Annotated in this window: 54 protein-coding genes and 1 tRNA gene (2 of these 55 cut by a window edge); 27 read left to right on the forward strand and 28 right to left on the reverse strand. The window is 71.3% G+C overall.

Going from position 1 to position 56,299, the window contains the following annotated elements:
* The 4 genes from AB0I22_RS21635 to AB0I22_RS21650 form a co-directional block, all read right to left on the reverse strand.
* Positions 1–137, reverse strand: the 5' portion of a protein-coding gene (locus AB0I22_RS21635; RefSeq protein ID WP_030876438.1) for an acyl carrier protein. 112 nt of this gene lie to the left of the window's left edge; 137 of the gene's 249 nt are visible here — the first part of the coding sequence; the start codon lies at positions 135–137; the stop codon falls past the left edge of the window.
* A gap of 93 nt (positions 138–230) precedes the next feature.
* Entirely contained in the window at positions 231–1,244 is a 1,014-nt protein-coding gene (locus tag AB0I22_RS21640) for a ketoacyl-ACP synthase III (RefSeq protein WP_363132464.1), read from the reverse strand.
* A gap of 13 nt (positions 1,245–1,257) precedes the next feature.
* The gene (locus tag AB0I22_RS21645; RefSeq protein ID WP_363132465.1) at positions 1,258–2,229 is read right to left on the reverse strand and encodes an ACP S-malonyltransferase; all 972 of its coding nucleotides are present in this window, start codon (positions 2,227–2,229) and stop codon (positions 1,258–1,260) included.
* Between the two features lie 89 nt (positions 2,230–2,318).
* Positions 2,319–3,503 (reverse strand): helix-turn-helix domain-containing protein, encoded by a 1,185-nt coding sequence (locus tag AB0I22_RS21650; RefSeq protein ID WP_363132466.1) that lies wholly within the window; start codon positions 3,501–3,503, stop codon positions 2,319–2,321.
* A 56-nt stretch (positions 3,504–3,559) separates the two neighbouring features.
* Here AB0I22_RS21650 and AB0I22_RS21655 point away from each other — a divergent pair, with 56 nt between their 5' ends.
* The gene (locus AB0I22_RS21655) at positions 3,560–4,240 is read left to right on the forward strand and encodes a pirin family protein (RefSeq protein ID WP_363132467.1); all 681 of its coding nucleotides are present in this window, start codon (positions 3,560–3,562) and stop codon (positions 4,238–4,240) included.
* A 220-nt stretch (positions 4,241–4,460) separates the two neighbouring features.
* Here the strand turns inward: AB0I22_RS21655 and AB0I22_RS21660 are convergent, their stop codons facing one another.
* Entirely contained in the window at positions 4,461–5,288 is an 828-nt protein-coding gene (locus AB0I22_RS21660) for a serine hydrolase domain-containing protein (RefSeq protein ID WP_363132586.1), read from the reverse strand.
* Positions 5,289–5,424: 136 nt separating this feature from the next.
* Between AB0I22_RS21660 and AB0I22_RS21665 the strand changes: the two genes are divergently transcribed.
* Both AB0I22_RS21665 and AB0I22_RS21670 read left to right on the forward strand, forming a co-directional pair.
* Positions 5,425–5,886, forward strand: coding sequence for a MerR family transcriptional regulator (locus AB0I22_RS21665; RefSeq protein WP_363132468.1), 462 nt, complete (start codon positions 5,425–5,427; stop codon positions 5,884–5,886).
* A gap of 7 nt (positions 5,887–5,893) precedes the next feature.
* Complete coding sequence (locus tag AB0I22_RS21670; protein WP_363132469.1) at positions 5,894–6,919, forward strand: aldo/keto reductase; 1,026 nt, start codon at positions 5,894–5,896, stop codon at positions 6,917–6,919.
* 36 nt (positions 6,920–6,955) lie between these two features.
* Here AB0I22_RS21670 and AB0I22_RS21675 read toward each other — a convergent pair whose 3' ends face one another.
* The 5 genes from AB0I22_RS21675 to AB0I22_RS21695 all read right to left on the reverse strand — a co-directional run bounded on the left by AB0I22_RS21675 (position 6,956) and on the right by AB0I22_RS21695 (position 12,011).
* Positions 6,956–7,684 carry a response regulator transcription factor gene (locus tag AB0I22_RS21675; RefSeq protein ID WP_363132470.1) on the reverse strand — a complete coding sequence of 243 codons (729 nt, stop codon included), beginning with the start codon at positions 7,682–7,684 and terminating at the stop codon, positions 6,956–6,958.
* Positions 7,681–8,952: a sensor histidine kinase gene (locus tag AB0I22_RS21680; RefSeq protein ID WP_363132471.1), complete on the reverse strand. Its 1,272-nt coding sequence runs from the start codon at positions 8,950–8,952 to the stop codon at positions 7,681–7,683. Before AB0I22_RS21680 ends, AB0I22_RS21675 begins: the two co-directional genes overlap by 4 nt.
* Before the next feature lie 38 nt (positions 8,953–8,990).
* A complete protein-coding gene (locus tag AB0I22_RS21685; protein ID WP_363132472.1) occupies positions 8,991–9,851 on the reverse strand; it encodes a DUF4429 domain-containing protein in 861 nt (286 codons plus the stop codon).
* Between the two features lie 154 nt (positions 9,852–10,005).
* Positions 10,006–11,229, reverse strand: a complete 1,224-nt coding sequence (locus AB0I22_RS21690; protein WP_363132473.1) for an alpha/beta hydrolase — start codon at positions 11,227–11,229, stop codon at positions 10,006–10,008.
* Positions 11,230–11,327: 98 nt separating this feature from the next.
* Complete coding sequence (locus tag AB0I22_RS21695) at positions 11,328–12,011, reverse strand: TetR family transcriptional regulator (RefSeq protein ID WP_363132474.1); 684 nt, start codon at positions 12,009–12,011, stop codon at positions 11,328–11,330.
* 115 nt (positions 12,012–12,126) lie between these two features.
* Between AB0I22_RS21695 and AB0I22_RS21700 the strand changes: the two genes are divergently transcribed.
* Entirely contained in the window at positions 12,127–13,731 is a 1,605-nt protein-coding gene (locus AB0I22_RS21700) for an MFS transporter (protein ID WP_363132475.1), read from the forward strand.
* 240 nt (positions 13,732–13,971) lie between these two features.
* Positions 13,972–14,346 carry a peptidase inhibitor family I36 protein gene (locus tag AB0I22_RS21705; RefSeq protein ID WP_363132476.1) on the forward strand — a complete coding sequence of 125 codons (375 nt, stop codon included), beginning with the start codon at positions 13,972–13,974 and terminating at the stop codon, positions 14,344–14,346.
* Between the two features lie 675 nt (positions 14,347–15,021).
* Here the strand turns inward: AB0I22_RS21705 and aceE are convergent.
* On the reverse strand, positions 15,022–17,769 hold the full coding sequence (gene aceE, locus AB0I22_RS21710; protein WP_363132477.1) for a pyruvate dehydrogenase (acetyl-transferring), homodimeric type: 2,748 nt from the start codon (positions 17,767–17,769) through the stop codon (positions 15,022–15,024).
* Between the two features lie 478 nt (positions 17,770–18,247).
* Here aceE and AB0I22_RS21715 point away from each other — a divergent pair, with 478 nt between their 5' ends.
* The 6 genes from AB0I22_RS21715 to AB0I22_RS21740 all read left to right on the forward strand — a co-directional run bounded on the left by AB0I22_RS21715 (position 18,248) and on the right by AB0I22_RS21740 (position 22,934).
* The gene (locus AB0I22_RS21715; RefSeq protein WP_363132478.1) at positions 18,248–18,688 is read left to right on the forward strand and encodes a DUF3052 domain-containing protein; all 441 of its coding nucleotides are present in this window, start codon (positions 18,248–18,250) and stop codon (positions 18,686–18,688) included.
* 289 nt (positions 18,689–18,977) lie between these two features.
* Positions 18,978–19,436 (forward strand): peroxiredoxin, encoded by a 459-nt coding sequence (locus AB0I22_RS21720; protein WP_363132479.1) that lies wholly within the window; start codon positions 18,978–18,980, stop codon positions 19,434–19,436.
* 149 nt (positions 19,437–19,585) lie between these two features.
* Entirely contained in the window at positions 19,586–20,161 is a 576-nt protein-coding gene (locus AB0I22_RS21725) for a TerD family protein (protein WP_030876386.1), read from the forward strand.
* 136 nt (positions 20,162–20,297) lie between these two features.
* Complete coding sequence (locus tag AB0I22_RS21730; protein WP_363132480.1) at positions 20,298–20,873, forward strand: TerD family protein; 576 nt, start codon at positions 20,298–20,300, stop codon at positions 20,871–20,873.
* 49 nt (positions 20,874–20,922) lie between these two features.
* Positions 20,923–22,074, forward strand: a complete 1,152-nt coding sequence (locus tag AB0I22_RS21735) for a DUF475 domain-containing protein (RefSeq protein WP_363132481.1) — start codon at positions 20,923–20,925, stop codon at positions 22,072–22,074.
* Between the two features lie 98 nt (positions 22,075–22,172).
* A complete protein-coding gene (locus tag AB0I22_RS21740; protein ID WP_363132482.1) occupies positions 22,173–22,934 on the forward strand; it encodes a Tellurium resistance in 762 nt (253 codons plus the stop codon).
* Positions 22,935–22,962: 28 nt separating this feature from the next.
* On the opposite strand, the gene AB0I22_RS21745 is transcribed toward AB0I22_RS21740, so the two are convergent.
* Positions 22,963–23,862: a TerD family protein gene (locus AB0I22_RS21745; RefSeq protein ID WP_363132483.1), complete on the reverse strand. Its 900-nt coding sequence runs from the start codon at positions 23,860–23,862 to the stop codon at positions 22,963–22,965.
* A gap of 262 nt (positions 23,863–24,124) precedes the next feature.
* Here AB0I22_RS21745 and AB0I22_RS21750 point away from each other — a divergent pair, with 262 nt between their 5' ends.
* From AB0I22_RS21750 to AB0I22_RS21765, 4 genes are all read left to right on the forward strand, one after another.
* A complete protein-coding gene (locus tag AB0I22_RS21750; protein WP_363132484.1) occupies positions 24,125–25,294 on the forward strand; it encodes an HpcH/HpaI aldolase/citrate lyase family protein in 1,170 nt (389 codons plus the stop codon).
* Positions 25,291–27,834, forward strand: a complete 2,544-nt coding sequence (locus tag AB0I22_RS21755; RefSeq protein WP_363132485.1) for a phosphoribosyltransferase — start codon at positions 25,291–25,293, stop codon at positions 27,832–27,834. Before AB0I22_RS21750 ends, AB0I22_RS21755 begins: the two co-directional genes overlap by 4 nt.
* Positions 27,835–27,848: 14 nt before the next feature.
* Positions 27,849–28,670, forward strand: coding sequence for an HAD family hydrolase (locus AB0I22_RS21760; protein ID WP_363132486.1), 822 nt, complete (start codon positions 27,849–27,851; stop codon positions 28,668–28,670).
* Between the two features lie 98 nt (positions 28,671–28,768).
* Positions 28,769–29,212: a PAS domain S-box protein gene (locus AB0I22_RS21765; RefSeq protein WP_363132487.1), complete on the forward strand. Its 444-nt coding sequence runs from the start codon at positions 28,769–28,771 to the stop codon at positions 29,210–29,212.
* A gap of 116 nt (positions 29,213–29,328) precedes the next feature.
* Here AB0I22_RS21765 and AB0I22_RS21770 read toward each other — a convergent pair whose 3' ends face one another.
* The 4 genes from AB0I22_RS21770 to AB0I22_RS21785 form a co-directional block, all read right to left on the reverse strand.
* Positions 29,329–29,952, reverse strand: coding sequence for a DUF4383 domain-containing protein (locus AB0I22_RS21770; RefSeq protein WP_363132488.1), 624 nt, complete (start codon positions 29,950–29,952; stop codon positions 29,329–29,331).
* A 133-nt stretch (positions 29,953–30,085) separates the two neighbouring features.
* Positions 30,086–30,301 carry a zinc ribbon domain-containing protein gene (locus AB0I22_RS21775; protein WP_363132489.1) on the reverse strand — a complete coding sequence of 72 codons (216 nt, stop codon included), beginning with the start codon at positions 30,299–30,301 and terminating at the stop codon, positions 30,086–30,088.
* 39 nt (positions 30,302–30,340) lie between these two features.
* Positions 30,341–31,639 (reverse strand): hypothetical protein, encoded by a 1,299-nt coding sequence (locus tag AB0I22_RS21780; RefSeq protein WP_363132587.1) that lies wholly within the window; start codon positions 31,637–31,639, stop codon positions 30,341–30,343.
* Between the two features lie 167 nt (positions 31,640–31,806).
* Complete coding sequence (locus AB0I22_RS21785) at positions 31,807–32,592, reverse strand: DUF4097 family beta strand repeat-containing protein (protein WP_363132490.1); 786 nt, start codon at positions 32,590–32,592, stop codon at positions 31,807–31,809.
* Positions 32,593–32,789: 197 nt separating this feature from the next.
* Here AB0I22_RS21785 and AB0I22_RS21790 point away from each other — a divergent pair.
* Positions 32,790–32,864 (forward strand) — tRNA-Val (locus AB0I22_RS21790).
* 72 nt (positions 32,865–32,936) lie between these two features.
* Here the strand turns inward: AB0I22_RS21790 and AB0I22_RS21795 are convergent.
* A complete protein-coding gene (locus AB0I22_RS21795) occupies positions 32,937–33,596 on the reverse strand; it encodes a hypothetical protein (protein ID WP_363132491.1) in 660 nt (219 codons plus the stop codon).
* Between the two features lie 419 nt (positions 33,597–34,015).
* Between AB0I22_RS21795 and AB0I22_RS21800 the strand changes: the two genes are divergently transcribed.
* Positions 34,016–34,786, forward strand: a complete 771-nt coding sequence (locus AB0I22_RS21800) for a VOC family protein (protein ID WP_363132492.1) — start codon at positions 34,016–34,018, stop codon at positions 34,784–34,786.
* Positions 34,787–35,068: 282 nt separating this feature from the next.
* Entirely contained in the window at positions 35,069–35,383 is a 315-nt protein-coding gene (locus tag AB0I22_RS21805; RefSeq protein ID WP_363132493.1) for a 4a-hydroxytetrahydrobiopterin dehydratase, read from the forward strand.
* Positions 35,384–35,522: 139 nt separating this feature from the next.
* On the opposite strand, the gene AB0I22_RS21810 is transcribed toward AB0I22_RS21805, so the two are convergent.
* Entirely contained in the window at positions 35,523–35,822 is a 300-nt protein-coding gene (locus AB0I22_RS21810) for a hypothetical protein (RefSeq protein WP_363132494.1), read from the reverse strand.
* Positions 35,823–35,923: 101 nt separating this feature from the next.
* On the opposite strand from AB0I22_RS21810, the gene AB0I22_RS21815 reads away from it, so the two are divergent.
* The 3 genes from AB0I22_RS21815 to AB0I22_RS21825 all read left to right on the forward strand — a co-directional run bounded on the left by AB0I22_RS21815 (position 35,924) and on the right by AB0I22_RS21825 (position 38,330).
* Positions 35,924–36,490 (forward strand): flavoprotein, encoded by a 567-nt coding sequence (locus AB0I22_RS21815; RefSeq protein ID WP_363132495.1) that lies wholly within the window; start codon positions 35,924–35,926, stop codon positions 36,488–36,490.
* A 995-nt stretch (positions 36,491–37,485) separates the two neighbouring features.
* On the forward strand, positions 37,486–37,875 hold the full coding sequence (locus AB0I22_RS21820) for a spore-associated protein A (RefSeq protein WP_363132496.1): 390 nt from the start codon (positions 37,486–37,488) through the stop codon (positions 37,873–37,875).
* A 14-nt stretch (positions 37,876–37,889) separates the two neighbouring features.
* A complete protein-coding gene (locus AB0I22_RS21825) occupies positions 37,890–38,330 on the forward strand; it encodes a spore-associated protein A (protein WP_363132497.1) in 441 nt (146 codons plus the stop codon).
* Between the two features lie 58 nt (positions 38,331–38,388).
* Here AB0I22_RS21825 and AB0I22_RS21830 read toward each other — a convergent pair whose 3' ends face one another.
* Positions 38,389–39,372, reverse strand: coding sequence for a helix-turn-helix domain-containing protein (locus AB0I22_RS21830; protein ID WP_363132498.1), 984 nt, complete (start codon positions 39,370–39,372; stop codon positions 38,389–38,391).
* Positions 39,373–39,500: 128 nt separating this feature from the next.
* Between AB0I22_RS21830 and AB0I22_RS21835 the strand changes: the two genes are divergently transcribed.
* Positions 39,501–40,286 carry an NAD(P)H-dependent oxidoreductase gene (locus AB0I22_RS21835; RefSeq protein ID WP_363132499.1) on the forward strand — a complete coding sequence of 262 codons (786 nt, stop codon included), beginning with the start codon at positions 39,501–39,503 and terminating at the stop codon, positions 40,284–40,286.
* Positions 40,287–40,307: 21 nt separating this feature from the next.
* Here the strand turns inward: AB0I22_RS21835 and AB0I22_RS21840 are convergent, their stop codons facing one another.
* Complete coding sequence (locus AB0I22_RS21840) at positions 40,308–41,360, reverse strand: LysR family transcriptional regulator (protein WP_363132500.1); 1,053 nt, start codon at positions 41,358–41,360, stop codon at positions 40,308–40,310.
* Positions 41,361–41,605: 245 nt separating this feature from the next.
* On the opposite strand from AB0I22_RS21840, the gene snpA reads away from it, so the two are divergent.
* On the forward strand, positions 41,606–42,268 hold the full coding sequence (snpA, locus tag AB0I22_RS21845; RefSeq protein ID WP_363132501.1) for a snapalysin: 663 nt from the start codon (positions 41,606–41,608) through the stop codon (positions 42,266–42,268).
* 201 nt (positions 42,269–42,469) lie between these two features.
* On the opposite strand, the gene AB0I22_RS21850 is transcribed toward snpA, so the two are convergent.
* From AB0I22_RS21850 to AB0I22_RS21870, 5 genes are all read right to left on the reverse strand, one after another.
* Positions 42,470–42,982, reverse strand: a complete 513-nt coding sequence (locus AB0I22_RS21850) for an N-acetyltransferase (RefSeq protein WP_363132502.1) — start codon at positions 42,980–42,982, stop codon at positions 42,470–42,472.
* A gap of 48 nt (positions 42,983–43,030) precedes the next feature.
* Entirely contained in the window at positions 43,031–43,681 is a 651-nt protein-coding gene (locus AB0I22_RS21855; protein WP_363132503.1) for a VTT domain-containing protein, read from the reverse strand.
* Positions 43,682–44,203: 522 nt separating this feature from the next.
* Entirely contained in the window at positions 44,204–44,680 is a 477-nt protein-coding gene (locus tag AB0I22_RS21860) for a DoxX family protein (protein ID WP_363132504.1), read from the reverse strand.
* Positions 44,681–44,883: 203 nt separating this feature from the next.
* Complete coding sequence (locus AB0I22_RS21865) at positions 44,884–46,650, reverse strand: alkaline phosphatase D family protein (protein ID WP_363132505.1); 1,767 nt, start codon at positions 46,648–46,650, stop codon at positions 44,884–44,886.
* Positions 46,651–46,880: 230 nt separating this feature from the next.
* Positions 46,881–47,585 (reverse strand): HNH endonuclease family protein, encoded by a 705-nt coding sequence (locus AB0I22_RS21870; RefSeq protein ID WP_363132506.1) that lies wholly within the window; start codon positions 47,583–47,585, stop codon positions 46,881–46,883.
* A 320-nt stretch (positions 47,586–47,905) separates the two neighbouring features.
* Here AB0I22_RS21870 and AB0I22_RS21875 point away from each other — a divergent pair, with 320 nt between their 5' ends.
* Together AB0I22_RS21875 and AB0I22_RS21880 are read left to right on the forward strand one after the other, a co-directional pair.
* Positions 47,906–48,778: an ABC transporter permease gene (locus AB0I22_RS21875; protein WP_363132507.1), complete on the forward strand. Its 873-nt coding sequence runs from the start codon at positions 47,906–47,908 to the stop codon at positions 48,776–48,778.
* Between the two features lie 322 nt (positions 48,779–49,100).
* Positions 49,101–49,682 carry a TMEM165/GDT1 family protein gene (locus AB0I22_RS21880; RefSeq protein WP_363132508.1) on the forward strand — a complete coding sequence of 194 codons (582 nt, stop codon included), beginning with the start codon at positions 49,101–49,103 and terminating at the stop codon, positions 49,680–49,682.
* Between the two features lie 150 nt (positions 49,683–49,832).
* Here the strand turns inward: AB0I22_RS21880 and AB0I22_RS21885 are convergent, their stop codons facing one another.
* Positions 49,833–50,498, reverse strand: a complete 666-nt coding sequence (locus tag AB0I22_RS21885; protein WP_363132509.1) for an HAD-IA family hydrolase — start codon at positions 50,496–50,498, stop codon at positions 49,833–49,835.
* Positions 50,499–50,879: 381 nt separating this feature from the next.
* Positions 50,880–52,142 (reverse strand): peptidoglycan-binding protein, encoded by a 1,263-nt coding sequence (locus AB0I22_RS21890; RefSeq protein WP_363132510.1) that lies wholly within the window; start codon positions 52,140–52,142, stop codon positions 50,880–50,882.
* 555 nt (positions 52,143–52,697) lie between these two features.
* Between AB0I22_RS21890 and AB0I22_RS21895 the strand changes: the two genes are divergently transcribed.
* Positions 52,698–54,785, forward strand: coding sequence for an MFS transporter (locus tag AB0I22_RS21895; protein ID WP_363132588.1), 2,088 nt, complete (start codon positions 52,698–52,700; stop codon positions 54,783–54,785).
* 251 nt (positions 54,786–55,036) lie between these two features.
* Here the strand turns inward: AB0I22_RS21895 and AB0I22_RS21900 are convergent, their stop codons facing one another.
* A complete protein-coding gene (locus AB0I22_RS21900; protein WP_363132511.1) occupies positions 55,037–55,552 on the reverse strand; it encodes a GNAT family N-acetyltransferase in 516 nt (171 codons plus the stop codon).
* 114 nt (positions 55,553–55,666) lie between these two features.
* Here AB0I22_RS21900 and AB0I22_RS21905 point away from each other — a divergent pair, with 114 nt between their 5' ends.
* On the forward strand, positions 55,667–56,299 hold the 5' portion of the coding sequence (locus AB0I22_RS21905) for a hypothetical protein (protein WP_363132512.1). 12 nt of this gene lie beyond the right edge of the window; the window shows 633 of its 645 coding nt (coding positions 1–633); it begins with the start codon at positions 55,667–55,669; its stop codon lies off the right edge, out of view.

The following is a 56,299-nucleotide window of genomic DNA, read 5'->3' on the forward strand; positions in this document are numbered from 1 at the left end:
TCGACCATGGACAGCGAGTCGACGTCGAGGTCGTCGGTGAACGACTTCTCCGACTTGACGTCCTCGGTGGGGATACCGGCGATCTCGTTGACGATCTCCGCGAGACCTTCGGTGATCTCTGCCTCAGTGGCGGCCATTGCGGCGCTCCTTCGATGTTTTTACGGTGTGACTGGTCAGTGGTGAAGCCCCGCGCGGCGTCCGGTGGTCCCGGGCGGCCGCGCAGATCCTGCCTAGGGGAGGGTAACGACAGTGGCGGCGTAGGCGAGACCCGCCCCGAAGCCGATGACGAGCGCCGTGTCCCCGCTCTTGGCCTGCCCCGTCGCCAACAGCCGCTCCATGGCGAGCGGAATGGAGGCGGCGGAGGTGTTGCCGGTGGTCGCGACATCGCGGGCCACCGTGACGTGCTCCGGCAGCCCCAGAGTCTTGACCATCGAATCGATGATCCGCATGTTCGCCTGGTGCGGAATGAACGCGTCGAGGTCGTCGGCCCGCACCCCGGCCCGGTCCAGGGCCTCCTGGGCGACCTTCGCCATCTCGAACACGGCCCAGCGGAAGACCGCCTGGCCCTCCTGGGTGATCGCCGGGTAGCGGATGTCGCTCACATCCGTGCGCCCCCGGTACACCTCCCAGGACTCGGTCTGCTTGATCGTCTCGGACTTGTCGCCCTCCGAACCCCAGACGGTCGGGCCGATCGACGGCTCCTTCGCGGGGCCCACGACCACGGCGCCCGCGCCGTCGCCGAACAGGAAGGCCGTCGCGCGGTCCTCCAGATCGGTCAGGTCCGAGAGCCGCTCGACGCCGATGACCAGCACGTACTCCGCGCTGCCCTCGGAGATCAGCCCCTTGGCGAGGGTCAGCCCGTAGCCGAAGCCCGCGCAGCCCGCCGAGATGTCGAACGCGGCCGGCCGGCCCGCGCCGACCCGGTCGGCGATCTCCGTGGCGATGGCCGGGGTCTGCTTGAAGTGCGACACCGTCGAGACGATCACGGCGCCGATCTGGGCGGGGTCGATACCGGCGTCGGCGATGGCCTTGCCGGACGCCTCCACCGACATCATGGCCACCGTCTCCTCGGGGCCCGCCCAGTGCCGGGTGGCGATGCCCGAGCGCGAACGGATCCATTCGTCCGAGGAATCGATGTGCTTGAGGATCTCGTCGTTGCCCACCACCCGGGTCGGGCGGTAGCCGCCGACGCCGAGGATGCGCGCGTACGGGGAACCCTGGCTGGGCTTGATCTTCGCGGTCATGCTCTCGGGCTCCTTATTCGGCCGGGGTCTGCGCGGAGTCGGCCGGGATCTGCGCGGCCGAGTGCTCGGCTATCAGCGCACGGGCGGCGTCGAGGTTGTCCGGGGTCTTCAGCGCGAGCGTCTTGACGCCGGGCAGGGCGCGCTTGGCGAGGCCCACGAGGGTGCCCGCCGGGCACAGCTCGATGATCGCGGTGACGCCCAGTTCCTTGAAGGTCTCCATGCACAGGTCCCAACGGACCGGATTGGAGACCTGGTTGACCAGCCGCTGCAGGATCTCCGCGCCGGTGGCGACGGCCTGCCCGTCCTTGTTGGAGACGTAGCGGGTGCCCGGGTCGCTCGCGTCCAGGGTGGGGACGAGCGCCTCCAGCGTCGCGACCGCCGGGGCCATGTGGTGCGTGTGGAACGCCCCGGCCACCTTCAGCGGCACGACCTTGCGGGTGCCCTCCGGCTTGTCCTCGGCCAGCGCCGCCAGCTGCTCGGCGGTGCCCGCGGCGACGATCTGACCCGCGCCGTTCACATTGGCCGGGGTCAGGCCGAGCCGCTCCAGGTGCGGCAGGACGGCGTCCGGCTCGCCGCCGAGGAGCGCGGCCATGCCGGTCTCGGTGACCGCCGCGGCCTCGGCCATCGCCAGCCCCCGCTTGCGGACCAGCGCCATCGCGGACTGCTCGGACAGCACGCCCGCGGCGGCCGCGGCGGTGATCTCACCGACGCTGTGGCCGGCCACCGCTCCGGACCGGCGGACCAGGTCGGCGGGGGACGCGAAGAGCTGCCGCGCGGTGAGCAGACCGGCGGCCACCAGCAGCGGCTGCGCCACCGCGGTGTCACGGATCTCCTCCGCGTCGGCCTTGGTGCCGTAGTGGATCAAGTCCAGGTCGACGACGGCCGACCACTCCGCGAGGCGTTCGGTGACGCCGGGAAGGTCGAGCCAGGGGGTCAGGAAGCCGGGCGACTGAGCGCCCTGGCCGGGAGCGACGAGTACGAGCACCCTCACACTCTCTCTTGCGGACGGCCTCGCCCACCCGTGGGGACAGGGACGAAGAACCGTCGGGGTAATTGTGGGTTTCCGATAAAAGCCTACGACCGTGCTCCCGCGTCGGCCAGGCGCCCCAGGATGAGCGCGATACGCAGCGTGAACGCGGACCGCACATCGGAGGGTGACCATCCAGTGACGTCTGTCACACGTCGGAGGCGGTATCGCACGGTGTTGGGGTGCACGAAAAGCATCCGCGCCGCGCCCTCCAGACTGCTTGCCTGCTCCAGATAGACGCTCAGCGTCTCCAGCAGAGCCGACCCCGCTTCCTCCAATGGTCTGTAGATCTCCTCCACCAACTGCTCGCGCGCCGCCACGTCTCCGGCCATCGCGCGCTCCGGCAGGACATCGTCCGCCAGCACCGGCCGCGGCGCGTCCGGCCACGCCGCACACGCCTTCAGGCCGGCCGTGGCCGCCGCCGCGGAACGGTTCGCGGCCAGCAGGTCCGAGACCACCGGACCGGCCACCACCGGACCCGCCGCGAACGGCCCGATCAGCGACTTCGCCGTCTGCAGCGGATTGTCGGAACCGCCCGCGATCACCACCAGCCGGCTGCCCAGCACCCCGGTCAGCACCTGGAGCTTCGCGTGCCGGGCCGCGCGCCGGATCGCCTCGACGGTCAGCTCGCTGTCCCCGTCCGGGGCCGTGCCGAGGACGACGGCCACATGCTCGGGCGAGGACCAGCCCAGCGCGGCGGCGCGCGACAGCGCCCCCTCGTCGGCCTCCCCGGAGAGCACCGCGTTGACCACCAGCGACTCCAGCCGCGCGTCCCACGCGCCGCGCGCCTCCGCGGCCTGCGCGTAGACCTGCGCGGTCGCGAAGGCGATCTCACGGGCGTAGACCAGCAGCGCCTCCCGGAGCACCGACTCGTCGCCGGGGGCCGCCACCTCCTCGATGGCCGACTCCATGACCTCGATGGTCGTACGGACCATCTCCACGGTCTGGCGCAGCGTGATCGCCCTGGTCAGCTCGCGCGGCGCGGTCCCGAAGACGTCCGTACTGATCGCCTGCGGGGTCTCCGGGTGCCGGAACCACTCCGTGAAGGCCGCGATGCCGGCCTGGGCGACCAGCCCGATCCAGGAGCGGTTCTCCGGGGGCATCGCCCGGTACCACGGCAGCTGCTCATCCATCCGGGCGATGGCGTTGGCGGCCAGTTTCCCGGAGGACTTCTCCAGCCGGCGCAGGGTGGCACTGTGCGGATGCGGGGTGTTAGCGGCGGGTTCAGGCACGGGACAAGCCTGCCCTATTCGCGCGCCGTCCGGAGCGGCCGGGCTACCGTAGCCGGATGACGCGGGTGCAGCGGGGCGACGAGCGGTACCGGGGCGGCGACCCCGCGGCCGGGATCGAGACACGGCACGCCTTCTCCTTCTCCGGCTTCTACGACCCGGACAACGTGCGCTTCGGCCTGCTCGAAGCCTGCAACGAGGAGCGGCTGGCGGGCGGCGCCGGATTCGACGAACACCCGCACCGCGACGTGGAGATCGTCACCTGGGTCGTCGAAGGCGAACTGACCCACGAGGACTCCACCGGACACACCTCGGTCGTCCGCCCCGGCGACGTACAGCGGCTGAGCGCGGGCACCGGCGTGCGGCACACGGAACGCAACGCCGGGAGCGTCCCGCTGCGGTTCGTGCAGATGTGGCTGACCCCGACGGAGTTCGGCGGCGACCCCGCCTACGAGGTCGTACGCGGCATCGCCGACGGCACCCCCTACGCCCTGCGCCGCGCCGAAGCCGTCCTCCACGTCCGCCGCCTCACCCCGGGCGAACGCACGGCCATGCCCGCGGCGCCGTGGACGTACGCACACGTGGTGCACGGCGCGGTGCGCCTCGGCGACGACATCCTCCACGAAGGCGACGCCGCCCGCCTTGAGAACACCACCCCGGACGAGCCCGGCGAAGCCCAGTCCATCGGCACGTCCGAACTACTCCTGTGGGAGATGCACAGGGAACCGTCCTTCGGCTAAATCCAGCCCGTCAGGGGCACCTTCCAGCGGTAGCTGGGGGAGCTAGAGGACACCTGCCTGTAGGGCAAACCGAGGCGCGAGCCCAGGCAAATCCAGCCTGTCCGGCGTTTGAGGACACTCGCCCGCAGGGCGAAGGTGACCGTAATCCAGCCCGTCAGAGGGCACACCCCAGCGGTAGCTGGAAGAGATTGAGGACCGGGGTCCGGGGCAGAGCCCCGAATCAGTGGCCCTGGCCGAGCTCCGCGAGAACGGCATCGGTGAGCGGCGGCCACACCTCAACGGCCCACGGCCCGAACGCCCGGTCCGTCAACGCCGCGCAAGCGGCCCCCGCCTCGGGATCGACCCACAGAAACGTTCCGGCCTGCCCGAAGTGCCCGAACGTACGCGGCGACGACGTCGCCCCCGTCCAGTGCGGAGCCTTCCCGTCGCGGATCTCGAACCCCAGCCCCCAGTCGTTCGGCCGCTGGTGCCCGTACCCCGGCAGCACCCCGCTGACCCCGGGGAAGACCACCGACGTCGCCTCGGTCAGCGTCTGCCGCGCCAGCAGCCGCGGCGCCTGGAGCTCCGCCGCGAAGCGCGCCATGTCGTCGGCGGTCGAGACGCCGTCCTTGGCGGGCGACCCGGCCCCGGTCAGCTCCGTGGCCGTCATGCCCAGCGGTTCCAGCACCGCTTGGCGCAGGTACTCCGGAAAGTCGATGTCCGTCGCCTTGGCGATGTGGTCGCCGAGCGCCTCGAAACCGGCGTTGGAGTAGAGCCGCCGGGTGCCCGGCCCGGACATGGTGCGGTGTTCGTCGAAGGCGAGCCCGGAGGTGTGGGCGAGCAGGTGGCGGACGGTGGAGCCGGGCGGCCCGGCGGGCTCGTCGAGTTCGACGGCGCCCTCTTCGACGGCGATGAGCGCGGCGTACGCGGCGAGCGGTTTGGTCACCGAGGCCAGCGGGAAACGGCGGTCGGTGGGTCCGTACGATCCGGCCCGCGTACCGTCGGCCCGTACGACCACGGCCGCGGCGTTCTCGACCGGCCAGTTCTCGATCTTGCTCAGGCTCGCCATGCTCTCCATGGCGACGAGCCTAACCCGCTCAAAATCCGGTCAAGAATCCGCTTGCTTGGAGTGCACTCCAAGTCTCTAGCGTTGCAGCCACCGGAGACGCGGCAGCCATCGAATCGAAGGGCGAAGGGGGAGCGGCATGACGGTGACCGAGACCGAGACGACCAGGGCCGCACGGTCGGACCTGTGCCTCAGGGTGCACGAGCACCCTCGGCCCGCCGGGCAGGGCGGGTACACGATCAGCGAAGTGGTCACCTATACCGGACTGTCCGCGCACACCCTGCGCTGGTACGAGCGGATCGGGCTGATGCCGCACGTCGACCGCTCCCACACGGGCCAGCGCCGCTACGGCGACCGCGACCTGAACTGGCTCGACCTGGTGGGCAAGTTGCGGCTGACCGGCATGCCGGTCGCCGACATGGTCCGCTACGCGGAGCTCGTACGGGCGGGTGAGGCGACGTACCCGGAGCGCGAACGGCTGCTGACCGCCCACCGGGAAGACGTGCGCAACCGCATCGCGGAGCTGCAGAGCACCTTGGCAGTCCTCGACTACAAGATCGACATCTATGGCGACGTCCGCCGGACGTCCGAAAGGTCCTGATGCCTGTATGAGCACGGAAAAGACGGAGAAGATCGCACACGCCGCCCTCGGCGCCGACGGCCCCCGGGTCGGCGTCCAAGGACTCGGCTGCATGGGCATGAGCCACGCGTACGGCCCGGCCGACGGGGACGAGTCGCGGGCCGCCCTGGAGCGCGCCCTCGAACTGGGCGTCACCCTCTACGACACCGCCGACCTGTACGGCGACGGGGAGAACGAGAAGTTCATCTCGCCGTTCATCCGGGCCCACCGCGACGAGGTCGTCCTCGCCACGAAGTTCGCGCTCTCCACCGACCCGGCGGAGCCCGACAAGCGGATCATCGACAACTCCCCCGAGTACATCCGGAGCGCCGTCGAAGCGAGCCTGCGGCGGCTCGGCGTCGAAGAGATCGACCTCTACTACATGCACCGCCGCGACGTGAACGTCCCGATCGAGGAGACGGTCGGCGCGATGGCGGAGCTGGTGAAGGAGGGCAAGGTCAAGCACCTCGGGCTGAGCGAGGTGACCGGCGCCGAACTGCGCGCCGCGCACGCCGTGCACCCCATCGCGGCGGTCCAGTCGGAGTGGTCGCTCTTCAGCCGCGACGTGGAGCGGAGCGCGGTGCCCACGGCCCAGGAGCTGGGCGTCGGCTTCGTCCCGTACTCGCCGCTCGGCCGCGGCTTCCTGACCGGCTCCTTCGCCGACGCCGACCAGGACCTGCCCGAGGGCGACTGGCGCCGCACGCAGCCCCGCTTCACCGGCGACAACGCGGCGGTCAACGCCGCGCTGCTGGAGCCCGTACGGGCCGTCGCCCGCGACCATGAGGCGACGCCCGGCCAGATCGCGCTGGCCTGGGTGCAGCAGCAGGCGCGGGTGCGCGGGCTGACGGTCGTACCGATCCCCGGCACGACCAAGCGCAAGCGGGTGGACGAGAACACGGCCGCGACGCGGATCGTGCTCAGCGAAGACGAACTGGCCCGGCTGGAGCCGATCGCCGGCCAGGTCGCGGGCGGGCGCTACGCCGACGCCTCGTTCTCGTCGGAGGGGCGGGAGTAACCACCGCGGTGAGGGCGCGGCCCGGCCGCGCCCTCGCTACCGCTCGCCCGGGGTCACCAGCCCCGACTCGTACGCGAAGATCACGGCCTGCGCCCGGTCGCGGAGCTGGAGCTTGGCGAGGACGCGGCCGATGTGCGTCTTGACCGTCTGCTCGGCGAGGAACAGCGTTCCGGCGATCTCCTGGTTGGAGAGCCCGCGCGCGATCAGCCCTAGCACCTCCGTCTCGCGCGGGGTCAGCTCCGGCGGACGCGGTACGGGCGTCCGGCGCGGGGCCGGGCGCTGCCGGGCGAACTCCTCGATCAGCCGGCGGGTGACGGACGGGGCGAGCAGCGCCTCGCCGCCGGCCACGACCCGTACGGCCGAGATCAGGTCGGCGGGCGGCGCGTCCTTCAGCAGGAAGCCGCTGGCCCCGGCGCGCAGCGCCTCGTACACGTAGTCGTCGACGTCGAAGGTCGTGAGCATCAGCACCTTCGGGCGGTGACAGGCACCGGGGCCGGCTTCAGCGTCGGCGACGGGTTCGACTTCGGCTCCGGCTTCGGCTTCGGCTTCGGCGAGGATCTGCCGGGCCGCCTCCAGGCCGTCCGTCCCGGGCATCCGTACGTCCATGAGAACCACGTCGGGGCGGGTGCGGCGGCTCAGTTCGATGCCCTGAAGGCCGTCCGCCGCGTCGCCGACGACGTCGATGTCGGGCTGCGCGGCGAGCAGCGCGGCGAACCCCGCCCGCACCATGGCCTGGTCGTCGACGATGATCACCCTGATGGTCATGGGGCGGGGGCTTCCTCTGCGGGGTCAGTTTCTGAAGGGCCTGAGGAGACTGAGGGGCCTGAGGGGACCGCGGCGACCGGGAATCGCGCCGCCACACGGAAGCCGCCGTCCGGCAGCGGGCCCGTGTCCAGTTCGCCGCCGAGCAGCCGGACGCGTTCGCGCATCCCGACCAGGCCGTGGCCCGTGCCGCCGCTCTCCAGCGGCGTGCCGGGCGCGGGGGCCGGGGCGTTGACGATCAGGACGCTCACGCCCGTACGGTCCGAGGCGACCGACACGCGGGTGGCCGCGCCCGGCGCGTGCCGCACCACATTGGCGAGCGCCTCCTGGACGACGCGGTACGCGGACAGGTCCACGGCCCCCGGCACCGGCACCGGCCCCGGTGCGACGGACAGCTCCACGGGCACCCCCGCCCGTACCGTCGCCTCCGCCAGCCGGTCCAGCTCCGCCAGGCCGGGCTGCGGCGCGAGCTCGCCGCCGCCCGCGCCCGTACCGTCCGTGCCGCGCAGCGCGCCCAGCAGCCGCCGCATCTCGGTGAGCGATTCGCGGGCGGTCGCGGCGATGGCGGCGAACTCCTCGCCCGTCTCGGGCGGCACACCGCCGAGCCGGTACGGGGCGCTGTCCGCCTGCACCGTGATCACGGACATGTGGTGCGCGACGACGTCGTGCATCTCCCGCGCGATCCGGGCGCGCTCCTCCAGGACGGTGCGCCGGGCCCGTTCCGCCTCGCTGACCTCCCGCTGCGCGGCCAGCGCCCGGCGCGCCTCGCCGCGTTCGCGCACCGCGCCGGTCAGCAGCAGCACGGCGCCGGTGAGGAGGAAGAGCAGCAGCTGGGTGGCGTTCTCCTGGCGGGTCGGGAACACCGCGGGGAGTACGGCCGTGGCGCCGGTCGCCGCGCCGACGACGAGCAGTCGGCGGCGGTTCTCGCGCAGCCCCACGGCGGCGGTCACCAGGAGGTAGCCGATCATCGCGGGCGGCGTCCACGGCCAGGCGCGGCCCTCCACCCCGTCGACCGACAGCAGGACGAACCCGCCCACGAGATCGGCGGCGAACACGATCGCCCAGGCCGGCAGCGGGCGGCGCGGCGCGAGCGGCAGCGGCACGGTCTGCGCGACGGCGAGCACCAGGGAGAGCGCGACGCCGAGCCGGTAGTCGTTCGCCAGCACGTTGTACGTGGACTGGAGCAGTCCGGCCGCCACCGCGCACGCCGCTACGACGGGCAGCCACCGGGCGGGTCGGCGCAGGGCGGAGGAGGGAGGGGAAGTGGGCATGACCAGGTCAGCCTATGCGGGCCGGCTCCCCGGACCGGCTACAGCTCCGCGAGCAGCTCGGTCTTCTTGTGGCTGAACTCGTCGTCCGTGAGCAGGCCGGCCTCGCGCAGGGCGCCGAGGTGGCGGATGCGGTCGGCGATGTCGGCCGGGTCCGGGCGGGCCGCGGGGGAGCGCTCCGGGACGAGGGCGGGGGTCGCGGCCTGTACGGCCTCCAGGACCGCGGCGGCGAACGGCAGCGACTCGTGGGCGAGCCCGTACCCCATGCCGAAGACGACGGCCGCCGGGTCCTGGTCGGCGGCGCCCGGCCGGTCGTCGGCCGCGCCGCGCGGCAGGAGCCGCAGATGACCGTTGAATATCTCGGGGGAGCGCCACTCGACGCCGGACAGCCCGGCCACCGCGAACCGCTGGTCGCCCGCCTTCCACTTGGCGGTGGACGCGCCCGTCCAGAACCAGCGGAAGGCGACGGTCTCGCCGTCGAAGAAGGCCTTGGCGTCGTACGCCTTGAAGGACGCCGGGGGCGGGGGAGCGGCCACCAGATACCGGTCGGCGGCCGTGTCCGCTTCGGGGCCGAGCCGGGCGCGCAGCTCGTCGGCGTAGTACTCGGCGAGGGTCTCCCGCTCGGCGGGCAGCACCAGCCGGTAGGGGTCGCTGCCCTCCTTGAGCTGCCCGTCCGCCGCGTCGGCCAGCGGATCGGCGCCGGGCCTCGGCGTCGCCCGCAGCACGACCGTGCCGCGCTTGCCCTGGGTCAGCTCGACGGAGGCGAGCGCCTCGTAGGGCACGCGGCGCTCACCGAGCGCCTGAAGCAGTTTCGGCGTGCGCAGCCCCCGTTCGAATCGGATGAGCACGGAGTCGGTGTCGAACTCCCAGACGGCGTGGAAACCGGCCAGCACATCACCCATGTCGTTCATCGTAGGCGGCGGTCGCCCGCCTGTCCCCCCTCCGGTGCTACGCGCGTAAAACCTCGTGAGACGTACGTCCGCATGCCCGGACGTGTGTCCTGAAACATGCGTACGAACCAGGGAAGTGTGCGTACGGGGAAGCCCGCTCGGGGCACTAGCTCAGGTCCGCGGCACAGCCTCTGTTGTCCGTCGCGCACTGTACGGACGCGGCGGCGCCGACGCCGATCCTCGCGAAGTTCTCCAGACTGGCGGTGCCCGGCCGGAAGTAGCCGGGGTGGCCGACCGCCCCGTCGGCGGAGAGGAGGCGGGAGCCGAAGCCGGGGGAGACCGGGTCCGCGCCGTGGCCGAGGCCGCCCCACTCCATGTGCGGGATGTCCCGGATCCAGTCGTCGCGGTCGCGCATCGCCCAGACCCGGGCCTCGGTGCCCAGGTCGGCCGCGCGCTCGGCGCGCATGCCGGGGCTGCCGGCGACCGCGATGTCGGTGACCCTGGCGGACAGGTCCCGGGCGGCGACGCCGCACACCACGGAGCCGTAGCTGTGGCAGAGCAGCGAGACCCGCGAGTCGTTCGGCAGCCCGCGGACCATGGCGCGCAGCCGCAGCGCGCCCTCGGCGGCGAGCTTGCCGGTGGCGGCGTCCATGCCGAGCCCCGAGGGCGAGGTGTAGTCGGCCCAGGCGATGACGGCGGTCCTCGCCGCGGGCCGGGTCCGGCGTTCGGCTTCGTAGAGCGCGCTGGCCGCGCCGGCCGGCGCGGTGTACGGGCGGGTCGTCTTCTCGTAGGTCAACGCGGTGGTGTCGACGCCGGGCACCACGACCGAGACCCGGTCGGCGTGCGGGAGGTCGCCGAAGACCTCGGCGACCCGCCCCGATCCGGCGGGGTTGAACGCGAAGATCTGCCGTCCGTCGCGCATCAGCGAGGTGAAGCGGTCCATGCGGCGGTCGGCCTCGTGCCGGCCGTACGCGGTGAGCCGCTGGTCGTGCGCGCGCTTCTCCTCGGTCGCACGGGCCCGGCCGAGCGCGACGCGGTTGGCGCGGTAGCGCAGCGGCGCGGGCGCGCCGTTGAGGTTGCCGACGACCAGCGGGTAGCGGTCGACGAGATAGCTCAGCTGGCTGCCGGTGAGGGTCGCGAAGAACCGCGACAGGGCGCTCGGCGGGCCGTTCGGGTCGGGCAGCTGGTGTCCGGCGAGTGAGCCGTGCAGCCAGGCGGTGAGCGAGGCCGATCTGGGGTCGGGTTCCCCTCTGTGACTCCGGATGGCGGTCCAGCCGGTCGTGGCGAGCATGACGAAGACCACGGCGAGGGCGAGCAGCGCGCGCCAGACCGTGGCCGAGTTCGTCCAAGGCAGGGGGGAGGGAGCACCGAGCTCCGGGAAGGAAGTCACCGCGGGCCACCCTAGGAGAAACCCGACGGCAGCCGCCAAACGCGTGAGTCATCTCACGTTTGATAGCGGACAATTGTGCACAGTAGTGCGACTTGGGATCAGGTTCGGGGCGGGGTCCGCCAGTTCTTGGACAGCGCGGGTTCCAGGACGGCGAGGTACCTCTCGGTGAGGTCCCGCATCGCGTTCGCGGTCCAGTCGTCGCCCTCGCCCCAGACCTTGCCGGCCACGCGCATCGCCCCGGTGAACGCCGCCACCAGGACCCGCGGCCGCGGGTCGGCGTCGATGTCCAGGCCCTCCCGGCGGGCGATCTCCTGCGCGATCCGCTCCTCCGTGTCGTACTGGCGGCGCAGATGGGTCGCGAGCAGCGCGGGCGTCGACTCGATCACCTGGTACATGCGCATGTGCAGCTGGGGCGGCGCGACCGCCTTCATCTCCTCGTCGATGGTGGCCCAGCCGTTCGAGACGGCGTTGCGCAGCGCGGTCATCGGCGGCTCGTGGGCGGGGCGGGCGCAGATCTCCGCGAAGAAGCGCGTCTCGATCAGGCCCTGGAGGGCGAAGGCGACGTCCTCCTTGCTGGAGAAGTAGCGGAAGAACGTGCGCTGGGAGACGTCGACGGCGTCGGCGATCTCGTCGACCGTCGTCTGCTCGTACCCCTTCGCCAGGAATAGCTCCAGGGCGGCACGGATCAGCGCGTCGCGGGTCCGCCGCTTCTTGCGCTCGCGCAGCCCGCAGGGGCCGGCCGGCTGGCCGGCCGGCAGTTCGGTCTCCTGTTCGGTCTTCACCGCTCGGCCCTCTCTTCGGCGGGTTTCCGCTGTTCACGATATCTGTGAGCCACATGACAGTTACCGACTCATGAACCGGTTTGTCAATTGTCAGCCGCTGCCATAATCTCGCGATATGACGTCTCAGACCACCGTCGCCGACGCGGCGCCGGAACATCCCGTACCGGGGCCCCGGAAGGGGCTGCGGGGCCATCCATGGCTGACCCTCATCTCCGTGGCGATCGGCGTGATGATGGTCGCGCTCGACGGCACGATCGTCGCCATAGCCAACCCCGCCATCCAGAAGGACCTCGGCGCCTCGCTCGCCGACGTCCAGTGGATAACCAACGGTTATCTGCTCGCCCTCGCCGTCTCGCTGATCACCGCCGGCAAGCTCGGTGACCGCTTCGGCCACCGCCAGACCTTCCTCATCGGCATCGCCGGATTCGCGCTCGCCTCCGGCGCGATCGGGGTCTCCGGCAGCGTCGCCCTGGTCATCGCCTTCCGCGTGCTCCAGGGCCTCTTCGGCGCACTGCTCATGCCGGCCGCGCTCGGCCTGCTGCGCGCCACCTTCCCCGCCGAGAAGCTCAACATGGCCATCGGCATCTGGGGCATGGTCATCGGCGCCTCCACCGCCGCCGGCCCGATCGTCGGCGGGCTGCTGGTCGAGCACGTCAACTGGCAGTCGGTCTTCTTCATCAACGTCCCGGTCGGCGTCATCGCGCTCGTACTGGGCCTGGTGATCCTCGTGGACCACCGCGCCAAGAACGCCGCCAAGTCCTTCGACGTCCTCGGCATCGTGCTGCTCTCCGGGGCCATGTTCTGCCTCATCTGGGCGCTCATCAAGGAGAACCAGTGGGGCGGCTGGGGCGAGACCAAGACGCTCCTCTTCCTCGGCATCGCGATCGTCGCCTTCGTGCTCTTCGCCCTCTGGGAGACCAGGGTCAAGGAGCCGCTGATCCCGCTGAGCATGTTCCGCTCCGTGCCGCTCTCCGCGGGCACGATCCTGATGGTGCTGATGGCGTTCGCCTTCATGGGCGGCCTGTTCTTCGTCACCTTCTACCTGCAGAACGTGCACGGCATGAGCCCCGTCGACAGCGGACTCCACCTGCTGCCGCTCACCGCGATGATGATCGTCGCCTCGCCGATCGCGGGCGCCCTCATCACCAAGCTCGGCCCGCGCATCCCGCTGGTCGGCGGCATGGTCCTCACCGCCGTCGCCTGCTTCGGAATGTCCAGCCTGTCCTCGGACTCCGGCAACCTGGGGATGTCCATCTGGTTCGCGCTGCTCGGCCTCGGCCTCGCCCCGGTCATGGTCGGCGCCACCGAGGTCATCGTCGGCAACGCGCCGCTGGAGCACTCCGGCGTCGCGGGCGGACTCCAGCAGGCCGCCATGCAGGTCGGCGGCTCCCTCGGCACGGCCGTGCTCGGCGCGGTGATGGCCTCCCGCGTCAGCAGCGACCTGCCCGACAAGTGGGCCGGAGCCGGGCTGCCCAAGCTCACCCCCGAGCAGATGTCCCAGGCGTCCGACGCGGTCGCCGTCGGCGTCGGTCCGGTGCCGCCGAAGGCTCCGCCGCAGCTCGCCGAGAAGATCACGGGCGTCGCGCATGACACGTTCGTGTCGGGCATGGGCTTCGCCTTCACCGTCGCCGGCATCGTCGCGGTCATCGCCGCCGGGGTCGCGCTGTTCACCAAGCGCGGCGAGAACGCCGAGGCGGGAGCGGGCGCGGCGCACATCTGACGCCGGTGCCGCGGGTGCGGCGGCGGATGCCACGCGCGGGGCTGAACCGGTCGCAGAACCGGTTCAGCCCCTTCGTCGTGGGCGGCCGCCCGCAGCGCCCCCTATCCAGGTGAACGGCCCGGCGCCCTCTTGGCGGGCGCTCCGGCGGCCCGAGATGCTCAATGCCGCACCTGCCACGGGCAACTGCCCCGGCACGGTGCCGTCATCGAGATCCGCGCGCCATACGGGGGAGCAGTCCACATGAACAAGTTCGCCGCCGCCACGACCCTGGCCGCCGCCACAGCCGCCGTACTCCTGCCACCGACCGCCGCGGCCGCCCCCGCCCCCGCCCCCAGGCTCGGCGCCTGCGCCGCCGGTCAGCTCTGCCTCTGGCCCAAGAGCGACTTCCACGGCGCCCGCCGGACCCACGAACTCTCCAACACCGACATCGCCAGCTGCGAACCCCTCCCCACCGGCACCTCCGCCGCCTCCCTGGCCAACCGCACCGGCCGCCCCGTCACCGCCTACCAGAGCGCAGAATGCTCCGAAACCGGCGAATTCTCCACCTACCCGTCGGGCTCCTACACCCCCGAATCCCCCTACCGGGTACGCGCCTTCAAGATCTGGGAGAACTGAGCCGGGCCGGCTACGAGGGGCCTGGGGATGTCCGGTCGTGCCTGCGTCGGCTCCGGGGCACGCCCCCACGAGCCGCCCGCGGGCGTCGGGTCGTGAAAGTGCTGGGCTCCGGCGGCGCGGGCACGGCCTCAGCCACGGCCGCCCCGTAGGGGCGCGGGGAACTGCGCGATCAGCCACGAATGACCCGCAGGTGTCCGGTCGTGCATACGCCAGGTTCCGGAGGCACGGCTTCAGCCGTGTCCGGCTCGTAGGGGCGCGGGGAATTGCGCGATCAGCTACGCACGACCCGCAGGTGTCCGGTAGTGAGCATGTGTCGGGCTCCCGGGGTACGGCCTCAGCCACGGCCGCCCCGTAGGGGCGCGGGGAACTGCGCGACCAGCCACGAACGACCCGCAGGCGTCCGGTAGTGAGCATGTGTCGGGCTCCCGGGGTACGGCCTCAGCCACGGCCGCCCCGTAGGGGCGCGGGGAACTGCGCGACCAGCCACGAACAACCCGCAGGCGGCCGATCGCGAAAAGCCCCCCGGGCCTTGGCCGCAAACGGGCACGGCCCCAGCCGTAAAAGCACCGGCCCCCGGCCGTGAAAGCAACCGGCCCCCATCCATAAAAACGCCGGGCCCCGGCCGACGAGAAGTCGGCCGGGGCCCGGCGTCCGGCGAACGCGGCCGTACGGCCGCTACGCGTCACCGCCCGCCGCGCCCGGCTCCGCCGCCGTGGCGTCGAGGAGCTGGTAGCGGTCGATGGCCTGCTTGAGGGCGGAGCGGTCGACCTTGCCGTCCTTGGCCAGCTCGGTGAGCACGCCGAGGACGATCGACTGCGCGTCGATGTGGAAGAAGCGGCGCGCAGCGCCCCTGGTGTCGGCGAAGCCGAAGCCGTCCGCGCCCAGCGACTGGTACGTGCCGGGGACCCAGCGCGCGATCTGGTCCGGGACGGCGCGCATCCAGTCGGACACGGCGACCTTCGGGCCCTCGGCGCTCTGGAGCTTCGTCGTCACGTACGGGACGCGCTGCTCCTCCTCCGGGTGGAGCAGGTTGTGCTCCTCGACCTCCACCGCGTCGCGGCGCAGCTCGTTCCAGGAGGTCGCGGACCAGACGTCGGCCTTGACGTTCCACTCCTCGGCGAGGATGCGCTGGGCTTCGACGGCCCACGGCACGGCCACGCCGGAGGCGAGGATCTGCGCGGGGATCGAGCCCTGCTCGCCCGCCTTGAAGCGGTAGAGGCCCTTGAGGATGCCCTCGCGGTCCACGTCGGCGGGCTCGGCCGGGTGCTGGATCGGCTCGTTGTAGACGGTGAGGTAGTAGAAGACGTCCTCGCCGGCCTTGCCGTCCGGCGTCTCGCCGTACATGCGGCGCAGGCCGTCCTGCATGATGTGGGCGATCTCGTAGCCGAACGCCGGGTCGTACGCGACGACGGCCGGGTTGGTCGAGGCGAGCAGCTGCGAGTGGCCGTCGGCGTGCTGGAGGCCCTCGCCGGTCAGGGTCGTACGGCCGGCGGTCGCGCCCAGTACGAAACCGCGCGAGAGCTGGTCGGCCATCTGCCAGAACTGGTCGCCGGTCCGCTGGAAGCCGAACATCGAGTAGAAGACGTAGACCGGGATCAGCGGCTCGCCGTGCGTGGCGTAGGCCGAGCCGGCCGCGATCAGCGAGGCCGTGCAGCCCGCCTCGGAGATGCCGTCGTGCAGCATCTGGCCGGACGGCGACTCCTTGTAGGCGAGCAGCAGCTCGCGGTCCACGGACTCGTACTGCTGGCCCATCGGGTTGTAGATCTTCGCCGTCGGGAAGAACGCGTCCATGCCGAAGGTGCGGTACTCGTCCGGCGCGATCAGCACGAACCGCTTGCCGATCTCCTTGTCCCGCATCAGGTCCTTGAGCACCCGGACGAACGCCATGGTGGTGGCGATGGTCTGGTGGCCCGAGCCCTTCTTCGCGGCCGCGTACGCCTTGTCGTCCGGCAGGTTCAGCGGCTTGGCCCGGACGACCCGGGTCGGCACGTAGCCGCCGCACGACTTGCGGCGGTCGTGCATGTACTGGATCTCTTCGGAGTCGCGGCCCGGGTGGTAGTACGGCGGGTTGCCGTCCTCCAGCTCCTTGTCGGCGATCGGCAGGTGCAGCCGGTCGCGGAACCGCTTGAGGTCCTCGGCCGTGAGCTTCTTCATCTGGTGGGTCGCGTTGCGGCCCTCGAAGTTCGGACCCAGGGTCCAGCCCTTGACGGTCTGCGCGAGGATCACGGTCGGCTGGCCCTTGTGCGCCTTGGCCGCCGCGTACGCCGCGTAGATCTTCTTGTGGTCGTGACCGCCGCGGCCCAGGTGCAGGATCTGGTCGTCGGTCATGTTCTCGACCATCGCGCGCAGCCGCTGGTCGTCGCCGAAGAAGTGCTCGCGGATGTACGAGCCGGTCTCGGTCGCGTACGTCTGGAACTGGCCGTCCGGCGTGCTGTTGAGCTTGTTGACCAGGATGCCGTCGCGGTCCTGGGCGAGCAGCGGGTCCCAGGAGCGGTCCCACACCAGCTTGATCACGTTCCAGCCGGCGCCGCGGAACTGCGACTCCAGCTCCTGCATGATCTTGCCGTTGCCGCGCACCGGGCCGTCGAGGCGCTGCAGGTTGCAGTTGACGACGAAGGTCAGGTTGTCCAGGCCCTCACGGGCGGCGATCGACAGCTGGCCGAGCGACTCCGGCTCGTCCATCTCGCCGTCGCCGAGGTACGCCCAGACATGCGAGTCGGAGGTGTCGGCGATGCCGCGCGCCTCCATGTAGCGGTTCATCCGGGCCTGGTAGATCGCGCCGAGCGGGCCGAGGCCCATCGAGACGGTCGGGAACTCCCAGAAGTCCGGCATCAGCCGCGGGTGCGGGTAGCTGGACAGGCCGTACGGGGCCTTCGACTTCTCCTGCCGGAACGCGTCGAGCTGCTGCTCGGAGAGCCGGTCGAGGAGGAACGCGCGGGCGTAGATGCCGGGGGAGGCGTGGCCCTGGAAGAAGATCTGGTCGCCCCCCTTGCCGTCGTCCTTGCCGCGGAAGAAGTGGTTGAAGCCCACGTCGTACAGCGAGGCCGAGGAGGCGAAGGTGGCGATGTGGCCGCCGACCCCGATGCCGGGGCGCTGGGCGCGCGAGACCATGACGGCCGCGTTCCACCGGGTCGCGTTCAGGACCTTGCGCTCGATCTCCTCGTTGCCGGGGAAGAACGGCTCGTCCTTGGTCGCGATGGTGTTGACGTAGTCCGTGCTGCGCATCTCGGGCACGGCGACGCGCTTCTCGCGGGCGCGTTCGATCAGGCGAAGCATGAGGTAGCGGGCACGTTCCCGGCCTCGCTCATCGACGGCTGCGTCGAGCGAGTCGAGCCATTCCTGGGTCTCTTCGGGATCGAAGTCCGGGACCTGGCTGGGAAGGCCGCCAATGATGATCGGGTTGCGATCGGATCCGGAAGCCACGCTGTTCCTTCGCTGTTCGGGTCGTACGTGCTCTGCACGCGGTGATGCTGCGCACGCGATTGAATACTGTCCCTGCTGGCCGCGCCGCCTTCCATCGTGGACCGCGGCGGCGCAATCGTCACCTCTACCGAGTGGTAACCACCACTTCGCGAGGGTGCGGCCAGAGGCCGCCCGGCCGCGGACGGCCAAATCGCAACCATACGCCCCCTATGGAGGTCACCTGCGTACGGCCGTTCGGTCCTAGCTGCGACAATGGAGGGGTACAACTTCACAAACCGGGCAGATCGCTGTGGCGTGCGTCACTTGGGCCCGTTCCGTCATGGTTCGAGATGCGTCGAGACGGCCCCAAAGGTCACCGTTTCGGCGGTCTCGGAGGCCGGGTACTTGCGCGATCCGCCCGGCACGTGTGGACTACGCCCAATGCTTCGCGTACACGCGAGGTTCCAACGACTTATCGAAAGATGACAGGAGGCAATCCGTGAGCGCGACCGCGGACCACGCGGAGGAGCGGATCAACCCTGCCGCCAGGCTGGGTTTCGAGCCCGGACAGGTGGTCCAGGAGATCGGCTACGACGATGATGTCGAGCAGGAGCTCCGCGAGGGGATCGAGGCCGTCACGGGCCAGGAGCTCGTCGACGAGGACTACGACGACGTCGCCGACGTCGTCGTGCTGTGGTTCCGAGACGACGACGGCGACCTGACGGACGCGCTGGTCGATGCCATCGGGCTGGTCGACGAAGGCGGCCCCGTGTGGCTGATGACGCCCAAGACCGGCCGCGAGGGCTACGTCGAGCCCAGCGACATCAACGAGGCGTCGACGACCGCGGGTCTGTCCCAGACCAAGAGCATCAACGCGGGCAAGGACTGGAGCGGCAGCCGCCTGGTCACCCCGAAGTCCGCTCGTTCCAGCAAGCGGTAGCACCTCGGTCTCCGAGGCAATCGCCCCACTTCGCCGATCCGGCGCGCCCCGGCAGCCCTGCTGCCGGGGCGCGCCGTCCTGCTTATGCCCGGCCCCCGCCCGAAGGCCGCTCCGGCCCCCGCCCGAAGGCCGCTCCGGGCCGGGCCTGAAGGCCGCTCCGGGCCGGGCCGGGGGCAGTGACAGACTGGGCGGTGCATGAGCCGGCGGCGGACGGAAGCGACCGCCCGGCCGCCGGTTCCTGCCGATACCGCTGAGACTGTCGAAACCGTTGAGAGAGAGATGGCCACCCATGGCGATTGAGGTCGGTACCAAGGCTCCGGAGTTCGAGCTGAAGGACCAGCACGGGCAGAGCGTGAAGCTCTCCGACTTCCGCGGCGAGAAGAACGTCGTCCTGCTCTTCTACCCCTTCGCCTTCACCGGCGTCTGCACGGGCGAGCTGTGCGCACTCCGTGACGAGCTGCCGCAGTTCGTCAACGACGATGTGCAGCTGCTCGCGGTCTCCAACGACTCGCCCTTCTCCCTGCGCGTCTTCGCCGAGCAGGAGGGCCTGGAGTACCCGCTGCTGTCGGATTTCTGGCCGCACGGCGAGGCGAGCCGCGCGTACGGGGTATTCGACGAGGACAAGGGCTGCGCGGTGCGCGGCACCTTCATCATCGACAAGGAGGGCGTCGTGCGCTGGACGATCGTCAACGGCCTCCCGGACGCGCGCGACCTGAACGAGTACGTCAAGGCGCTCGAAACCATCTGAGCCCTGTGCCGCGCACGCCTCGCGGCGGGCGCCGACGCAAGAGTCTGCAATCGGTGGGAACCGGTCACTAGGATCAAAACGTTGATCGGATGCCATCGCACAACGGGGGCGCAGATCTCGCCGTCCCCCTCGAAACCACTGGAGGACTCGTGGGAGTCAGTCTCAGCAAGGGCGGCAACGTCTCGCTGACCAAGGCAGCCCCCAACCTGACCGCGGTCGTCGTCGGTCTGGGCTGGGACGCGCGCACCACCACTGGCAACGACTTCGACCTGGACGCCAGCGCCCTGCTGACGAACGACCAGGGCAAGGTCGCCAACGACCAGAACTTCGTCTTCTTCAACAACCTCAAGAGCCCCGACGGCTCCGTCGAGCACACCGGTGACAACCTCACCGGTGAGGGCGAGGGCGACGACGAGGTCATCAACGTGAACCTGGCGGGCGTCCCGGCGGACGTGGCCAAGATCGTGTTCCCGGTCTCCATCTACGAGGCCGAGTCCCGCCAGCAGTCCTTCGGCCAGGTCCGCAACGCCTACATCCGCGTGGTGAACCAGGCCGACGGCAGCGAGCTGGCCCGCTACGACCTCAGCGAGGACGCCTCGACCGAGACCGCCATGGTCTTCGGCGAGCTGTACCGCAACGGCGCGGAGTGGAAGTTCCGCGCCATCGGCCAGGGGTACGCGTCGGGTCTGCGCGGCATCGCGCAGGACTTCGGCGTCAACGTCTGACCAGCTGTACCGGCGTCCGGCGCCGCACACCCGCTGCTGCCTTTCGGCAGGAGACCCGGGGCCTTCGAGGAGGCACCCTGGAGGGAGTGCGGCGCCGGACGCGCTAGGACACCCACCGCGGGGAGGAACCAAGACCATGGGCGTAACGCTCGCCAAGGGAGGCAACGTCTCCCTGTCCAAGGCCGCGCCGAACCTCACGAATGTGACCATCGGGCTCGGCTGGGACGCGCGCTCCACCACCGGGGCGCCTTTCGACCTCGACGCCAGCGCGCTGCTGTGCCAGTCGGGGCGGGTGCTCGGGGACGAGTACTTCGTCTTCTACAACAACCTCACCAGCCCCGAGGGCTCCGTCGAGCACACGGGCGACAACCTCACCGGTGAGGGCGAGGGCGACGACGAATCGATTCTGGTCGACCTGTCCAAGGTGCCCGCCAGTTGCGACAAGATCGTTTTTCCGGTCTCCATTCATGAGGCCGAGTTGCGCGGTCAGAGCTTCGGCCAGGTCAGCAACGCTTTCATCCGGGTCGTCAATCAGGCCGACGGCAGCGAGCTGGCCCGTTACGACCTGAGCGAGGACGCGTCCAGCGAGACGGCGATGATCTTCGGCGAGCTCTATCGGTATGGCGGGGAATGGAAGTTCCGCGCGGTCGGCCAGGGGTACGCGTCGGGTCTGCGCGGCATCGCTCTAGACTTCGGGGTCAACGTTTCGTAAAGCCGCGCTCGACGCGGGGGAATCCTCTGAGAGAAGGATTGAGTAGCCAGTGCTCCTCAGAACATTCGGCTGGTCGTTCGGCATCACAGCCGCCGGCCTCGCCTTGGCCGGCTTGCTCTGGGGGTGGCAGGGGCTGGCGGTAGTCGCGATCCTCTCCGTCCTGGAGATCTCGCTCTCGTTCGACAACGCGGTCATCAACGCGGGCATCCTGCGGAAGATGAGCCCGTTCTGGCAGAAGATGTTCCTCACCATCGGCATTCTGATCGCCGTCTTCGGTATGAGGCTCGTCTTCCCGGTGGTCATCGTGGCCATCACCGCCAAGCTGAACCCCATCGAAGCGGTCAACGTCGCGATCAACGACCACGACCGTTACGAGTCCCTGGTCACCAGCGCCCACCCGGCGATCGCCGCGTTCGGCGGAATGTTCCTGCTGATGATCTTCCTGGACTTCGTCCTGGAGGACCGGGACATCCAGTGGCTGCGGTGGCTGGAGAAGCCGCTCGCCAAGCTGGGCAAGCTGGAGACCCTCTCCGTCGTCGTCGCCATGGTCGTCCTGATGATCGCGGCCACCACCTTCGCGACCTCCGTGCCCGTGCACGGCGGCCACGGCACGATCGACAAGGGCGCGACCGTCCTGCTCGCCGGCATCGGCGGCCTGGTCACCTATCTGATCGTCGGCGGCATCTCCAGCTTCTTCGAGAACCGGCTGGAGGATATGGAGGGAGACGAAGAAGGGGAGGAAGGGGAGACCGCAGGCAGCGCCGCCAAGAAGAGCGGGGCGTCCGTCGTCGGGCTCGTCGGCAAGGCCGCCTTCTTCATGTTCCTCTACCTTGAGGTCATCGACGCCTCCTTCTCCTTCGACGGCGTCATCGGCGCGTTCGCCATCACCAACGACATCTTCGAGATGGCGCTGGGCCTCGGCATCGGCGCGATGTACATCCGGTCGCTCACCGTCTACCTCGTCCGCAAGGGCACGCTCGACGACTACGTCTACCTGGAGCACGGCGCGCACTACGCGATCGGCGCGCTCGCCGTCATCCTGCTCATCACGATCAAGTACGAGATCAACGAGGTCATCACCGGTCTCGTCGGCATCGTCCTGATCGCCGCCTCCTTCTGGTCGTCGCTGATCAGAAACCGGCGGCAGGAGGCCATGGGAGAAAACTCCGAGAACAAGGCCGAGGTCACCTCCGGAGTGTGACGAAGGTAAGTTTGAGGAACGCTCTGAGCGGGGCGGTCGTGAGGTTCAACCTCCCGGCCGCCCCGCGGCAGTTGGCCCGAGCGGGGTGAGAGGTGGGTGTGCGTTCTGTGGCATTCTGGAGCGGTTTCTTCAGCAACTTGAGCGGGGCGGCGCAGCAGTTCGACAGCGGCGGCGCGTCCGGTGCCGTCGAACTGACCAAGCGCCATCCGTCGGTCTCGCTGACCAAGCAGGGCGCCCTCACCGGCAACCTGCGGGTCAACCTGTCCTGGCGGATGCGGACCTCCGACTTCGACGAGAAGGTCAGCAGGGGCGGCGGCGGTGGCGGCGGGATACGCCACCCCTTCGGCAAGTTCCGGCCGGAGATCGTCCAGTCGCAGGGCCCCGCGGTCGTCAACGTCGACCTCGACCTCGCCTGCATGTACGAACTCACGGACGGCACCAAGGGCGTCGTGCAGCCGCTCGGCAACTTCCTCGGCAGCCTGAACACCGCGCCGTACGTGCAGCTCAGCGGCGACGACCGGTTCGGCTCGCCGTCCGGCGAGACGATCTACGTCAACATGGACCACCACGAGGACATCAAGCGGCTGCTGATCTTCGTCTACATCTACGACGGCACGCCCGCCTTCGACCGTACGCACGCCATGGTCACCCTCTACCCCGGCAACGGCCCCCGCGTGGAGATCTCGCTCGCCGAGCGGGCGCCGCAGGCCCGCTCCTGCGCCGTGGCGATGCTGGAGAACAACAAGGGCGAGATCACCCTGCGCCGCGAGGTGAAGTACGTGTACGGCTTCCAGGCGGAGCTGGACCGGCTCTACGGCTGGGGGCTCCAGTGGGGCCGGGGGTTCAAGTCCAAGGTGTGAGCCCTCGCGCCGTCGTAGGCCCGTACCGCTAGCGGTTCTGGAACTGCGGGCCCTGCGGCGGCAGCCGGAACGCCGGGTCGGGCGGCGGCTGGTACTGCGGATACCCGTACGCGGGCTGCGGCTGCGCCGGAGGCTGCTGCGGATAGCCGTAGGCGGCCGCCGGCGGGGCGACCGGCTGCGGCGGGACCGTGGGCGGCGGCGGATAGCCGTAGCCCGCGCCCGGCCGCGGCGGGTCCTCCGGCGCGCCGTCCGCCGCCGGGGCCGGAGCCGGCATCGGCCCCGCCCCGGTGGCCGGCGGCAGCTCCGAGGCCGGCTCGTGCGCGGGCCGGGCCGGGGTCTCGGGGGACCGCGGGGCCGCGGGGACGTCCTCGGCCGGGGCGTCGGTCTCGTCCACCGAGATGCCGAACTCCGTGGCCAGCTGGATCAGCCCCGACTCGTACCCCTGCCCCAGCGCCCGGAATTTCCAGCCGTCCCCGCGCCGGTACAGCTCACCGCAGATCATCGCGGTCTCGTCGCCCGTCTCCGGCTGCACCTCGAACCGGGCGACCGGCTCGCCGCCCTCCTCCGCCGCCGCGTCGTACAGCAGGACGCACAGGTCCCGTACGAGCCCGAACGCGCCGCCGTCCGAGGACGCGGCCAGCACCACCCGGTCCACCGAGGCGTCCAGCGCCGCCAGGTCGGTCTCGACCGTGTCCGTCAGCCCCTCCGGCAGCCGCTTCTTCGGCAGGTGCCGCACCAGGCCGGACGGGTGCCGGGGCTGGTTGTAGAAGACGAAGTCCTCGTCCGAGCGCACGCGCCCCTCGTCGCCGATCAGCAGGGCGGAGGCGTCCACGTCGGGGACGCCCGGCCCGGGGGTCCAGCGCAGTACGGTCCGTACGGCCCGGGCCTCCAGCGGGATGTTCGACCCCTTCAGCATCGCGTGCGTCATGTCCGTCATCCTGCCTGCTGGGTCCGCGCGGGGACAACGCAGGGGGACCGCCCGGACGGCCGGAGCTGCCCGCGGGGTCCGGCGGCGCGGGCCCGGACGGATGCGAAAGGGCACAGTACGGCCGAGGAAGGGCACCGCTCCGGGGCGGCGGGCCACCGCTCCGGGCTCCGGGAACTCTCGCCCCACCGCCGGACGTACGATAATCGGCCATGCTTCCGGACCGGACGGGTCGGGGGAGGGCCGCCGCGCGACGGAGAGAACCATGAGGCATTTCGGATATCTGGCACCCGAGGAACGCGAGGCCCTGTTCCACCGGGAGCCCGGCGAATTCACCGCCGCCTCCCCGGCCCGTACGCTCGCCACCGCCCTCGGCGCCACGCTCTACAGCCCCGCCACCCGCCCCCGCCTCGCCGACGACATCGTCAGACAGGCCGGCCGGGGCGTCGTCTCCATGGTGCTGTGCCTGGAGGACTCCATCGACGACGCCGACGTGCCGGGCGCCGAGGAGAACCTGGTGCGGCAGTTCGCCGACCTCGCCGGGCGCGACGCCGACGCGAGCCTGCCGCTGCTGTTCATCCGGGTCCGCACCCCCCGCCAGATACCCGACCTCGCGCGGCGGCTCGGCCGCGCCGGACGGCTGCTCACCGGGTTCGTCCTGCCCAAGTTCACCGAGGAGCGCGGCGTCCCCTTCCTGGAGGCGATGCTGGCCGCCGAGCACGGCTGCGGGCGGCGGCTCTTCGCCATGCCCGTACTCGAATCGCCCGAACTCCTCCACCTGGAGACCCGCACCGAGACGCTCGCCGGCATCGCCCGCACAGTCGACAAGTACCGCGACCGGGTGCTCGCCCTGCGGCTCGGCGTCACGGACTTCTGCTCCGCGTACGGACTGCGCCGCGCGCCCGACATGACCGCCTACGACGTCCAGCTCGTCGCCTCCGCCATCGCCGACGTCGTCAACGTCCTCGGCCGCGCCGACGGCACGGGCTTCACGGTCACCGGGCCCGTATGGGAGTACTTCCGCCAGCACGAGCGGATGTTCAAGCCGCAGCTGCGCCGCAGCCCGTTCGCCGGCTCGGCCGAGGCGCTGCGCACCGCCCTCATCGAGCACGACATCGACGGGCTGCTGCGGGAGATCGAACTCGACCGGGCCAACGGGCTCCAGGGCAAGACGTGCATCCACCCCTCGCACGTCGCGCCCGTGCACGCGCTGTCCGTCGTCAGCCACGAGGAGTTCAGCGACGCCGAGGACATCCTGCGGCCCGGCCGCGACGGCGGCGGAGTGCTGCGGTCCGCCTACACCAACAAGATGAACGAGGTGAAGCCGCACCGGGCCTGGGCCGAGCGGACCATGCTGCGCGCCGAGGCCTTCGGCGTCGCGCGGGAGGACGTCAGCTTCGTGGAGCTGCTGGCGGCGGGGGTGCGGAGCGCGTGAACGAGTTCGGCGAAGAGGGCGAAGAGAGAGCGGGGCACGGCGTGGTGTGGTCAGGACAGTGGGTCGCGGACCGGCTGGGCGTGGGGCTGGACGGCGACCCGCGCCTGCCGGAGCTGCTGGGCCTGGCGCTGCGGCGCAACCCCAAGCGGGCCCACCTGCTCGTCTCGAACGTGCTCGGCAAGCACGTACCGCAGCGGCCCTCCGCCGTGTACGGGGCCGGGTTCGGCCTCGGCCGCCGGGTCCGGGAGCTGCTCGGCGACGCGGACGCCGCGCGCGCCGTGGTCCTCGGCTACGCGGAGACCGCCACCGGCCTCGGCCACAGCGCGGCGGACGGACTGGCCCTCGCCCCCTACCTCCACTCGACCCGCCGCCCCGTCGCGGGCACGGCCCCTGTAGGCGGCTTCGAGGAGGAGCACAGCCACGCCACCTCCCATCTCCTCCTCCCCGAGAACCCCGAACTCCTCAGCGGCGACGGCCCGTTGGTCCTGGTCGACGACGAGTTCTCCACCGGCCGTACGGTCCTCAACACCATCGCCGCCCTGCACGCCCGCTACCCGCGCGACCGGTACGTCATCGTGTCCCTGGTCGACATGCGCTCCCCGGCGGACCGCGCCCGGATGGCGGACTTCGCGGCGGAACTGGGCGCGCGCATCGACCTGGTGGCCATGGCCACGGGCACGGTACGGCTGCCGGACGGGGTGCTGGAGCAGGGGCGTGAACTTGTCGCGGAGCATGAAGGGTTGGCGGCTTCCGGGGACGCTTCGCGGGACGGGAGCGCCGTACGCCGGGTGGAACTCGGCTGGCCCGACGGGCTGCCCGACGGCGGCCGGCACGGCTTCACTCCGCGCCACCGGGCGGTCTTGGAGGCCGCGCTGCCGGGGATGGCGGACCGTATCGCCGGGGCTCTGGACGGCCAGGGCGCAGCGCCCCGGCGCGTACTCGTCCTCGGCTTCGAAGAGCTGATGTACGCGCCGCTTCGGCTGGCCGACGCGCTCGACGCCGCGCTGGGGGAGCGCGCCGAGGTCTGCTCCTCGACCACCACCCGCTCGCCGGTCCTCGCCGTCGACGATCCCGGTTACGCGATCCGTACGCGGCTCGCCTTCCCCGCGCACGACGCGCCCGCCGACGGCCCCGGCGAGCGGTACGCCTACAACGTCGCGGGCGGCGGCTTCGACGCCGTGGTGGCGGTCGTCGACTCCATCGCCGATACGGACGAACTCCACGCTCCCGGCGGCCTGTTGGGGCAGTTGTCCGCTCACGCGGGGCAGGTGCTGCTGGCCGTCATCCCGTCGTATCGGCCCGCCGTCGGTTCCCCCACCGGTTCCGCTGCCGACACCACCGTCGGTTCCGCCGCCGAATCTCCCGCCGAAGCCGAAAGACAGGCGCCGCCCATGCCAGAGCCGCTGCGCGGCCCCCAGTTCTCCTCGTACGCGCCCGACGAGGTCGGCTGGCTGCTCCAGGACCTCTCGGCGGTGGCGCTCGAAGCGCCCACGGAGGAGCGCGAGGAGGCGGTCCAGAACGGCGGCGCGCACTACGCGGAGTCGCTGCCGGTGGAGTACCAGCCGAGCGACGCCTACCAGGAGCTGTTCCGCTCCGCGCTCGACGCGTCCGCCGCCCGTATCGCGCGCGCCGTCGGCGCCGTCACCGAGACCCTGCTCGCCGAGCGCTCGCCCCGGCCCGTACTCGTCTCGCTCGCGCGGGCCGGTACGCCCGTAGGTGTGCTGATGCGGCGCTGGGCGCACCACGCGCACGGCCTCGACCTGCCGCACTACGCCATCTCGATCGTGCGCGGCCGGGGCATCGACGCGACCGCGCTGCGCTGGCTGGCGGCTCACCACGACCCGTCCGACGTCGTCTTCGTCGACGGTTGGACGGGCAAGGGCGCGATCACCCGCGAACTCGCCGACGCGCTGCGGGACATCGAGGGCTGCGCGGGCTTCGACCCCCGTATCGCCGTGCTAGCCGACCCCGGCGGCTGCGTGGACACCTACGGCACGCGCGACGACTTCCTCATACCCTCCGCCTGCCTCAACTCCACCGTGTCCGGGCTCATTTCCCGCACCGTGCTGCGCGCCGACCTCGTCGGTCCGGACGACTTCCACGGCGCGAAGTTCTACCGCGAACTGGCTGGCTCCGACGTGTCCCGGCACTTCCTCGACGCCATCGAGGCCCGGTTCGGCGAGGTGGAGGAGCAAGTGGCCGCCGACGCGAAGGAGTTGGCGGCGGCGGACCGCGCGCCCACCTGGGCGGGCTGGGCGGCCGTCGAGCGGATCAGCGAGGAGTACGGCATCCACGACATGAACCTCGTCAAGCCGGGCGTCGGCGAGACGACCCGCGTGCTGCTGCGCCGCGTCCCGTGGAAGATCCTCGCCCGCCGGGGCGCGGGCGGGGACCTCGCGCACGTACGGCTGCTGGCGGAACAGCGCGGGGTGCCCGTGGAGGAGGTCGACGACCTGCCGTACAGCTGCGTCGGCCTGATCCACCCGCGCTACACGCGCGGCGCGACGGGCGCGGACGGCAGGGCGGTGACGGCCCTGTGACGAACCCTTCCGCTATGACCACCATGATCGCGAGCGATCTCGACCGCACGCTCATCTACTCCGCCGCCGCCCTCGACCTGCGGATGCCGGACGCCGCCGCGCCCCGGCTGCTCTGCGTCGAGGTGTACGAGCACCGGCCGCTCTCCTACCTGACCGAGACCGCCGCCGCCCTGCTCGCCGAACTGCGCACGGCCGCGCACTTCGTGCCGACCACCACCCGCACCCGCGAACAGTACGAGCGCATCCAACTGCCCGGCCCCGCACCGGAGTTCGCGATCTGCGCCAACGGCGGGCAACTGCTCGTACACGGCGAACCGGACGCGGGCTGGCAGGCGCGGGTGCGGCGGACGCTGGCCGCCGAGTGCGCCGGGCTCGACGAGGTCCGCGCCCATCTCCTGCGGTCCGCCGACCCGGCCTGGCTCCTCAAGGAGCGCACGGCCGCCGACCTCTTCGCCTACCTCGTCGTCGAGCGCGCCCTGCTGCCCGACGCCTGGGTCAAGGAACTGGCCGCCTGGGCGGACGGCCGCGGCTGGACGGTCTCCGTGCAGGGCCGCAAGGTGTACGCGGTGCCGAAGCCGCTCACCAAGAGCGCGGCCGTCGCGGAGGTGGCCCGCCGGACGGGCGCCGAGACGGTGCTCGCCGCCGGGGACTCGCTCCTCGACGCCGATCTGCTGCTGGCCGCCGACCGCGGCTGGCGGCCCGGCCATGGCGAGCTGGCGGCCGAGGGCTGGTCCGCGCCGCATGTCACGGCGGTGGAGGCGTGCGGCGTCGCGGCGGGGGAGGAGATCGTACGGGCCTTCGCCGGGGCCGTCACGGGGGCCGTCGCGGGGGAGTGAGCCGCCCGGGGTAGCCGCGGATCCGGTCGACTGTATACAGTCGTAATCGTAGGAGATCCGCGCGGTCACGGCGACGGATCGCCAGGCTTGGAGGCGTCATGGACGACTTGGACCCCGAGGTGGTGCTGGGCATGGCAGCCCAGGCCCCGGACGGCATAGTGATCACCGACCGCGAAGGTCTGATCCGCTACTGGAACCAGGGTGCGGAGCGGATCTTCGGCTACCCCGCCGCCGAGGTCGAGGGCGTCAGCCTGGACGTGATCATCCCCGAGAAGCACCGGCAGCGGCACTGGGACGGCTACCGGACGGCCATGGAGAAGGGCACCAGCCGGTACGGCGCGGACGACCTGCTGGCCGTGCCCGCGCTGGCGGCGGACGGCAGGAAGCTGTCGATCGAGTTCAGCGTGGTGCTGCTGCCCGCCTCCGACGGCGGCGGAGGCCACGTCGGGGCGGTCATCCGGGACGTCACCGCGCGGCGGGCGCAGGAGAAGGAGATCCGCCGGCGGCTGCTGGAGGCCGCACCGGAGCGCGCGGGGGCCTGAGCGGTACGGGCTCGGCCGAGCCGGTACGGGCTTGACCTGAGCACGAGCACGCGGGGGCCTGGACCGGGCGACCCGCCGGTCAGCGCGGCGGGCCGGAGAACCGGGCGACCCGCCGGTCATCTCGGCGGGCCGGAGAGCGGCGGGCCCGTCAGCCTCCCGAGTTCGCGGCGGCGGCGGGCGCGGTCCTCGCGGGCGGCCTGTTCCGGATGGCGGGCGCGCCAGTACGGGTTGTCGTGCGGGAGCCCGCCGCTGACCCGCCCGTACATCCCGAAGATCAGCAGCAGCACGCCGACGACGAAGCTGAAGAGTACGTTCTGGATGCGGAAGGCCAGGAAGTTGTAGCGGCCGTCCAGCAGGGCCAGATTGACGAAGCCGCTGAGCACGAAGAGCGCGCCGAGCCCGATGTTGAGCGTCGAGGCGAAGTTGCCGCCGATCACCATGCCGACGAAGAGCAGGGCGCCGACGGCGATGGACAGCACGCTCAGCGTGCCGTTGGTGTTGAGCTGGGCGACGGTGTCGCCGCGGGTGGAGAAGAACCCCACCTTGTCGATCAGCCCGAGGATGCCGAAGGCGAGCAGCACCAGACCGGTCAGCCCGGCTCCGGCGCGGTAGACCTGGCTGAGACGGTGGTCCATCGGCAGGTGCTCGTCGAGCCTGGTGCGCCGCTGACGGTCCCGCCCGTGCCGCGGCCGCCAGGGCCTCGCGTGCTCGGGCCCGTGCGTGGCGTGGCCTGTGGCCATGGTTCCGGCCCTCCTTTGCGGTGCGCTGAGGGAGGTGCGTGCTGGGCCGTACGTACGCGGTCGGCGCGCGCGTCACGCGTACGCGCCGCCGGTACGTACTCCCAGGGTCCGCCTACGGGCCGGCCGGCTCAACTCAGCCGCAGCAACCGCCACCGCAGCAGCCGCCGCCACCCCCGCCGGCCTGCGCCTGCGGGGCCTGGGCCGCGCCGCCCACGGCGACGGTGGACAGCAGCTTCACGGCGTCGCCGTGCCCGTGGGGGCAGCTGGCGGGGTCGGCGGACCGGGCCATGGGCCGCTTGAGTTCGAAGGTGACACCACACGTCTTGCAGCGGTACTCGTAACGGGGCATGCCAGGCAGCATATCCAGCCCGATCCGGGCCGGTAGAGCCTAGTTCCCGGCGCCGCGCGCCTCGCGGATCTCCTGGACCACGCGCGCGGCCGTCTGCCGCACCGCTTCCGTCTCGGTCAGGAAGTGCCACCAGTCGGGGTGCCGGCCGGTCAGCGCGTCGACGGCGCGGTCGAGGCGGGCCACGGCCTCGTCCAGCGGGCGGGCGGTCCGCGGGTCGGGGGTGGCGCGCCCCGCCATGGCGAGGCGCTGCGCGTCCCGGATGGCGAAGCGGGTCCGTTCGACCTCTTTCTGGTGGTCGAAGGCGACCTCGTCGAGCCTGCGCAGCCGGTCGGAGGCGGCGGAGACCCCTTCGTCGGTGGTGTTCAGCAGGGCTCGTACGGTCGAGAGCAGGGCCGTGGCGTCCGGCCAGCGCTGCTCGTCCCGCGCGGTACGGGCCTCCCGCAGCTTCTCCTCGGCCTGCCGCACGGCCTGCTCGGCCTGTTCCGGAACCTGTTGCAGGTCCTGCCAGCAGACGGCGCTGTAGCGGCGGCGCAGTTCGCTGAGGACCGGGGCGACGCCGGCGGCGCGGGTGGTGATGGCCTGGGCGCGGGTGCGCAGCGACACGAGCCGCTTGTCTATCTCGGCGGCCTTCTGCGGCAGCCGCTCGGCCTCGCCCCGGATCGCCTCGGCCTCGCGCAGCACCTGGTCGGCGCGGGCGATGGTCTCCGGCACGCCGTGCTGGCCGGCGCCCTGGTTGAGCTTGGTCAGCTCGGGGGCGAGGGCGGCGAGCCGGGCGGCCAGGTCGTCGGCGCCGAGCCCGGCGGCCCGTACCGCGTCGAGTGCGTTGCTCGCGGCGAGCAGCCCCTGCCGGGCCCGCTCCACGGCGGGCGCGAGGCGGGCCAGCTGCGTCTCGGCCGTGCCCAGCAGCGGCGCGAGCCCCTGCCCGAACCGCTCCAGCTCGGCCTTGACCCGCTCCAGCTCGTCCTTGGCCTTCGACAGATCGTCGCGGGCGCGGGCGGCAGCCCCGGCGTCGAGGTCGTCGCGGTCCAGGTCGTGGCTGTCGACGGCCGTGATGTACGCGGTGGAGACCTGGTCGATGCGCTGCCCGAACGCGGCGAAGTCGGCGGCGGCCTTGCGCGCCGCGGGGGAGTCGTCGACCGCGGTGATCGTCTCGATCGAGATCTGGAGGTCGCGCTGGGCGGTGTCCAGCTCGTAGAAGGCCGCCGCGGCGGCGTCCTTCGCGGCCTGCGCGTCGGCCCGCTGGCTCTCGCCGCGGCCCCAGCCCCAGCGCCGGGTCCCGCCCCCGGCGAAGGCGGCGGGCACGGCGGCGATCAGCAGGGGCAGCGGCAGCAGCGCCAGCGCGACGCTCTCGCCGAGGACCGCCGCGGCGCCGGCGAATCGGCGGCGTACCGGCCGTGCCGGCCGTACAGACTGCGCGAGTGTCGCCGTCACTTGCCCTCTCCCGATGGATCGCCCCTGGCCCGGATGTCATTCTCCCACCCGTTAAGGACGAACACACGGGCCGATTAGTTCGCGGTGCGCACCTTCACCGGGCCGTTGGTCGTGTGGACGCTGACGGCGTGCTTGCTGGCGTCGTCGCGCGGGACGTCCACCGACTGCGAGCCGTTCTTGGTCTTGACGTCCAGCTTGTACGGGGAGCGGGGCAGCTCGATGTCCACGGAACCGTTACTGGTGGTCGCGTCCACGCGGTCGGGGACACGGGCCAGCGTGAGGTGCACGGGCCCGTTCGACGTCTCCGTTCTGACCTGGGACGAGGTGATGCCGGTCGCCTTGACGGAACCGTTGGTCGTGCTGACGTCGAGCGGCCCGGCGGCGTCCCGCACGGTGACGGGCCCGCTCTCCGCCGTGACGTGCAGCGGGGTCTTGATGCCCTCGGCCCGTACCGGCCCGTTGTCGCTCTTGACGGTCACGGCGATGCCGGCCGGCACCTCCACCTTGTGCTTGGCGGAGCACGTCGTGCTGATTCCCGAGCAGTGGATGCGCAGCTTCAGGGTGTCCCCGTGCACCTCCCACTCGGCCTTCGCGGACCCGCCGATGGACTTCCCCTCGAACCAGCGGGTGACCTTGACGTCCTTGGCGCCGGTGGTCACCACCTCGACCTCGGAGTTGTCGCTGTCCACGGTCAGCGCCCGCCCGCTGAGCGAGAACGACTTGTACTCCGGCTCCGCATCCGCGGCATCCGCACCACACCCGGCCACGGCGACCCCCGCCACCAGGACCCCCACCGCCACGAGGGACGTACGAGCGGCCGCCCGGGTGCGGCGGGTGAGCGGTCTGTTGCGGGCTGCCACGGTGGTCTCCCAGGTTTTCGATACAGAACATCAAGGTCATCCGGCACCGGCCAACCGCTCCGTACCGTCGCCGCAACCCTACGAACCGATCACCGCCCAAACGATCCAGCTCACTACCGGAACGGGGGTAGGGATAACCCCCGCCCGGCCGGGTACGGCCCACCCGCCGAGGCCATGTAAGCTGTCGATTCGTCTACGGGCGCATAGCTCAGCGGTAGAGCGCTGCCCTTACAAGGCAGATGTCGCTGGTTCGAAACCAGCTGTGCCCACCAGCGCGAAGGCCCCCGATCGATCGCGATCGAGGGCCTTCGACGTCCGGCCTGTTCGGGGTGCTGCACTGGCCGCTACTTCAAGGCCCGTTCTACTTCGGCTGTGTACTTCGTACAGTAAACGGGTGGAGCCTCGATGACCATGACGCGGCCCACGTCGCCGGGGTACCCGTACTGCATGGTTTCGAGCACCGACTTCGGACTGTCGCCGGATTTGAGCAGCGTGCACGCGAGCTGTCCTTGAACGCCGAGAAGATCGTCAGCGACCGGCTCCAGCCTCGGCGCCTGCGCCTTGACGGCGGCGGCGTAGCGGGAATCCCGGTCGGCAGTCGGATCCTCAGCAGGCGAATCCTCGGCTTCAGGTGACGGGGACGAGCGGGAGGGGCTTGCATTCTCCGCACTCGGCGAAGCGGCCGGAAGATCGCATGCCTCTCGGCTGGCTGCCACCGTAAAATGGACAGGTTCCTTGCGGACGTCCTGCTTGCACACGATCCAGGAGTCGTACTCGTCGCCGCTCAGGGGCTCTGAGCTCGTGTCACGGAAGCCGAACACAGTGCCCGTCCCCGTGAGGTCGTCCTGCGTCTCTTTCTTCGTCCGACCGACGAAGTCGGCAACTGACGGAGCGACGTCGGTGGGTTCTGCAGACCTCTTCCGGTCGGCGCCAGGTGACTCTGTTGTGCAGCCCGTGAGTCCGGCAATTAAAGCGACGCATAATGCGATGAATTGCTTACGCACTGCAAGCTCCCGAGCGTGATCGCCACATTGATGTCCGGGAACCGTAGCGGACGGTGCGACGTTCGGGGCTGATTATGTGCTCCAGGTCGATGCTTCTACGCGACCGTCCAGACAAGCCAGCGGTCACCATGTGCACTCCGGTGGTGTTGGTACCGATGCCGCGGGTGCCTCCGGTGGCGACGGCACGTGCTCCGTGCAGCCCAGGTCCGCACTCGGGTCGGAAGACAGGGCGGCGGTAGGGGCGGAAGACTGGCGTGCTTCTCGACAGGAAGACGCCGTAGGGCGGGTCGGGCGCCGGCCTCAGTGTCGGTGCATGGCTACGGGCCCTTGCAGTCTCACTTTTCCGGACGCTATGTGGGGTTTCGTGAAAGTCTGGTCATGACCGGTGACCTGGAGACGGTTCTACGGAAGGTCAGCCCATGCCTGAGACGAAGCTGCCGCACCCGCAGGGCGCGGTGTGCTGGCTGGACACGCTGCTGAGCGGCCAGGATCAACTGTTGAGCTTCTACCAGCCGCTTCTGGGCTGGTCCGGTGGCGCGAACCCGGAGGACCCGAATCGGTACGCCGTGCAGACGGTCGGCGGGAAGGCCGTGGCCGGGGTGGGGTTCATGCCGCCTGGCGAGCCGTTGATGCCTTGGACCGGGTACTTCGCCGTAAACGAGGTGGACGCCACGGTTCCCCGGATCGAAGCACTGGGCGGCCAGGTCGTGGTCGCGGGCATGGAGGCCCCCGAGGTCGGCCGCTTCGCCCACGCCATCGATCCGACCGGCGCCGCGTTCGGCATGTGGCAGGCCGGCCCCTTCCCCGGTTTCGAGGCCGAGGCGGAGCCCGGCTGCCTGTACTGGTTCGAGCTGGTGACCACCGACGGGAAGGCGGCGGCCGACTTCTACGGCGCCCTGCTGGACGTAGAGATCCAGCGGATGGACATGCCGCAGCCGCCCGGCGCGTACTGGACGCTGCACGTGGGAGGCGAGCCGCGTGCCGGGATCTTCCAGGTGGATCAGGTGGCCGTCCCCCACTGGCGGCCGTACTTCCAGGTGCGCGACGTCGACGCCACGGTGGACGCGGCCGGCGAGGCCGGCGCCCGGGTGACCGAACCCGTGGCCGACACGCCCTACGGGCGGATGGCCGCGCTGTTCGACCCGCTGGGCAACGAGTTCAAGGTCGCTACCCCGCCGCCGGGGCAGTGACGCGGCTCCGTTCCCGGCGTCCGATGGCGCAAGTCCGCGGACACGCTGCTCATGGTGTGCCGCTGGAACGGCCCTGGTAGGGGGTGGGGCGGGAGCGGGCGGCTTCGCCGAGGGCTGTGCGCAGGGCTTGCGGCGAGGTGAGTTGCAGCCAGGGGCGTGGGGTTCGGGTGGTGGGTTCGGGGAGGATCCAGAGTCGGCCGTCGGTGTACGTTCCGGGGTGCGATGCACCGATCGGCCAGGAGCTCGACGAGGTCCTGGCATCTGTGGTCGAGAGGAGATGACGTGGCCGACCAGCCCGTGCTTCTGACGGAACCGGAGATCGCGGAACATCTGAGCCGGGTGCCGGGGTGGGTTAGAGAGGACAACCAAATCACCCGGTCGTACGGCATTCGGTACCACGGGGGCGTGGCGATGATCGTGCATGTTGCGGACGTTGAGCGGCTGATCAGCCACCACGCCGATATCGACCTCCGTTGGGATCATCTTCGGTTCTCCATCACCACGCATGATGCTGGGTACCGACTCACAGCAGCGGATTTCGACCTCGCTGCACGCATCGACGCCATTGCCCAGGCGCATGGAGCGTCCCCGCAGTAGGTCACATCCGCGTAGCGGTAGCTGCCCTGCGCGGACAACTACGTCACGGCATGGTCGCCAACGCCCCGATACCGCACGGATGTCGGTACCGTGCGCGTGCTCAGTACATGAGTGACACTCCGTAGGCCGACGGTGGCGGCTAATGGCCGGTCCACGCGGCCATGTGGGTGAGAGTGTCTGGGCTGCGGAGTTGCAGGTGCACGGGGGCCCTGGTCGTCTCTCGGGCTCCCGAGTGGTAGCGGATCTGCTGGGGTGTCAGCTTCCCGGCCTCGATGAGGGACCTGAGTGCGGCATCGGTGTGTCCCATCTCCATCTCGGATCGGGCGCGGTCGATATGGAAGTGCGTCCGACGGGACAGGGCCCAGCTCTTGGGGGTGCTGACTTCCTCGGCTTTGTCGATGGCGGCGCCGAAGCGGCCCAGCTTCACGTTGGCGGACACCTCATGGACCGATCGGCACTTACCCGCGCAGGCACGCACGGGAATACCTCTGCCCCCGAACCGGCCGGTTCGGGGGTGGTTGCACATGGTGGGATCGGCCCATGACGACTCGCGTGCTGTACCTGCTGGGATCTGCGGCCCCGCCCGTACTGAACGTCGCCGACGCGATCCGGCAGGCCCAGGGGCAGGGGTGGGACGTCTGCCTGGGGCTGACGCCGACGGCCGCCTGCTGGCTGAAGGACCAGGTGCCGGACCTGGCCGAGTTGACCGGTCACCCAGTGCGCTCCGAGTACAAGGTGCCAGGTGAGCCGGACGTATGGCCGGCGGCACGTGTGGCGCTGGTCGCCCCGGCGACGTTCAACACGATCAACCAGTGGGCATTGGGGCTCACGAACCACTTCGTCGTCGGGTTCGTGGCGGAGGCGATCGGCAAGGGCATCCCGCTGGCGACGATGCCGTGCGTGAACAGCGCGTACGCCCAGCATCCACAGTTCGACCGGTCGGTGGACACCCTGCGCGGTGCCGGGGTGAGCGTGCTCTACGGCGAAGGCGGCTTCATCCCGAACGAGCCGGGCAAGGCACGCCCTGAGAGCTTTCCATGGGGCTTGGCGCTGAGTGAGGCGGCACGGCTTGCCGAAAACGTGCGCGGCCCCGTCAGTTGGGCGTGACAGGTCCACGTGCAGTGTGGTGGGTGGCCCTCTGGAGGTACCTCCGGAGGGCCGTTCTCGCGTCGGGGTGAGGAACTCGGCGACGCGTGGCGGCTTGTGCTGTCGGACCAGCTGGGCCCTGGTGCCGGCGAGGTCTGTCGCCCTACGCGCTCGGCTGGGCCTGAAGCCGCGTCGGAGGGGAACTGGATTGGTGCCGGAGGGCATTCGGCTACCGGTGTGCCAAAGCGTTGGACATGGCTGCGACGTCCGTTCTCCGCATCATGCGGTCAACTCGGCGGCCCGTGTCCTGTCTGTTCAAGACCCGAGCGGGCTGGTGTCCGTCGATGGCTGTGCGTGCGTACGGTTTCGAGCTGTGCTCGCTGTGCACCAGCAGGAAACGCTTCATATCGATAGGGGCGGGGTACCGTCACGCCCCTCCTTCGGATTCGACGAGAGGTGTCCTATGGGCAGCCGTAAAGGTGCAGTGGTCTCGTCAGCCGCAGTGTCTATTGTCTGCGGGCTGCTTTTGCTGGTGCTCGGTGCGCAGGACGCAGCTGCCGGTGAACTCCGAGCCGCCTTGCCCCTTGTTATCGGAGCGTCGCTGGTGTCAGCGGGTGCGTGGTTCGTCAGATCGCAGAGCCGTAGGTGATGTGGGCGGGGGACGCTCCCGGTCGGCCTCCTCCACCGGCCCAGCCGTCTCTGCTCATCCCGGGCCGTGGCCGTCCGCGCGACTCGTGCCGCGTCGGCGCGCGACCGTTCGGTCCCGAGCCGGGTGTCCTCGACAGCGGGCGAACTCTGTTTCGAGTGACAGTAGTTCGGCATCCAGCGGCGCTGTGCGGTCCAGCAGTGCCCGGCAACTCACCTTCTTCTCTCAGTAGTTCACTCCCGCGGTACAACCATCCCGCGAGCCCGCATGTCTCCTGATGCGCAACGTCAATCGAAATGGGGAGGGTTTCGTGAGGCACGTTCGTATCGCGGCCGGGGCCGCTGTCTTTGCGGTGGCAAGCCTGGGGGTCGTGGCGACGGGTGGTGTCGCGTCGGCGGCTTCGGGGGTGGCGGAGGCCGCCTATAACGGGGTCTGCGGCCAGGGTTACGCCGTCGTGAATTCCGCGCCGATCGGGGACAAGGGGAAGGTGTATCTGACCTACAGCTCCGCTACCGGCAAGAACTGCGTCGTCACCGTTCGCGCCGCCGTCGGCGCGCCCGTTCGCATGGTGGCCTGGGGGCAGGCGGCGGAGGAGCACGAGTCGACGCCGGTCGTCGACTCGGGTAATTACGGTACGTACGCGGGGCCGGTGTATGTGGCCGCGAAGGGGAAGTGTGTGAACTGGGGCGGGGCCATCCAGAACCAGGACGTCGAGGTCAACAGGTCCAACTGCGGCGCGTTCGCCAAGACTGCTCGCTGATAGGGGAGACTTTCATGAAGCGTTCGATTCTCAAGGCCGGGGCCGTGGTATTTGCCGCGGCAAGCGTATCCACGGTGTTGGCCGCCACCACCGCTTCCGCCGCCCCCGTTCCGCCGACCGCCGCTTACAACGGCGTCTGCGGCAAGGGGTACAACGTCGTGAATTCCGCACCCATCGGCAGCCGCGGCGTCGTCTATCTGGCCTACAGTTCCGCCACCGGCAAGAACTGTGCCGTCACCATCCGCAACACCGCAGGCGCGCCCGTATTCGTACGGACCTGGGTCGGCCAGAGCGGCGGCCACGGGGTCCCCGCCTCGGACAGCGGGCAGTACGGCACGTACGCCGGGCCCGTCTACCTCGCCGCCCGCGGCTCCTGCGTCGACTGGGGCGGCGAAATCGACGGAGTCTCCGTCACCACCACCGCCACCAACTGCGGAACTTTCAAGCTGAGTTGATGAAAGTGGGGTAGTGGGCTCCGGGGGCGGTCCGTGTTCTCGCGCGGGGCGCCCCCTCTCATGGGCAGCGGAACGTCGAGCGGTACGCGCTCGGCGACACCCCCAGCGCCGCCTGGAAGTGCTGGCGCAGTGAGGACGCCGTGCCGAAGCCCGCGTCCGTTGCCACCCGGTCGATGGGGAGTTCGGACTCCTCCAGCAGCCGACGGGCGTGCTCCACCCTCTGCTGCGTCAGCCACCGGCCCGGCGACAGGCCCGCCTCCTCGCGGAAGCGGCGGGTGAACGTGCGTACGCTCATCGACTCCCGCGCAGCCAACTCGCGCAGGGACAGCGGGCGGTCCAGGTGGCGGAGCGCCCAGGCGCGGGCCGCGCCCGTCGAGGAGATCTGCGGTTCGGGGACCGGGCGGCTGATGAACTGGGCCTGGCCGCCCGCGCGATGCGGTGAGACCACCGTGTCGCGGGCGACCTCGTTGGCCACGGCCGCGCCGTGGTCGCTGCGGATCATGTGCAGGCACAGGTCGATGCCGGAGGCCACGCCCGCCGACGTCAGCACGTTGTCGTCATCCGTGTACAGGACGTCCGGGTCCAACTCGACGGCCGGATGCAGACGCCGGAAGAGGTCGCTCGACTTCCAGTGCGTCGTCGCGCGGCGCCCCTCCAGAAACCCCGCCGCCGCCAGCACGAACGAGCCCGTGCAGATCGACGCCAGCCGGGTGCCTGGGCGGATCAGGTTCAGGGCTGCCACCAGTGACGAGCCCAGGCCACCGGTGTGCAGGCCCTCGTAGTCCTCGTCCGAGCCCGGGAGGATCACCGTGTCCGCCTCCGCCAGAGCCTGCGGGCCGTGTTCGACGTTGACGGTGACGTCCGTGTCCGTACGGACTGCGCCCGGCGTGAGCGTGCAGGTCGTGACCGTATACAGCGGTTTCCCCTCGGCCGACACGGCCTGGCCGAACAGCCGGTGCACGATGCCCATCTCCATCGGCAGCAGCCCATGGCGTACGAACACGGCGACCCGGTGCCGACCGGGATGCGGAAAGAATGCCATGGCCCGATCCTCACACAACATGGCCATCAGGCCACTCGATCCGTCCGGGCCCGCCCCCGCACCATCGGAAGCCGCACCACCGAAGGCGCGGTCAGGCCAGGTCGCGCCGTATTTTGAGAGGACGGCACATGAAGGTCCTGTGGCTCTTCGCCCACCCCGAACAGCGCTCGCTCAACGCCTCCCTGCGTGACGACGGCATCCGCGCCCTCGAAGAACTCGGTCATGAATGCCGGCTCTCCGATCTCTACTCCATGGGCTGGAACCCGGTCGTCGACCACTCCGACTACCGGCCGGATTCCCGCACCGACGCCGACGAGCGGCTCCTCGTCGCCCGGCACAGCAAGCGCGCCTACCTCGCCGGCGAGCTCAGCGACGACGTCCGCGCCGAGCAGGAGAAGATCCTCTGGGCCGACACCGTCGTCATGCAGTTCCCCCTCTGGTGGCACGGCATGCCCGCCATCCTCAAGGGCTGGTTCGACCGCGTCCTGGTCAAGGGGTTCGCGTACGGGATTCCCGACCCGCAGACCCCCGGCCGGTCCCTGCGCTACGGGGACGGTGCGCTGGCCGGGCGGCGCGCCATGATCGTGGTGACAGCCGGGGCCGCCGCGCCCGATCTCGGGCCGCGCGGGGTGAGCGGCGACATCAACGAGCTGCTGTTCCCCGTGCAGCACGGCTCGTTCTGGTACACCGGCATGTCCGTCGTACCGCCGTTCGTCGTCACCAGCGCCGACCGTGTCTCGGACGTCGGGTACAAGGAACTCGCCGGTCGGCTGCGGGAGCGGCTTCTCGGCATCCCGACCGCCGAGCCGATCCCCTTCCGGCGGCAGGACAGCGGCGACTACGACGAGGACTTCGTGCTGCGTGACTGCATCGCCCCGGGCCAGAGCGGAATTCAGGTGCACACGGTGAGGTGAGGCCAACAGGCCCCGGCCCCCTCAGCGATCCGCCGGCTGGAAGCTCCCCCGTGTGTCGTCGTCGCCCCTCCACGCTCGCCGCATACGCGTCGAATAGCCGGGCAGCGGGTCTTCAGGGGCGTCGAGCAGCGGGCTGCCGTGATGCAGCAGCCACTCCAAATAGACCGGGTTCGCGCGGGCCAGTTCCATGTACGACGCCCTGAGGTCCGCGTACAGGGCCTCGAATTCGGCTCCGGCGAACGATCTCGCTCGCGACACCAGCAGCAGCCGTACCGCCAGCGGATCTCCGCACAGCGGGCGGATCACGGTGCCGCGGTACGGCGGGGAGGTGGGCTGACAGGGGCGTACGGCCTCGCCGGCGGCGGCCAGTTCGGCGGCGGTGGTGTTGTCGCGTACGTGCACCATCCGCGGGTCGAGCCCGGCGAGCGTGAAGACGCGGCGCATCGCCGCGCCCTCGTGATCGGCCGTCGGGTCCACCATCCACGCGTCGTCGGCCAGCATCGACAGCGGCACCACCGCGCGCGTCGCCGCCTCGTGCGCGGCGGAGAGCGTGACGAACTGGGGCTCGCGGGCGACCAGCACGCGCTGTTCCACGCCGGGCGGCAGGCGCAGCGGGAACCCCTCGGGCTCGTGCACGAAGGCGATGTCGAGCTGGTTCGTCGCGACCATCTGGAGCAGGGTGTGCGCGGACACGTCGATATGGATCGTGGTGTCCGTGTCCGGGAACCGGGTGTGCACGCGGCGCAGCCAGCCCGCCACCGCGCGGCTGCCGACGCTCCCTATCCGCAGCCGCGCCGCGCCGGCGTCCACGACCGCGTCCCGCGCGGCGGTCACCAGGGCGGTCATCTCGGCCACTATGGGCCGGGCGCGGGACAGCACCGAGTGTCCCAGCGGGGTGGGCCTGCTGCCCGTCTGCTCGCGGGTGAACAGCAGGCCGCCGATGGCGTTCTCGATGCGCCGGAGCTGTGTGGTCAGCGAGGGCTGGGTCATGCCCAGTTGCAGCGCGGCTTTGCGCACGCTGCCTGTGTCGGCGATCGCGCACAGTGCGCGGAGGTGCCTCACATCGAGCTCCACGGCCGGAGCATAACGGCGCTCCCGCGAGGCACACCAGACGCTTAAACCGCGCGAACAGGACGTTTGTGCGAGGAGATCAGCTCAGAGAACCGGTCGGGGATTCGATCGGACTATGCCTCACTGGCATCATCCGCGCCGACGAGAACTCGGCGGACACTCTGCGGGACCAAAAATTTCCCCGGCGCGCCCCCCGGCCGTTGCCCACCAGCGGCCCGCGGAGCCCCGGCTCGAATGGAGTCCCCCACATGACCCGTTCCAAGACCGTGTTCTCGGTGGTGCTCGGCCTGGGCCTGGCCGCCTCGGTGACGGCCCTGCCCACCGCCGCCTCGGCGGCCGACCACTCCACCCAGCAGTACACCACCTCCTCGTACGCCGGGTCGGCCGCCGACCAGGCCAACAGCAAGGCGTTCTTCGACGCGGTGATGAAGGTCGCCAGAGCGAAGAAGGCCGCGAACCCGAACCTGGCGGTCGTGACGGTCACCTATGACGCCAGCCGCGCGCCGTCGTTCGCCTCGCAGATAGCCAGCAGCTCCCAGATCTGGAACAGCGCGGTCCGCAACGTCCAGTTGCGGGCCGGCAGCGGCCGCGGCGACTTCTCGTACCGCGAGGGCAACGACGCGCGCGGCTCCTACGCCAGCACGGACGGCCACGGCCGGGGCTTCATCTTCCTCGACTACCGGCAGAACCAGCAGTACAACTCGGTGCGCGTGGTCGCCCACGAGACCGGGCACGTGCTTGGTCTCCCGGACCACTACTCCGGTCCGTGCAGCGAGCTGATGTCGGGCGGCGGCCCCGGCACGTCCTGCCAGAACACGCAGCCCAACGCCCAGGAGCGGTCCCGCGTCAACCAGCTGTGGGCCAACGGCGTCAGCCCGTTCGACAAGGACGCCTTCCGTAAGGTCCGCTGAGGTCAGGTGGTGCGTGAGGCCGTGAGCCGTCGGCTGCCTTAAGGGCCATCGGCGACCGGTAGTCGGTGGTACGCGCGGCAGTGGTCCGGTCCTTGGCGGCCGGGCCGCTGCCGCGTCGGCCGTGTCGGCCGCGCCGTCGCCCGTACGCCCGTACGCTCGTGGGTCCCTTGGGCCCGTACGTCCGTAGGGTCCGTACGGTCCTCAGTCGATCCCGAACGCCGCCGCGTAACGCACCATCCCGCTCGGCAGCCCCGCCGCCGGGTCCAGACCGAGCGCCATGAACGCCTCGTCCGGCCACTCCTGCGGCGCCAGGATGCCGGAGCGGGAGGCGGGCTCGAACCCGAACCGGGGGTAGTACGACGGGTGGCCGAGCACGATCGCGGCCCGTTCGCCGGAGGTGCGGGCCGCGTCCAGGAGCGAGCGGATGACGGCGTCGCCGGCGCCCCGCCGCTGCCACGCGGGGAGGACCGAGCACGGAGCGAGCGCCACGGCCGGGGCGTCGCCGACCCGGCAGCGGGTCAGCAGGGCGTGGGCGACGACCTCGCCCTCCGGCGTCTCGGCGACATGGCTCAGGCCGGGCAGCCAGCCGGGGTCGGTGCGCAGCGCGTCGACCAGGTCGGCCTCGCCGGAGTTGCCGAAGGCGTCGAGGGTGATCCGGCGTACGGTCTCGATGTCCGCGGGGGTTTCGGGGCGGACGGTCCACGGGGAGCTCATCGGCCCATGTTCCCACTGGGGTGATCGGCCAGGCGTACGGGCGGTGCCCTACGGCGCGGGGTTCTCGCGGGGTTCGCGGGGGCGGCGCATCAGGAAACCGGCGCCCGCGCCCGCCGCGAACAGGGCGAACACCGAGACCGCCGTGCCGAGCCAGGTCGCCCCCAGCCACTGGCCGCCGAAGTAGCCGAGGCTCACGCTGTACGCGGCCCAGACCACCCCGGCCAGGGCCGACCAGGGCAGGAACTCGGCGACGTCGCGGTGCATGACGCCCGCGCCGATGCTCACCACCGAGCGGCCGGCGGGGGCGAACCGGGCCAGAACGACCAACGGGCCGCCGCCGCGCGACAGCGCCGTGCCGATCTTGTCCTGGGCGGCCGCGAGCCTGCGGGAGCGGGCCATGGCCCGGTCGAAGCGGGCGCCGCCGCGCCAGGCGAGCCGGTAGGCGACGAGGTCGCCGAGCACGGAGGCGGTGGCGGCGCACAGCATCAGGGAGAACATGGTGGAGACGTCGTGCGCGGGGTGGACCGGAGCGGCCCCGCCGACCGCGTCGGCGGCGGTCGAGCCGGCGGCCGCCGTGGCGGCGGTGATCACCAGGACGCCGCTGGGCAGTACGGGCAGGAAGACGTCGAGCAGTACGGACAGGCCGACGATCACGTAGATCCACGGTGGGTCGGCCAATGACCCCAACTGCTCCAACACGTCCTGATCTCCCGGTACGGTCCCCCGCCGCGGTGTCGCAGGGGAGCGGCAGGAGCGGCCTTCACAGCCGTACAGCGTACGCCTGCGACTCGCGGGTCACGGGTGTGGGGGTGCGTGACACCGGTCCCAAGCCCCTGGCGGGGCCCCGGCCGATGGGCGGGGCCCCGCCAGGGGCGATGAGCGGAGTGAGCTCGATGAGCGGATCGAGCCGATTGGTCGGTTTGAGCGGATTGTGCCGATCAATCGGCTCGATGGGGTTGGTCGGGCTGGTCGAGTTGATCGGAATGAGCGGGTCGATCAGGTCGATCAGGTCGATCAGGTTGAGCGGGTTGAGCGGGTTGCGCCGGTCAGTCGGGTTGGGCGGGCTGATCGGGATGAGGTGAGCGGAGTGGGCTGGGTGCGCCGGGCTCCGGTCGGTTCGGTCGGTTCGGTCGGTTCGGCCGAGCTTGTCGGGCCTGTCGGGACGGTTGAGCCCGTTGGGCCCGTTGGGCCCGTTGGGCCCGTTGGGCCGGTCGAGTCGGGTTAGCCGATGGCGCTCGGCTCGCGCTGCTGCGCCGTGGTGGGCGCTTCCTGGCGGGAGCGGGCGAGCACCCGGTCCAGGGCGAGGGGGCCGGGGCCGGTGAAGACCAGCAGCAGGAAGGCCCAGCAGAACATGGCGGCGGCCTCGCCCCCGTTGAGCAGCGGCCACAGGCCCTCGGGGGCGTGGGTGCTGAAGTACGCGTACGCCATGGAGCCGGAGGAGATCAGGGCGGCTGTCCGGGAGCCGATGCCGAGCAGCACCAGGATGCCGCCGACGAACTGAATCGCTGCCGCGTACCAGCCGGGCCAGGTGCCCGCCGCGACGGTATCGCCGCTGCCGCCGGCGCCGCCGAGTATGCCGAAGAGGGCCGCCGCGCCGTGGCAGGCGAAGAGGAGCCCGACGACGATCCGGAACAGGGAGAGGGCGTAGGGCTTGGCCGTGGCGAGCCGGTCGCTCAGGGGGGCGTTGGTGGGGGGCATGGCGGGGACTCCTCGTGTCGGGGACGGAAACGAGGGACCCAGGTTAGGTTGACCTAATCGTTACTTGCAAGTTCAAGTTCTTGTTTTGGTACAGACAAATTCGATGTACCGACCACCCGCAGCCCCACCAGCACCGCAGCGCCGACGGCCGTCCGCGCGGCGGAATCCGTCCCTCCGGCCGGCGGGCCGGGTCGCCGCCCAGGTCACGGCGGCGACGGCGCGTTCTGCGGCGACAGCTCCGTCTCCATCGCCACCGTCAGCCCCTTGCCCGTACGGCCGTCCTGGCCGCCACGACTGCCCCGACCGTCCCGACTGCGCCGACCGTCCCGGCTGCCCCAACCGCCCCGGCCGCGCCCCTGGCCCGCGCTCGCCTGATCGAGCCGCAGCCGCGCGCCGCGCCCGCGCAGCGTCAGCGTCATCAACTGATTGCCGAACCAGGGCCCGCCCGTCCTGCGCCACTCCACCGCCGGCGGTGCGACCCGCCCGTGCCGCGCGAAGGCGCGCCCCAGCCACCGCCCGGCCCGGCTCCAGCCGAACCGGAAGCCGTGCCGTATCGAGGCGGGGATGCTGTTGTGCACGGGCGAACAGGTCAGCTGGAGCACCCGGCTCTCCAGCCCGCCCGGCACGCGGCCGAACTCCGGCTCGGCCGCGTACGCGTGGTGCACATCGCCGGACAGCACGCTGATCGTGGCGGGCGCGCCGGGCCCGCTGCCCACCGTCGCGATGAGGTCGGCGAGCGCGTCGAAGGACGCGGGGAACGCCGCCCAGTGCTCCAGATCCGCCCGCTGCCGCAGCTTCTCGCCGAGCCGCGCCCAGCGCGGGCCGCGCTCACCACGGCAGACGGCCGCGTTCCACGCCTCCACGTCGTGCACGAAGTGCGGCAGCAGCCACGGCAGCGACGTGCCGATCAGGAGATGGTCGTACGCGCCGGGGCCACCGTCGAGCGCCGCCGAACGCAGCCACTCGGCCTCCGTCGGGGAGAGCATCGCCCGCCGGTCCTCGTCCAGCACCCGAGCGGCGCGGGTGTCGACCATCAGCAGCCGTACGCGGCCGAAGTCGCGGCGGTAGCTCCAGCGGACGCCGGTCGGGTCGGCGTCGGCGCGGGCCGCGAACTCCCGTAGCAGCTCCGTGCCGTCACGCGCCTCGCACACCGCCCCGTACAGCTTGTCGGAGGCCAGCTCCTCGGGCGAGAGATTGCCCAGATGCTGGTGGACCCAGTACGACATCAGCCCGCTGAGCACCCGCTCCTGCCACCACGGCGTCGCCCGCATCCGCTCCAGCCACGCCTCGCTGGTGTTCCAGTCGTCGATGATGTCGTGATCGTCGAAGATCATGAGCGAGGGGACGGTCGAGAGCAGCCAGCGGATCTCGGGGTCCAGCCAGGACTCGTCATACAGCCGCGTGTACTCCTCGTAGTCCGCCACCTGGTGCCACGGCGGCTCGGCCAGGTCACGGCGTGCGGCGAGCCAGCGGCGGGTCTCGGCAGAGGTCTCGTCGGCGTAGACCTGATCGCCCAGCAGCAGGAGTACGTCCGGACGCTCGGCTCCGGGGCGGTGGGCGAGACCGTGGGCCAGCGTGTCGAGGGCGTCGGGCCCGACCGGGTCGTGCCCGCTGCCGGACGGCGCCGCTGCCCACCGGCAGGAGCCGAACGTGACGCGCAGGGCGGCGTCCCGGCTCTCCGGCACCCGGATGGTGCTCTCCGGAAAGGGCGAACCGGCCTGCGGCCACACCTGCTCGCCGTCCAGCAGCACGCGGTACGCCGTCTCGGTGCCCGGCCGCAGACCGGTGACCGGGATCAGTGCGTAATGATGGCCCGCTATCTGCCAGCTGCGGGCCGAACCGCCCGCGCCGTCCGCGCAGCGCACCTCCGCAGTACAGGGCCGGTCGGCCTCGATCCAGATCGTGGCGCTCCCGCCCGCCTCCCGGTCGATGTACCGAAGCAGCGGTCCCAATCGCAGGCCGGCGGTCATGCGGGCCTCCCTCCGTCGTCCCGTACGGTACGGAACGACGGAGCGCGGCCGTGAGTTTCCCGACTGGTCAAGACCCGTCGAGGGTTGGTCGGCAGTCGGTCGGCAGTTGGTCGGCGAACGGTCGGCAATTGATCAGCGGCCGATCAGCGAACGGCCGGCAGCCGATCAGCGGCCGGTCGGAAGTCGATCGGTGGTCGGTGGTCGGTGGTCGGCGGTCGGTCAGCAGCCGTTCAACAGCCGTTCAGGATCGAGGAGAGCTTGGTCTTCTCGGCGGAGTCGACGGTGAGTTTGTAGTAGTGCTTCACCGTGACCCACATACGCGCGTACGTGCAGGCGTAGGAGTTGAGCGGCGGCATCCACTGCGCCGGGTCCTTGTCGCTCTTCTGCTGGTTGACGTTGTCGGTGACCGCGATCAGCTGCGGCCGGGTCAGGTCGTTGGCGAACGCCTGGCGCTGCGACTGCGTCCAGGAGTTCGCGCCGGAGCGCCACGCCTGGGCGAGCGGCACGATGTGGTCGATGTCCAGATCGGACGCGGCCGTCCAGGTCGCCCCGTCGTAGGCCGACTTCCAGGTGCCCTTGACCGCGGCGCACTTGGCGTCCTGCTCGACGTCCTTCCCGTCCCGCTTGAGCACGACCTCGCGGGTGTTGCAGGCGCCGCTCTGCGTGATCCAGTGCGGAAACTTCGACCGGCTGTACCCGTCCATCGACCCCTCGGCCTTCACCGTCAGCTCGCCCAGGTACGTACGGGCGGTGGCTGCGTCCGGCGGGGCGGGCGGGTCCGCCTGGGCGGCCGGGCCGTTGAGGACGATCGCGCCGAGCAGGGCGGTGAGACCGCCCGCGACAGCTATACGACGCGCGTAGACGCGGCGGAAAGCGGAGGCGGAGGCGGGGGACGAGGCGGGAGCGGGGGCGGAGACGTTGCGCGGACCGGGCATGCGAACTCCCTCTGTGTGGGGGGTATTGGCCGTTGCGACACGGCCAGGATCACGGCGCCGGGTTTCCGTGGGGTGGGCGCCAGGTAACAGCGTGACGACGCGATCATGTCAAGGCAAGGGGGCTGAGCCATCTGACGCAGCGCCACCCACCCGCAACTGGCGTCGCGTTGGTCGCGCTCGTCCCGCCGTACGCTGCTCTGGTGTTCGCTGCCCCACTGGCTCAGCCGGGCTCTTCGGAGTCTCTGACCGCTCTGACCTCATCGACCCCGTTGATCCCACTGGATTCGCTGAATTCACTGGATTTTCCGGCCTCATCGCCCTTGTCGGGCCCGGATCTCGCCTCCGGCCCGCATCTCGCCTCCGGCGCGCTGCTCCCGGTCAACGCCACCCTCGGGGCGGTACTGGCCGTACTGCTCGTCGCGGCCGTCGGCGTCACCGCGCTTGCTCGCCTCTCCGACGGCCGGGGCCGGGGCTACGCCCGCGCCATCGCCACCTCCGGAGTGCGCGCCGCCGTCCAACTCGCCGCCGTCTCCTACGTCATCGGCTTCGTGATCCGCTCGGTCCCGCTGCTGCTGGCGTTCATCGCCCTGATGTTCCTCGTCGCGGTACGCACCTCGGGCCGCCGCGTCACGGACAACGGGACCTGGTGGTGGACGGCCGTACCGATCGGCGCGGGGGTGGCGCCGGTCGTCGTCGCGCTGCTGCTGACCGGGCTCGTACCGCTCAAGGGAATCGCGCTCATCCCCATCACCGGCATCCTCATCGGCGGCGGCCTCACCGCGACCGTGCTCGGCGGGCGGCGCGCGCTGGACGAGCTGCACGTCCGGCGCGGCGAGGTGGAGGCGGGCATGGCGCTCGGCCTCCTCGACCGCGAGGCGCGGCTGGAGATCGCCCGCCCGGCCGCCTCCGACGCGCTGCTGCCGGGCCTGGACCAGACCCGGACCGTGGGGTTGGTCACCCTGCCCGGCGCGTTCGTGGGGATGCTGCTGGGCGGGGCGTCCCCGGTGCTGGCGGGGGCGGTGCAGCTGTTCGTGCTGGTCGCGCTGATGGCGGTGCAGGCGGTGGCCGTGGCGGTCGTCCTGGAGCTGATCGCACGGGGCCGGATTCACCGGGAGGGCGCCGGCGGGGCGAGCCGGGGCGAGGGACGCGGCGGCCGGAGGGCGCGGAGGCGGTTGCGCTGGCGCCGGCGGTGATGGGGGCGGTGGTGCCGGCGTGCGGGGAGGAGCAGGGCAGGCGAGGCATGGCTGTCGGCGGGGCGGTCACGTAGGCTGTTCGGAGCAGAAGGGGAGTAGCTCTTCGCCGGACCGTCGACATACTGCCCAGGCCCTCTGCGATGCCCCGGGATTTCCCGGGGACGAGGAGGGGCTGAGCCGGCGCCCGGAGGCGACTGCGCGAGCAGCCGCCAGCGAGACCTTCGGCCGCAGTGTCCAAGACGCTGCCGTGCCGAAGCGACCCCTGATCTGATCACGCAGGTCTCTCGGTGCGGCACACCCGACCGATCGAGGAAACCATCCCGTGCTCAGCATCAGCATCACCGCGCTCGTCTTCGGCGTCGTCTTCCTGGCCGAGTTGCCGGACAAAACCGCCCTCGCCGGGCTCATGCTCGGCACCCGCTACCGCGCGTCGTACGTCTTCGTCGGCGTAGCCGCCGCCTTCGCCGTGCACGTGGCGCTCGCCATCGCGGCGGGCAGCGTGCTCACGCTGCTCCCGCACCGGGTCGTACAGGGCGTCGTCGGCGTCCTGTTCCTGGCCGGGGCGGCGGTGCTGCTGCTGAAGAAGGACGACGACGAGGAAGAGGTCAAGAAGCCCGCGGACCAGAGCTTCTGGAAGGTGGCCGGGGCGGGCTTCATGCTGATCCTGGTCGCGGAGTTCGGCGACCTGACCCAGATCATGACCGCCAACCTGGCCGCCCGCTACGACGACCCGGTCTCGGTCGGCGTGGGCGCGGTGCTGGCGCTGTGGGCGGTGGCGGGACTGGGGATTCTCGGCGGCCGCACGCTCATGAAGTACGTACCGCTGAAGCTGATCACGAAGGTGGCGGCGGTGGTGATGCTCGCGCTCGCGGGCTTCAGCCTGTACGAGGCGGTGGCGGGCTGACGCGTACCGGGTACCGGGGGCGGCCGCGTCCAGTGAGCGCACTGGGGCGGCCGGCCGCGGTTCGGCGGCGGCGGGCGTGCCAGGCTGATCGCGATTCCGTGAGGAGATCCGTGAGGAGATCCGTCAGGAGGTGCGTCGGGCGATCCGTCGTCAGGCGGTGACGCGCAGGCGGATGCCGCCGCCGGGGAGGGCCGTGGCCTGTACCTGGTCCAAGTGGGTAACGTGCGCGTCGGGGCCGGACTCCACCGCGCGGGGGCCGACGCCGACGACCCGCATCCCGGCGGCCCGGCCCGCCGCGATGCCTGCCTCGGAGTCCTCGAACACGACGCACTCGGCGGGCGAGAACCCCAGCTCGGCGGCGCCCTTGAGGAACCCCTCCGGGTCCGGCTTGCTCGCCCCGACGCACTCCGCCGTGATCCGCACCCGCGGCATCGGCAGCCCCGCGGCTCCCATCCGCGCCGCGGCGAGAGCGGCATCGGCCGAGGTCACCAGGGCGTGCGGCAGGTCGGCGAGCGAGGCCATGAAGGCGGGCGCGCCGGGCACCGGCACGACACCGTCCAGGTCGGAGGTCTCCTCCGCGAGCATCCGGCGGTTGTCGGCGTAGTTCAGTTCCATGGGGCGGTCGGGGAGGAGCGCGGCCATCGTCGCGTAGCCCTGGCGGCCGTGCACGACCTTCATCGCCTCGACCGGGTCGAGCCCCTGCTCCTCGGCCCACCGGTGCCAGACGCGCTCGACGACGGCATCGGAGTTGACGATGGTCCCGTCCATGTCCAGGAGGAGGGCCTTGACCCCGTCGAACTCCTCTGACCTGCGCATACTGCACTCTCCGGCTCGGTTGACGCGGTGCGGCGGGCGTTGGGTGCGAGCCGCTTTGTTTCTCAACGATACAAAGTGCGGTCGCACACGCCAAGCGACTTCGAGGGGTGAGGGGGGAGGGGTACATAAGTGACCCCGCCCGCCGGTCAGGGAAAACAGGCGGGATCACTTTGTTCTTCAACGATACAAAACGGATTCGCGGAGTCGTCGGCGGGGCCGGTACAACGGCGGATGCCGGCCGGCGGGCGCCGGCCGGCGGGCGGGGCTCGCGACGCTGCTACGGGGGGCTCATGGCTGCTCATGGGCTGCCCATGAGCTGCCGGAGCCGCCAGCGCAGCCGGGGAGCCGGAGCTGTCAGGGAGCCAAAGCTGTCAGGGCCGTCTACGGGCCGTTGGTCTCGGCCTCCAGGGTGTAGCGGGTGCGCGGGCCGTAGACCCCGGCGGGGTCGGTGGTGATGGTCTTGGACCGTTGGTAGTCGGCGACGGCCCGCTGTTCGTCCGCGCCGAAGTAGCCGTTGATCCCGCCCTCGTACCAGATGCCGGTCTCCTCCAAGCGCCGCTGCATGTCGGCCACATCGGCCCCGCGCATCCCCTCCCGCAGCACGCGTACCACCGGCGGCCGCGGGGGCGAGGAGTGGAACGGGGACGGTACGGCCGGACCCGCGGTCGCCGGTCCGCGGTGGTCGGGGATGGCGGTACGCACCGGGGGCGCGTCCCGCGACGCCCGCGCGGCCGGGGCCTGGGGCGGCGCGGCCGGGAGGGACGGCGGCGGGGCGGCCGATGCCGATGCCGGCGTGGGCGCCTGCGCCGGGTTCTCGTCGGGCATCTCCTCGGGGGGCGGCGCGCTCGTACGGTTCCGCGGCAGCGCCCGGTCGCCGCCGTCGTCGTCGCGGCCCCCGCCCAGCAGCCCGGTACTGATCGCGACGGCGCAGGCGACGGCCGCGGCGGCTCCTGTGGTGAGCGTGACGATCGCGGCGGTCGGACGTCTCCGCCGCCGGTGCCGCGGCGGGGGCCCGTAGGGCGAACGGCCCTCGGCCGGGTCCGTGAGGTTCGCGCCCGGAGGGGTGGCCGGTCTGTTCCAGCCGAATTCGGGAGCCGAGTTGTTCCAGCCGAATTCGGGGGACGGTCTGTTCCAGCCGAATTCAGAGGACGGGCCGTTCCGGCCGAATTCGGGAGGCGGGCTGTTTCGGCCTGCTCCGGGGGGTGGCTGTGGCCGCGGCTGAGGCTGGACCGGGATCGGCTCGGGGGGTGGCTGGACTGGGCCCGGCTCGGTGAGTTGGTTGTAGGCGGCGATGGGCGCGGGTTCCGGCTCGTACGCGGCTGGTCCGGGGGGCCGGCCGTACTCGCCTGTCGCGGGGCCGGGTCCGTACAAGTCCTTCGCGGGAACCGGCCCGTACCCGCCTGTCGCGGGGCCCGGTCCGTAGCCGCCCGTCGCGGAGGTCGGCTCGTAGCCGCCTGCGGCCGGGTTCGGCTCGTAGCCGCCCGTGGCCGGGACCGGCTCGTACTCATCCGTCGCGGGGACCGGCCCCTGCCCGCCCGTCGCAGGCCCCGCCCCGCCTACGCTCCCACTCCCGCTCTCGCCCCCGCCGAACAAGAGGTTCTCGCCGAACAAGTGGCTGTCGCCGAATAAGGGCTCCCCGCTCAATATGGGGCTCCCGCTGGGTAAGAGGTCTCCTGGCAGGTGGATGGGCGATGGCGACCGCGGACCGCCGACGCGGCCCGAGAGGCGGTCGCCGAGGGCGACGTACGGGCGTAATCGCAGCGGGTCGAAGTCCTCGGATGCCGCGATCTCCGCTTCCCGTTCCGCCGCCATGGCGTCGCAGCGGCAGCTCGGGGCGCCGTCCGTGCGGGGTGGTGCGGAGCAGCGTGGGCAGAGCTCTCCTGTCACTAATGTCCCCTCCCTGACATCGCAGCGATTATGCAGAGCGGAATGGGTTCTGCACAGGCGGCCTCCCGGCTGCCGATGGCGTATATCAGCGGGCCATACCAGGGCATTCGGACCAAGATGGAGGGCAGTGCCGAGCGGACCCGTACGGCCCGCGCGGCTCGTACGGCCCGCACGGGGCCGCTCGCACGGTCCGTACAGGGCTGCTCGCGCGGCCCGTACGGGTCTGCTCGCACAGTCCGTACGGGTCCGCTCGTACGGTCCGTATGGACGACTGCCACGGCTCAAGCGGTGGCCGGACCCCAGGAGGCGTCCATGGCGCAGGACGGGAACCCAGCGGGCACGCCCGCCCCCGCCGAGGGGCCGCCGGCCGGCGTGCCCGGCGCCGGGCAGCCCAAGCGGACCGTTCTCATCGCGATCAGCGCGCTGCTGCTCGGCATGCTGCTCGCCGCGCTGGACCAGACGATCGTCTCCACCGCCCTGCCGACGATCGTCAGCGACCTCGGCGGCCTGGACCACATCTCGTGGGTGGTCACCGCCTATCTGCTGGCCTCGACGGCGGCGACGCCGCTGTGGGGCAAGCTCGGCGACCAGTACGGCCGCAAGAAGCTCTTCCAGGCGGCCATCGTCATCTTCCTGATCGGCTCCGCGCTCTGCGGCGTGGCCCGGAACATGCCGGAGCTCATCGGTTTCCGCGCCCTTCAGGGCCTCGGCGGCGGCGGTCTGATGGTGCTGTCGATGGCCATCGTCGGCGACATCGTGCCGCCGCGCGACCGGGGGCGCTACCAAGGGCTGTTCGGCGCGGTCTTCGGCGGTACGAGCGTGCTCGGGCCGCTGCTCGGCGGGCTCTTCGTGGACCACCTCAGCTGGCGCTGGGTCTTCTATATCAACCTGCCGATCGGCGTGATCGCCCTCCTCGTGATCGCCGCCGTGCTGCACATCCCGACCCGCCGCACCCCGCACCGCATCGACTACCTCGGCACGTTCCTGATCGCCTCCGTCGCCACCTGCCTGGTCCTGATGACCTCGCTCGGCGGCGTCAGCTACCCGTGGGCGTCGTGGCAGATCATCGGGCTCGGGGCGCTGGGCGCCGCGCTGCTGGTCCCGTTCGTGCTGGTGGAGCGGCGGGCCGCCGAACCGGTGCTGCCGCTGAAGCTCTTCAGGATCCGTACGTTCGCGCTCTGCGCGGTGATCGGGTTCGTCGTCGGCTTCGCGATGTTCGGCTCGATGACGTACCTGCCGACCTTCCTCCAGGTCGTGCACGGCGTCTCGCCCACCATGTCCGGCGTGCACATGCTGCCGATGGTGATCGGCATGCTGCTCTCCTCCACGGCCTCCGGACAGATCGTCAGCCGCACCGGCCGGTACAAGGTTTTCCCCATCGCGGGCACCGCCGTCATCGTCGTCGGGCTGCTGCTCCTGCACCGGCTCGACCCGGCCAGCGGCGTCGTCGAGATGAGCGGCTGCTTCTTCGTCTTCGGCTTCGGACTCGGCCTGGTCATGCAGGTCCTCGTGCTCATCGTGCAGAACGCCGTCGGCTACGAGGACCTGGGCGTCGCCACCTCCGGCGCGACGTTCTTCCGCTCCATCGGCGCGTCGTTCGGCGTCTCCATCTTCGGCACGATCTTCGCGAACAAGCTCGCCCCGCGCATCGCCGACGCACTGGCCGGAAAGAGGCTGCCGCCCGGCGTCGACCCCAAGACGCTCTCCACCGATCCGCGCGCCGTCGTCAGGCTCCCGCCGGGGGAGCGGTCGGGGGTGCTCCAGGCGTACTCCGTCTCGATCACCGACGTCTTCCTGTACGCCGTGCCGGTCGCCGCCGTCGCCTTCCTCCTCGCCTGGTTCCTCCGCGAGGAGCCGCTGCGCGGCAGCGTCAGCGTCCCCGACACCAGCGAGGTCCTCTCCTCCAACCCCGTCGAACGCTCCTCCCGCGACGAGGCCGCCCGCGCCCTCTCCGTGCTCGGCACCCGCGAGGGCCGCCGCCGCATCTACGAGAAGATCACCGAACGGGCCGGGCTGGACCTGAAGCCCGCCGCGAGCTGGATGCTGCTGCGCATGAACCGCTACGGCTCCGTCGAGCCGGGGCTGCTCGCCGCACGGGTGCCCGTACCGCTGCGCGCCATCACCGAGGCGGCCCGGCAGCTGGAGGAGCGGAGGCTGGCCGTACGGGTAGGGATGCCGCTCGTGATGACCGACGAGGGCAGGCGGCTGGCGGGCCTGCTGTACCGGGCGCGGGCGGAGTCGCTGGCCGAACTGCTGGGCGACTGGTGGACCCCGGACCGGCCCACGGACCTCATCGCGCTGGTCGAGGAGTTGAACGGGGAGCTGTGCGGCTCGGACGGGGAACGGCCGCACAACGGCGACGCCGAGCGGCGGGCCGCGCCGCCGCCGGAACCGGCCTGAGGGGGCCGGCGCCCGGCCCGCGCTCGCCTGCCGCTCGCCCCCGGCCGGGGCAGGTCGGGCGGCGGCCCCCGGAGCCCTGCCGGAGGGGCGGGCGAGCGGTGCTGGACCCCCGGAGGGTTGGGCGGTCGGTGCCGCGATCTGCCTTACGGGGTGGGCGGCCGGTAGGCGTAAGGCTGCTGGTCGCTTGCCCGGCCCGGCCGGGCCACGCCTGACCGGCCAGGTCAGGCCCGGTCAGACCAGGCCCGGCCAGGTCAGGCCAGCTCCTTCCCGTACCAGATCTCGGAGTGCGGGCCGTGGGAGTAGGCCGGGATCTCGGTGAAGCCGTGGCGTTCGTAGAGGGCGCGGGCCTCCACCAGGTCGAGCCTGGTGTCGAGTACGACGCGCTGGACGCCCCAGCCGCGCGCCCGCTCCTCCGCCGCGGAGAGCAGCATGGACGCGCCGCCGAGGCCGCGCTTCGCGGGGTGCAGGAACATCCGCCGCAGCTCGGCGGTACGGGCGTCCAGGCGGCGCAGCCCCGCGCAGCCCGCCGGTTCGCCGTCGTGGCGGGCCACGAGGAGGACGCCGTCCGGCGGGGCGAGGTCGTCGCTGGGCATCTCGCGGAGGTGCCGCTCGATCTCCTCGGCCGTCGAGCGGCGGCCGTGGTGGAGCTCGTACCAGCGGTCCGCGACGTCGGTCAGATACGCGCGCAGCAGGGCCGCCGACTCGGGGGCCGCGACGGGCAGCGGGGCGACGGCCCAGCGTGCGAGGCCGGTGTCGGTGTGCGTCATGAACCGCATCCTGGCAGGCCGGGGCGGCCGGCGCAGCCGAGTTTGGGCGGGGGCGGCCGGGCTACCCGAGCGCGAACGGGCCCTGGAAGCAGGGGCTCCTGCGGAAGGGACGACATGTCAACTGGCGTGACCATCATCGTGATCGTCGCCGCCGTCATCCTCCTTGGGGCGCTCGCCGCCGGGTTGCTGCGCGGCGGGCGGGGCCGGGGGCGGGGACGTGGCCTGCGGCGGCGTTTCGGACCGGAGTACGACCTGGCGCTCGCCCGGCACGACGGCGACGCCAAGGCGGCGGAGAAGGAGCTGACCGAGCGGCTGCGGCGGCATGGCGACGTCAAGATCCAGCCCCTGACGGGGGAGTCGCGCGAGCGGTACGCGGCCTCCTGGAACGGGGTGCAGGAGGAGTTCGTCGAGGCCCCGGGGAAGGCCGTGGCGGACGCCGAACAGCTGCTCGCCCGCCTCGTCCGCGACCGCGGCTACCCGGCGGACCCCTATGACGAGCAGGTGGCGGCGCTGTCCGTGCACCACGCGTACAGCGTGCGCGGCTACCGGCAGGTGCACGCCGCCGCCGACCGGGCCCGCCAGGGGCGCGCGGCGACGGAGGAGCTGAGGGAGGCCGTCGTGGGGGCCCGCGGCCTGTTCGACGAGCTGATGGAGGAACGGCCGCAGGGGCGCTCGCACGCGTCGGACCGGCACCGTACGGGCGTTCCGTGGGCGGGCGCCCGCGGGCGGCACGAATCGACGAAGGGC

This window comes from Streptomyces sp. NPDC050610 (assembly GCF_040654875.1).
Classification (GTDB): Bacteria; Actinomycetota; Actinomycetes; order Streptomycetales; family Streptomycetaceae; genus Streptomyces.

Excerpts from the sequence above, each read along its gene's own strand:
- AB0I22_RS21640 (WP_363132464.1), bottom strand. The coding sequence starts at position 1,244 with ATGACCGCGAAGATCAAGCCCAGCCAGGGTTCCCCGTACGCGCGCATC.
- AB0I22_RS21655 (WP_363132467.1), top strand. The coding sequence starts at position 3,560 with ATGACGCGGGTGCAGCGGGGCGACGAGCGGTACCGGGGCGGCGACCCC.
- AB0I22_RS21660 (WP_363132586.1), bottom strand. The coding sequence starts at position 5,288 with ATGGCGAGCCTGAGCAAGATCGAGAACTGGCCGGTCGAGAACGCCGCG.
- AB0I22_RS21665 (WP_363132468.1), top strand. The coding sequence starts at position 5,425 with ATGACGGTGACCGAGACCGAGACGACCAGGGCCGCACGGTCGGACCTG.
- AB0I22_RS21670 (WP_363132469.1), top strand. The coding sequence starts at position 5,894 with ATGAGCACGGAAAAGACGGAGAAGATCGCACACGCCGCCCTCGGCGCC.
- AB0I22_RS21675 (WP_363132470.1), bottom strand. The coding sequence starts at position 7,684 with ATGACCATCAGGGTGATCATCGTCGACGACCAGGCCATGGTGCGGGCG.
- AB0I22_RS21680 (WP_363132471.1), bottom strand. The coding sequence starts at position 8,952 with ATGCCCACTTCCCCTCCCTCCTCCGCCCTGCGCCGACCCGCCCGGTGG.
- AB0I22_RS21685 (WP_363132472.1), bottom strand. The coding sequence starts at position 9,851 with ATGGGTGATGTGCTGGCCGGTTTCCACGCCGTCTGGGAGTTCGACACC.
- AB0I22_RS21700 (WP_363132475.1), top strand. The coding sequence starts at position 12,127 with ATGACGTCTCAGACCACCGTCGCCGACGCGGCGCCGGAACATCCCGTA.
- AB0I22_RS21705 (WP_363132476.1), top strand. The coding sequence starts at position 13,972 with ATGAACAAGTTCGCCGCCGCCACGACCCTGGCCGCCGCCACAGCCGCC.
- AB0I22_RS21720 (WP_363132479.1), top strand. The coding sequence starts at position 18,978 with ATGGCGATTGAGGTCGGTACCAAGGCTCCGGAGTTCGAGCTGAAGGAC.
- AB0I22_RS21730 (WP_363132480.1), top strand. The coding sequence starts at position 20,298 with ATGGGCGTAACGCTCGCCAAGGGAGGCAACGTCTCCCTGTCCAAGGCC.
- AB0I22_RS21745 (WP_363132483.1), bottom strand. The coding sequence starts at position 23,862 with ATGACGCACGCGATGCTGAAGGGGTCGAACATCCCGCTGGAGGCCCGG.
- AB0I22_RS21750 (WP_363132484.1), top strand. The coding sequence starts at position 24,125 with ATGAGGCATTTCGGATATCTGGCACCCGAGGAACGCGAGGCCCTGTTC.
- AB0I22_RS21760 (WP_363132486.1), top strand. The coding sequence starts at position 27,849 with ATGACCACCATGATCGCGAGCGATCTCGACCGCACGCTCATCTACTCC.
- AB0I22_RS21765 (WP_363132487.1), top strand. The coding sequence starts at position 28,769 with ATGGACGACTTGGACCCCGAGGTGGTGCTGGGCATGGCAGCCCAGGCC.
- AB0I22_RS21770 (WP_363132488.1), bottom strand. The coding sequence starts at position 29,952 with ATGGCCACAGGCCACGCCACGCACGGGCCCGAGCACGCGAGGCCCTGG.
- AB0I22_RS21775 (WP_363132489.1), bottom strand. The coding sequence starts at position 30,301 with ATGCCCCGTTACGAGTACCGCTGCAAGACGTGTGGTGTCACCTTCGAA.
- AB0I22_RS21800 (WP_363132492.1), top strand. The coding sequence starts at position 34,016 with ATGCCTGAGACGAAGCTGCCGCACCCGCAGGGCGCGGTGTGCTGGCTG.
- AB0I22_RS21815 (WP_363132495.1), top strand. The coding sequence starts at position 35,924 with ATGACGACTCGCGTGCTGTACCTGCTGGGATCTGCGGCCCCGCCCGTA.
- AB0I22_RS21825 (WP_363132497.1), top strand. The coding sequence starts at position 37,890 with ATGAAGCGTTCGATTCTCAAGGCCGGGGCCGTGGTATTTGCCGCGGCA.
- AB0I22_RS21830 (WP_363132498.1), bottom strand. The coding sequence starts at position 39,372 with ATGGCATTCTTTCCGCATCCCGGTCGGCACCGGGTCGCCGTGTTCGTA.
- AB0I22_RS21835 (WP_363132499.1), top strand. The coding sequence starts at position 39,501 with ATGAAGGTCCTGTGGCTCTTCGCCCACCCCGAACAGCGCTCGCTCAAC.
- snpA (WP_363132501.1), top strand. The coding sequence starts at position 41,606 with ATGACCCGTTCCAAGACCGTGTTCTCGGTGGTGCTCGGCCTGGGCCTG.
- AB0I22_RS21850 (WP_363132502.1), bottom strand. The coding sequence starts at position 42,982 with ATGAGCTCCCCGTGGACCGTCCGCCCCGAAACCCCCGCGGACATCGAG.
- AB0I22_RS21860 (WP_363132504.1), bottom strand. The coding sequence starts at position 44,680 with ATGCCCCCCACCAACGCCCCCCTGAGCGACCGGCTCGCCACGGCCAAG.
- AB0I22_RS21865 (WP_363132505.1), bottom strand. The coding sequence starts at position 46,650 with ATGACCGCCGGCCTGCGATTGGGACCGCTGCTTCGGTACATCGACCGG.
- AB0I22_RS21870 (WP_363132506.1), bottom strand. The coding sequence starts at position 47,585 with ATGCCCGGTCCGCGCAACGTCTCCGCCCCCGCTCCCGCCTCGTCCCCC.
- AB0I22_RS21885 (WP_363132509.1), bottom strand. The coding sequence starts at position 50,498 with ATGCGCAGGTCAGAGGAGTTCGACGGGGTCAAGGCCCTCCTCCTGGAC.
- AB0I22_RS21895 (WP_363132588.1), top strand. The coding sequence starts at position 52,698 with ATGGCGCAGGACGGGAACCCAGCGGGCACGCCCGCCCCCGCCGAGGGG.
- AB0I22_RS21900 (WP_363132511.1), bottom strand. The coding sequence starts at position 55,552 with ATGACGCACACCGACACCGGCCTCGCACGCTGGGCCGTCGCCCCGCTG.